This window comes from Parashewanella curva (assembly GCF_003675895.1).
Classification (GTDB): domain Bacteria; phylum Pseudomonadota; class Gammaproteobacteria; order Enterobacterales; family Shewanellaceae; genus Parashewanella; species Parashewanella curva.
Genome location: NZ_ML014760.1, coordinates 1 through 57,671 on the forward strand (window position 1 = coordinate 1; position 57,671 = coordinate 57,671).

General features: G+C 42.8%; 50 protein-coding genes and 1 pseudogene (1 of these 51 running past the window's edge). 19 read left to right on the forward strand and 32 right to left on the reverse strand.

Features of this window, described 5'->3' with window-relative positions; translation table 11 throughout:
* Nucleotides 1-242: 242 nt before the first annotated feature.
* From D5018_RS04725 to gspC, 12 genes and pseudogenes are all read right to left on the reverse strand, one after another.
* The gene (locus tag D5018_RS04725) at nucleotides 243-1,004 is read right to left on the reverse strand and encodes a type II secretion system protein N (protein ID WP_133309236.1); all 762 of its coding nucleotides are present in this window, start codon (nucleotides 1,002-1,004) and stop codon (nucleotides 243-245) included.
* 14 nt (nucleotides 1,005-1,018) lie between these two features.
* Nucleotides 1,019-1,498 (reverse strand): type II secretion system protein M, encoded by a 480-nt coding sequence (locus tag D5018_RS04730; protein WP_121837859.1) that lies wholly within the window; start codon nucleotides 1,496-1,498, stop codon nucleotides 1,019-1,021.
* A gap of 1 nt (nucleotide 1,499) precedes the next feature.
* A complete protein-coding gene (gene gspL / locus D5018_RS04735; RefSeq protein ID WP_121837860.1) occupies nucleotides 1,500-2,705 on the reverse strand; it encodes a type II secretion system protein GspL in 1,206 nt (401 codons plus the stop codon).
* A gap of 24 nt (nucleotides 2,706-2,729) precedes the next feature.
* The gene (gspK, locus tag D5018_RS04740; RefSeq protein ID WP_416351530.1) at nucleotides 2,730-3,734 is read right to left on the reverse strand and encodes a type II secretion system minor pseudopilin GspK; all 1,005 of its coding nucleotides are present in this window, start codon (nucleotides 3,732-3,734) and stop codon (nucleotides 2,730-2,732) included.
* Between the two features lie 17 nt (nucleotides 3,735-3,751).
* Nucleotides 3,752-4,363, reverse strand: a pseudogene (gene gspJ / locus D5018_RS04745) (type II secretion system minor pseudopilin GspJ); the annotation flags it as partial.
* Entirely contained in the window at nucleotides 4,344-4,718 is a 375-nt protein-coding gene (gene gspI, locus D5018_RS04750) for a type II secretion system minor pseudopilin GspI (RefSeq protein ID WP_121837863.1), read from the reverse strand. The pseudogene gspJ and the gene gspI, both read right to left, overlap by 20 nt.
* Nucleotides 4,705-5,295 (reverse strand): type II secretion system minor pseudopilin GspH, encoded by a 591-nt coding sequence (gspH, locus tag D5018_RS04755; RefSeq protein WP_121837864.1) that lies wholly within the window; start codon nucleotides 5,293-5,295, stop codon nucleotides 4,705-4,707. Before gspH ends, gspI begins: the two co-directional genes overlap by 14 nt.
* Before the next feature lies 1 nt (nucleotide 5,296).
* Nucleotides 5,297-5,731 (reverse strand): type II secretion system major pseudopilin GspG, encoded by a 435-nt coding sequence (gene gspG, locus D5018_RS04760; protein WP_121837865.1) that lies wholly within the window; start codon nucleotides 5,729-5,731, stop codon nucleotides 5,297-5,299.
* A 53-nt stretch (nucleotides 5,732-5,784) separates the two neighbouring features.
* Nucleotides 5,785-7,002 carry a type II secretion system inner membrane protein GspF gene (gene gspF / locus D5018_RS04765; RefSeq protein WP_121837866.1) on the reverse strand — a complete coding sequence of 406 codons (1,218 nt, stop codon included), beginning with the start codon at nucleotides 7,000-7,002 and terminating at the stop codon, nucleotides 5,785-5,787.
* A 3-nt stretch (nucleotides 7,003-7,005) separates the two neighbouring features.
* Nucleotides 7,006-8,577 (reverse strand): type II secretion system ATPase GspE, encoded by a 1,572-nt coding sequence (gene gspE, locus D5018_RS04770; RefSeq protein WP_121837867.1) that lies wholly within the window; start codon nucleotides 8,575-8,577, stop codon nucleotides 7,006-7,008.
* Between the two features lie 3 nt (nucleotides 8,578-8,580).
* Nucleotides 8,581-10,719: a type II secretion system secretin GspD gene (gene gspD / locus D5018_RS04775; protein ID WP_121837868.1), complete on the reverse strand. Its 2,139-nt coding sequence runs from the start codon at nucleotides 10,717-10,719 to the stop codon at nucleotides 8,581-8,583.
* Nucleotides 10,720-10,752: 33 nt separating this feature from the next.
* Nucleotides 10,753-11,676: a type II secretion system protein GspC gene (gene gspC / locus D5018_RS04780; RefSeq protein WP_121837869.1), complete on the reverse strand. Its 924-nt coding sequence runs from the start codon at nucleotides 11,674-11,676 to the stop codon at nucleotides 10,753-10,755.
* A gap of 233 nt (nucleotides 11,677-11,909) precedes the next feature.
* Here gspC and hslR point away from each other — a divergent pair, with 233 nt between their 5' ends.
* From hslR to D5018_RS04795, 3 genes are all read left to right on the forward strand, one after another.
* Nucleotides 11,910-12,323 carry a ribosome-associated heat shock protein Hsp15 gene (gene hslR / locus D5018_RS04785; protein ID WP_121837870.1) on the forward strand — a complete coding sequence of 138 codons (414 nt, stop codon included), beginning with the start codon at nucleotides 11,910-11,912 and terminating at the stop codon, nucleotides 12,321-12,323.
* An 8-nt stretch (nucleotides 12,324-12,331) separates the two neighbouring features.
* On the forward strand, nucleotides 12,332-13,201 hold the full coding sequence (gene hslO / locus D5018_RS04790) for an Hsp33 family molecular chaperone HslO (RefSeq protein WP_121837945.1): 870 nt from the start codon (nucleotides 12,332-12,334) through the stop codon (nucleotides 13,199-13,201).
* A 222-nt stretch (nucleotides 13,202-13,423) separates the two neighbouring features.
* The gene (locus D5018_RS04795; protein ID WP_121837871.1) at nucleotides 13,424-14,968 is read left to right on the forward strand and encodes a phosphoenolpyruvate carboxykinase; all 1,545 of its coding nucleotides are present in this window, start codon (nucleotides 13,424-13,426) and stop codon (nucleotides 14,966-14,968) included.
* 53 nt (nucleotides 14,969-15,021) lie between these two features.
* On the opposite strand, the gene D5018_RS04800 is transcribed toward D5018_RS04795, so the two are convergent.
* The gene (locus tag D5018_RS04800) at nucleotides 15,022-15,393 is read right to left on the reverse strand and encodes a flagellar basal body-associated protein FliL (protein WP_243637386.1); all 372 of its coding nucleotides are present in this window, start codon (nucleotides 15,391-15,393) and stop codon (nucleotides 15,022-15,024) included.
* 175 nt (nucleotides 15,394-15,568) lie between these two features.
* On the opposite strand from D5018_RS04800, the gene D5018_RS04805 reads away from it, so the two are divergent.
* Nucleotides 15,569-16,138 (forward strand): chorismate--pyruvate lyase family protein, encoded by a 570-nt coding sequence (locus tag D5018_RS04805; RefSeq protein ID WP_121837872.1) that lies wholly within the window; start codon nucleotides 15,569-15,571, stop codon nucleotides 16,136-16,138.
* A 209-nt stretch (nucleotides 16,139-16,347) separates the two neighbouring features.
* Here the strand turns inward: D5018_RS04805 and D5018_RS04810 are convergent, their stop codons facing one another.
* Together D5018_RS04810 and D5018_RS04815 are read right to left on the reverse strand one after the other, a co-directional pair.
* On the reverse strand, nucleotides 16,348-18,513 hold the full coding sequence (locus D5018_RS04810; protein WP_121837873.1) for an MGH1-like glycoside hydrolase domain-containing protein: 2,166 nt from the start codon (nucleotides 18,511-18,513) through the stop codon (nucleotides 16,348-16,350).
* Between the two features lie 67 nt (nucleotides 18,514-18,580).
* Complete coding sequence (locus D5018_RS04815) at nucleotides 18,581-19,174, reverse strand: YhgN family NAAT transporter (protein WP_121837874.1); 594 nt, start codon at nucleotides 19,172-19,174, stop codon at nucleotides 18,581-18,583.
* 319 nt (nucleotides 19,175-19,493) lie between these two features.
* Here D5018_RS04815 and D5018_RS04820 point away from each other — a divergent pair, with 319 nt between their 5' ends.
* Genes D5018_RS04820 through D5018_RS04830 form a run of 3 tightly spaced genes read left to right on the forward strand, consistent with a single transcriptional unit; the run spans nucleotide 19,494 to nucleotide 22,392 of the window.
* On the forward strand, nucleotides 19,494-20,972 hold the full coding sequence (locus D5018_RS04820) for a ZIP family metal transporter (RefSeq protein ID WP_121837875.1): 1,479 nt from the start codon (nucleotides 19,494-19,496) through the stop codon (nucleotides 20,970-20,972).
* Between the two features lie 60 nt (nucleotides 20,973-21,032).
* Nucleotides 21,033-21,587: a lysophospholipid acyltransferase family protein gene (locus D5018_RS04825; RefSeq protein WP_121837876.1), complete on the forward strand. Its 555-nt coding sequence runs from the start codon at nucleotides 21,033-21,035 to the stop codon at nucleotides 21,585-21,587.
* A 46-nt stretch (nucleotides 21,588-21,633) separates the two neighbouring features.
* Nucleotides 21,634-22,392, forward strand: a complete 759-nt coding sequence (locus D5018_RS04830) for a glycosyltransferase family 25 protein (RefSeq protein ID WP_165904998.1) — start codon at nucleotides 21,634-21,636, stop codon at nucleotides 22,390-22,392.
* A gap of 31 nt (nucleotides 22,393-22,423) precedes the next feature.
* Here D5018_RS04830 and D5018_RS04835 read toward each other — a convergent pair whose 3' ends face one another.
* The 3 genes from D5018_RS04835 to D5018_RS04845 form a co-directional block, all read right to left on the reverse strand.
* Entirely contained in the window at nucleotides 22,424-23,518 is a 1,095-nt protein-coding gene (locus D5018_RS04835) for a glycosyltransferase (protein ID WP_121837878.1), read from the reverse strand.
* Between the two features lie 7 nt (nucleotides 23,519-23,525).
* Nucleotides 23,526-24,515: a hypothetical protein gene (locus tag D5018_RS04840; RefSeq protein ID WP_121837879.1), complete on the reverse strand. Its 990-nt coding sequence runs from the start codon at nucleotides 24,513-24,515 to the stop codon at nucleotides 23,526-23,528.
* Nucleotides 24,516-24,713: 198 nt separating this feature from the next.
* Nucleotides 24,714-25,733 carry a glycosyltransferase family 9 protein gene (locus tag D5018_RS04845; protein ID WP_121837880.1) on the reverse strand — a complete coding sequence of 340 codons (1,020 nt, stop codon included), beginning with the start codon at nucleotides 25,731-25,733 and terminating at the stop codon, nucleotides 24,714-24,716.
* Here D5018_RS04845 and D5018_RS04850 point away from each other — a divergent pair.
* Nucleotides 25,715-26,548 carry a 3-deoxy-D-manno-octulosonic acid kinase gene (locus D5018_RS04850; RefSeq protein WP_243637385.1) on the forward strand — a complete coding sequence of 278 codons (834 nt, stop codon included), beginning with the start codon at nucleotides 25,715-25,717 and terminating at the stop codon, nucleotides 26,546-26,548. The genes D5018_RS04845 and D5018_RS04850 overlap by 19 nt on opposite strands.
* Here D5018_RS04850 and waaA read toward each other — a convergent pair.
* Nucleotides 26,543-27,802 carry a lipid IV(A) 3-deoxy-D-manno-octulosonic acid transferase gene (gene waaA / locus D5018_RS04855; protein WP_121837881.1) on the reverse strand — a complete coding sequence of 420 codons (1,260 nt, stop codon included), beginning with the start codon at nucleotides 27,800-27,802 and terminating at the stop codon, nucleotides 26,543-26,545. The two genes, D5018_RS04850 and waaA, sit on opposite strands and share 6 nt — an antisense overlap.
* A 100-nt stretch (nucleotides 27,803-27,902) precedes the next feature.
* Between waaA and D5018_RS04860 the strand changes: the two genes are divergently transcribed.
* From D5018_RS04860 to glpE, 4 genes are all read left to right on the forward strand, one after another.
* Nucleotides 27,903-28,547, forward strand: coding sequence for a TetR/AcrR family transcriptional regulator (locus tag D5018_RS04860; protein ID WP_121837882.1), 645 nt, complete (start codon nucleotides 27,903-27,905; stop codon nucleotides 28,545-28,547).
* A gap of 205 nt (nucleotides 28,548-28,752) precedes the next feature.
* Nucleotides 28,753-29,949, forward strand: a complete 1,197-nt coding sequence (locus tag D5018_RS04865; RefSeq protein ID WP_121837883.1) for a glycine C-acetyltransferase — start codon at nucleotides 28,753-28,755, stop codon at nucleotides 29,947-29,949.
* Entirely contained in the window at nucleotides 29,949-30,974 is a 1,026-nt protein-coding gene (tdh, locus tag D5018_RS04870; RefSeq protein WP_121837884.1) for an L-threonine 3-dehydrogenase, read from the forward strand. Before D5018_RS04865 ends, tdh begins: the two co-directional genes overlap by 1 nt.
* Before the next feature lie 9 nt (nucleotides 30,975-30,983).
* Nucleotides 30,984-31,289: a thiosulfate sulfurtransferase GlpE gene (gene glpE, locus D5018_RS04875; protein WP_121837885.1), complete on the forward strand. Its 306-nt coding sequence runs from the start codon at nucleotides 30,984-30,986 to the stop codon at nucleotides 31,287-31,289.
* Here glpE and D5018_RS04880 read toward each other — a convergent pair.
* From D5018_RS04880 to D5018_RS04925, 10 genes are all read right to left on the reverse strand, one after another.
* Nucleotides 31,286-32,470 (reverse strand): EscU/YscU/HrcU family type III secretion system export apparatus switch protein, encoded by a 1,185-nt coding sequence (locus tag D5018_RS04880; RefSeq protein ID WP_121837886.1) that lies wholly within the window; start codon nucleotides 32,468-32,470, stop codon nucleotides 31,286-31,288. The two genes, glpE and D5018_RS04880, sit on opposite strands and share 4 nt — an antisense overlap.
* 9 nt (nucleotides 32,471-32,479) lie before the next feature.
* Nucleotides 32,480-33,289, reverse strand: a complete 810-nt coding sequence (gene sctT / locus D5018_RS04885) for a type III secretion system export apparatus subunit SctT (protein WP_279386878.1) — start codon at nucleotides 33,287-33,289, stop codon at nucleotides 32,480-32,482.
* Between the two features lie 2 nt (nucleotides 33,290-33,291).
* A complete protein-coding gene (sctS, locus tag D5018_RS04890) occupies nucleotides 33,292-33,558 on the reverse strand; it encodes a type III secretion system export apparatus subunit SctS (protein ID WP_121837888.1) in 267 nt (88 codons plus the stop codon).
* Complete coding sequence (sctR, locus tag D5018_RS04895) at nucleotides 33,555-34,205, reverse strand: type III secretion system export apparatus subunit SctR (RefSeq protein ID WP_121837889.1); 651 nt, start codon at nucleotides 34,203-34,205, stop codon at nucleotides 33,555-33,557. The genes sctS and sctR overlap by 4 nt, the downstream gene beginning before the upstream one ends.
* 258 nt (nucleotides 34,206-34,463) lie before the next feature.
* A complete protein-coding gene (locus tag D5018_RS04900; RefSeq protein WP_121837890.1) occupies nucleotides 34,464-35,957 on the reverse strand; it encodes a capsule assembly Wzi family protein in 1,494 nt (497 codons plus the stop codon).
* A gap of 218 nt (nucleotides 35,958-36,175) precedes the next feature.
* Nucleotides 36,176-36,697: a menaquinone-dependent protoporphyrinogen IX dehydrogenase gene (gene hemG, locus D5018_RS04905; RefSeq protein ID WP_121837891.1), complete on the reverse strand. Its 522-nt coding sequence runs from the start codon at nucleotides 36,695-36,697 to the stop codon at nucleotides 36,176-36,178.
* A complete protein-coding gene (locus D5018_RS04910) occupies nucleotides 36,697-38,154 on the reverse strand; it encodes a TrkH family potassium uptake protein (RefSeq protein ID WP_121837892.1) in 1,458 nt (485 codons plus the stop codon). Before D5018_RS04910 ends, hemG begins: the two co-directional genes overlap by 1 nt.
* Nucleotides 38,155-38,193: 39 nt before the next feature.
* The gene (locus D5018_RS04915; protein ID WP_121837893.1) at nucleotides 38,194-38,811 is read right to left on the reverse strand and encodes a YigZ family protein; all 618 of its coding nucleotides are present in this window, start codon (nucleotides 38,809-38,811) and stop codon (nucleotides 38,194-38,196) included.
* A 3-nt stretch (nucleotides 38,812-38,814) separates the two neighbouring features.
* Nucleotides 38,815-40,128, reverse strand: a complete 1,314-nt coding sequence (pepQ, locus tag D5018_RS04920) for a Xaa-Pro dipeptidase (RefSeq protein ID WP_121837894.1) — start codon at nucleotides 40,126-40,128, stop codon at nucleotides 38,815-38,817.
* Between the two features lie 79 nt (nucleotides 40,129-40,207).
* The gene (locus tag D5018_RS04925) at nucleotides 40,208-41,122 is read right to left on the reverse strand and encodes a hypothetical protein (protein ID WP_121837895.1); all 915 of its coding nucleotides are present in this window, start codon (nucleotides 41,120-41,122) and stop codon (nucleotides 40,208-40,210) included.
* Between the two features lie 274 nt (nucleotides 41,123-41,396).
* Between D5018_RS04925 and fadB the strand changes: the two genes are divergently transcribed.
* From fadB to D5018_RS04945, 4 genes are all read left to right on the forward strand, one after another.
* The gene (gene fadB / locus D5018_RS04930; RefSeq protein WP_121837896.1) at nucleotides 41,397-43,553 is read left to right on the forward strand and encodes a fatty acid oxidation complex subunit alpha FadB; all 2,157 of its coding nucleotides are present in this window, start codon (nucleotides 41,397-41,399) and stop codon (nucleotides 43,551-43,553) included.
* Between the two features lie 10 nt (nucleotides 43,554-43,563).
* Nucleotides 43,564-44,727, forward strand: coding sequence for an acetyl-CoA C-acyltransferase FadA (gene fadA / locus D5018_RS04935; RefSeq protein WP_121837897.1), 1,164 nt, complete (start codon nucleotides 43,564-43,566; stop codon nucleotides 44,725-44,727).
* 140 nt (nucleotides 44,728-44,867) lie between these two features.
* Complete coding sequence (gene tusA, locus D5018_RS04940; protein WP_121837898.1) at nucleotides 44,868-45,113, forward strand: sulfurtransferase TusA; 246 nt, start codon at nucleotides 44,868-44,870, stop codon at nucleotides 45,111-45,113.
* Between the two features lie 130 nt (nucleotides 45,114-45,243).
* A complete protein-coding gene (locus D5018_RS04945; RefSeq protein ID WP_121837899.1) occupies nucleotides 45,244-48,426 on the forward strand; it encodes an amidohydrolase family protein in 3,183 nt (1,060 codons plus the stop codon).
* Nucleotides 48,427-48,476: 50 nt separating this feature from the next.
* Here D5018_RS04945 and D5018_RS04950 read toward each other — a convergent pair whose 3' ends face one another.
* On the reverse strand, nucleotides 48,477-49,037 hold the full coding sequence (locus D5018_RS04950; RefSeq protein ID WP_121837900.1) for a DNA-3-methyladenine glycosylase I: 561 nt from the start codon (nucleotides 49,035-49,037) through the stop codon (nucleotides 48,477-48,479).
* A 395-nt stretch (nucleotides 49,038-49,432) separates the two neighbouring features.
* On the opposite strand from D5018_RS04950, the gene glyQ reads away from it, so the two are divergent.
* Together glyQ and glyS are read left to right on the forward strand one after the other, a co-directional pair.
* Nucleotides 49,433-50,338, forward strand: a complete 906-nt coding sequence (gene glyQ / locus D5018_RS04955; RefSeq protein WP_121837901.1) for a glycine--tRNA ligase subunit alpha — start codon at nucleotides 49,433-49,435, stop codon at nucleotides 50,336-50,338.
* A gap of 14 nt (nucleotides 50,339-50,352) precedes the next feature.
* The gene (gene glyS, locus D5018_RS04960) at nucleotides 50,353-52,425 is read left to right on the forward strand and encodes a glycine--tRNA ligase subunit beta (protein WP_121837902.1); all 2,073 of its coding nucleotides are present in this window, start codon (nucleotides 50,353-50,355) and stop codon (nucleotides 52,423-52,425) included.
* Nucleotides 52,426-52,457: 32 nt separating this feature from the next.
* Here the strand turns inward: glyS and D5018_RS04965 are convergent, their stop codons facing one another.
* A complete protein-coding gene (locus tag D5018_RS04965) occupies nucleotides 52,458-53,903 on the reverse strand; it encodes a hypothetical protein (protein WP_121837903.1) in 1,446 nt (481 codons plus the stop codon).
* A gap of 479 nt (nucleotides 53,904-54,382) precedes the next feature.
* Here D5018_RS04965 and D5018_RS04970 point away from each other — a divergent pair, with 479 nt between their 5' ends.
* Nucleotides 54,383-56,788 carry an ankyrin repeat domain-containing protein gene (locus D5018_RS04970; protein WP_121837904.1) on the forward strand — a complete coding sequence of 802 codons (2,406 nt, stop codon included), beginning with the start codon at nucleotides 54,383-54,385 and terminating at the stop codon, nucleotides 56,786-56,788.
* A gap of 7 nt (nucleotides 56,789-56,795) precedes the next feature.
* Here D5018_RS04970 and gyrB read toward each other — a convergent pair whose 3' ends face one another.
* Nucleotides 56,796-57,671, reverse strand: the end of a protein-coding gene (gene gyrB / locus D5018_RS04975) for a DNA topoisomerase (ATP-hydrolyzing) subunit B (protein ID WP_121837905.1). 1,539 nt of this gene lie beyond the right edge of the window; only the last 876 of its 2,415 coding nucleotides appear in the window; the start codon falls outside the window, past its right edge; its stop codon occupies nucleotides 56,796-56,798.

The window sequence follows — 57,671 nt, forward strand, 5'->3', positions numbered from 1 at the left end:
AAGTTTGTCTGTGATCTTTTAGCTATGGCTCAGTGATCTATTTGCCATAATTGTTGTGATCTTTGTGTCTTGATTAGCCGTGAGTGATTATTGTTAAGTGTTAGGAAATATCAGTGCGAAATGACGGATTTAAGTTAAAAATCTCAGATTAAAACGAGGTTCTCAAGGTATTCTTTTAATAAAAAAGTCATATAAAAAAGCCGAAACAAATCCTGTTTCGGCTTTAATACCATTCACATTATTTATAACCCAGGTATCCGCCCACTGTATGTTAGCGGATATGCTCCCTGAGGGTCTGCTTGTCCAAGATAATTTAAGTTATCTCGCACAGAAGCAGGCATTGACGCTGTAGGCTTAATTTTGGCTTGCAACTGCACTTGGTTGTTGGCTTTAAGCCACAAACGCCCACTGACACCAATTTGATTGTCTTTCTCTGATGTCGTCACAATTACCTCACCTTGGTCACAATCCAACCCTAGGCGAAAACTACCAAAGGGAAAATCACCGAACTGGTTATTTACTTCTAGGCCATGCAGCTGCAGGTTACCTGACAACGCCTCACACCATGGTTGGCCGTAGGTAAACTCTGAAATACCAAGCGTGATGTCCCCTGCGACTTTCGAACGCAGCGGTAATCGAGTATCACCAACCAAGGTTTTGCTGTCGGTTTGCAGCATTAAGTCTGTAAGGTTCATCGTCGAGCGCGTTAATTGCAGCTTAGTTTTAGCGTAGATAGCTGAATTACGCGTACCGATTTTAACATCCACATTTAGGGTACCCGTTAATAACGAATAAGGATGTATGGTCCACTCCACTTGTTCTACTTGTCGCCCGTACGCTTGCACTGTGTCGATACTGCCTTGCCAAATCGAGCCACCAACACCAGTTACCTGCACTTGAGGTGGAAGCGTAACAAAACGCATTACCACACTAACAGGCATTAATACCACCAAGAAGATAAGGTAAACCATCACGCCTAAAATCAGGTATTTGATCCGTTTCACTATTGTCCTGCCTCTTAACGTGAAAGTTGAATTCGGCGTATACGCACCACGCCAATGGTATCGGTACTGGCCACATCAAAGCTATCAACGGTTAGCCCTTGGCTTACCACTAGAGTATCTAAATAACGCAATACATCGTTAAATGGCGCGTCGTCTAACCACACCTGAATTTTATCACCTTGTGGTTGCATGCGGGAAATAGTCAAGCCAAAACGATCCGCTTGCTGATTGACAATATTACTCAAGCTGCCACGACGACTTTGACCACGATTAGCCTGCTTATAACCAATCAGACGGTTAGCGTCTTGCTTTACTTTTATTAGTGTTTGTTTGGCACTCTTTAGATCTGCCTGTGCATCTTGCTGTGCTGAAGATATAGGATTCCACACGCCAAAATAAAATACACTAATCGCAACCACCACGGCCGCCACAGAAAGCAATTGCTGCTCTCGAAACGCTAAACTGTTCCACCAATTGAGGAATTGCTGTTTCATATTATCGACTCCTCAAGGTTAAAATCGTACTGACTTTGTCATCTTCTTTATTTTGCGCGCCACTATCCACTTTAAAACCTTTGCCAATCGCTTGCTTGAACGCTTCAACTTGATCATAGCTATCGGCACTGATTTGCAGTCTCAGTTCACTACGATTACCGTCATATCGAAGTGAATTAGGCTGAACACTGGGCACCTTTTTAAAGGCTTGAGTCACCCCCTCTAACATGGCAAACATATCACTGCTGGAGGATTTGCCTTTGTACTGCTTGAGCAAGTTACGCAAATGAAATTCAACATTAGAAGTGTTGCTTCGGCCAGTTGCCCGTTTAAACACAGCGGCGGTGTCAGCTTTAATGGCCTCTATCTGCTTATGAGTTTGATAAATATCTACCCCTTTATGAATGAAGCTCAGCAAAATACATACCGCAGCGATAAAGGCTGCATTGCGCCATAACAATAGTGTCTTGTTGCCTTCTCGTTTAGGTCGATACTGCTCGGTCATCAAATTCATTGGTGCATGCAATGCACCTTTTGCCAGTACTAGCATGGGTAACTCAAGTGGCTGAGATAACAGCTCTGCCCCCTCAAGCTCCATAGGACTATAGTTAGCAATGGTGACCGTATCCATTTCATCTTCTGCGTCTTGTAGTGGCAGTAGCTTAGGTAAAACAGAATCTTGCCATTCACTTGGAATACTATGCCCTTGGCCTTCGCCAGTTCTCACCAGCAATTCATTACCGATATCCATGGCCGCCCACTGACAACCATCGGCTAACGGTAACGCTAAGCTATCAGGGATCATGCGTTTAACATTAAGCCCTGCCGCCTTCACCCAATCGACCCATGATTGCATCTGCTCATGAGCCACGACGGCTACGGATAATGAACTGCCATTACGGGAACCTGGGACAAAATGTAGTTGTTCGATATCCTGCGCAAGCACATCTTCCAACATGAAAGGTAAAGCTTTTAATGCTTGTCGCTGCCCTTTTTCAGGCAAGTTAACCTGAGTTAAAGTGATGGCTGACGTTGGCACCAAGGCATCAACAGGGCGAGCGCCAGCTCGCTCACTTAACGTGTGCAATTGAGTAGCATCGGCTAGCTCACCTGATGCAATAATTTCTTGTTCTTGTTCCGACCAAACCAACCACTGACAAGCGTCGTCAGCGTGGGTCCCTAGTCGTATAAAAAGGCGTTCACTCACCGTGTTTCTCCACCCTTGAGGAGTTTATTTTTGACCACCATATTGCCGACTTAACACGTCAACATAATGATCTTTGTTTACCTGCAAAATGCTTTGTAATTGGAAGATGGCATCTCCAACTTTGGCTTTGCCATCTAACTCAAAATAGGTACTTTTATTGGTAAAAGTCGATTTAACTTTATCCACATTACCACCAATGCTACCTAACTCAGGCGATGACCAAAACTCTTGTAAATCATCATACCCTTTAGCCCCTCGACTTTCGATGATGCCTTTGGCTTCATCTGCTGATATTTGGTTCAGTAACATTCCAGCCAACAATGGTGCTTGCTCCGGCTGGATGGTATTAATATTAATAAGCTGCTTGTCATCGCCGGGGATCGCACACACATAAGGCGCTAACTTATCGTATACCTTTTGGGTAAATCCAAGTACCGCTCGTAACTCACTACGATGACTCATCATGGTTTTGGCCGCTCGATAAGGTACATCTCGTGCTTCATATTCAGCATCAGGGCCATAATAGCCACCCACCGCAGGAGAGGTGTCGATATAGTTTCTTAACGACTTGGCTAACTGCTCTGCTGTAAATGGCTCAACACTGAGTGCTTCCAATAAAGATGCAAACTGTTGAACGGCTAACGGCTCTTGATTAGGTGAGCCATTGTTATTCTGTGGCTGAGTCGCTTTAACACTAAGCGCATTAAGGTTAAAACACGCCCGCATATCTTTGATTTCTCCAGCTAGAGCACCATTTTCAACCGGAAAAACCACCCCCGTTTGCGCCCAAACTTGACTCAGATTCACTTCACCTTTTGAGTCGTCTAAGTCCTTTTTAAGCACCTTGTTCGCCAGCTGCTCCAAGGATAAGGCGTACCAATAAGCTTGATCGTATTCCGTCAAATTAATGGTGCGGCGCACTGAAATCTGATTTCGCGACGTTATATCCGTCGCGATTACAGCGATAAGAGCCACAATCAAAAGCACCACTAATAAGGCGACACCTTGTTGGCGTTTTCGCGTAACCATCATGTCGCTGGCCCCACACCTTTAGGCAATAAGAATTTACGCTCCACTGTACCAATGCCTTCCACCTCAAGCTTAATAGCAATGGCTTGGGGTAAGGCACTTCCCATGATCGCTTGCTGCCAACTTTTACCATCAAAAAATCGTACATCCATATTCTGAACATGATCTATGATGGTTGTTTTCGTGGGCTTAGCGCCAATCACAGGATCGGGATAAGGAAAATACCATCGCTCTAACTTATCTTCGGTAAACACATACGCCACTGATTGAATACTGCCTCTTGGCAACATTCCGTCCGGGTTTAACCAGCCCAAACGATAAAAAATCAATGCCTGCCCATCAATATTAGGGATCACTTCTCCGTATTGGATCACAGTACTTCCATGGCCGCCTGATAGCAGCCTTGGGGGTCTTGCGACGATTTGACCAATATCGCGATCCATCATGCCAAAGCCTTGTTGCAAGCCTTTTAACCGAGCAGAAAAATCTTCGGTGACTTCTTTGTTTTTTAACACCGCATGCAAGGTCGAGTTTGCCGCTAATCCAATAATTGCAAAAATGGCGATAGCCACCAGCATTTCCAGTAATGTGAACCCTCGGCTATGGCGCTTATTTAACTTTAAATACATAGGTATTTACCTGAGTTAAAATGCGATCATAACGTGAGTCATCACTGACGCTGACCTTGACCATACGAAAATCATCACTTTGGGTTTTAATGATTTCACGACGCCAATACCAGCGCTCGCCAGCCATTTCAGTGTCACCTTCTTTTTTACCTATGGCTAAAAACTGCTGTTTATTTTCAAGTACCGCATCTACCAATACATTATCCGCCACCCACTGTGCATAGGTGCGTTCTTGTAATATCGGCATATTGGACATCAACTGCCCTAAGCTATTGGTAATGGACAGTGCGGCAACAGCAAAAATCGCTAATGCCACCATAACTTCAATGAGGGTCATTCCTTTATGGTTGGTCATCAGGTCTCCCTAATGTCAGGCGTCCTAAAGCATCTCCGGCCACCAATTGATCATGCTCATTACCTTGCTGATCTCTCATGGCAAATGTCAGTTCAAATGGGCTCAACTCACCGCTAGGAAACAACATGATCTGCGGTGTCGGCAACTTCTTTTTAGGCTGCACAGATTCATCTATGTTGAACTTGTCATCGTCATTTTCAAATATGTCGTCGCTGCGGTCTTCGTCACTTTGCTTTAGCGGTAATCCATCCACCACAACCGATAGGCTCATGCCATCATCTAATTTACGCTCAGTCAAAATACGATCATTGGTTAATGGCTGCCATTGGCTGTCATGGTACACCACGTAATGATAACCATCTGGCTCTATCACTATCCCCAAAAACTGGCCACTGAGTATGGTTTCATTGATGACTAATTCAGTGGTAGCCATAAACTGCTTGGCTTTTTTTTCCAGTTTCTGCTCTGGGGTTGAGGTATTAAAAGATAGGGTGACAGTCGCTGCCATCAACCCCATCAATAACACCACTACCATGATTTCCAGCAAGGTAAACCCTTGCTGTGAGCATCGAAGCATCTTATTGATAATCTTTTAAGTTCCAGTTACCAATGTCATCGTCGGTACCCGCTTGACCGTCTGGGCCCATGCTAAACACATCAATCTTTCCGTGCTCACCAGGGCTAACTAAAATGTAATCATGACGCCATGGATCTTGTGGCAGACGACGTAAATAGCCGCCATCACGATAATTGCGTGGTTCTGGATCAATGGTTGGCGCCTGAACTAAGGCTTCTAGACCTTGCTCTGTCGTTGGGTAAACACCATTATCCAATTTGTACATATCTAAGGCATTTTCCAGTGTAACGATGTCGGCTACCGCTTTTTGGGTATCCGCTTTTTCTTTGTTACCTAATACGTTTGGTAATACCAGACCGGCTAATAAACCAATGATCACAACTACGACCATAATTTCTAGCAAGGTAAAGCCCTGCTGACGACGTTTGTTTTGCATTTGAAACTCCTTAATAAAATTCTGTCTTGGCTAGAAAGTCACTGATCTTTGCTCTAGCCACTCACTAAGTTATTGAGTGCTAAAATCGGTTGTAAAATCGATAACACAATGAATAACACCACTACCGCCATAGAAATTACTAGGGCGGGTTCAAATATGCCCAAGGCAATAGTGACATTGGCTTCAAACTGGCTATCTTGACTATCGGCAGCGCGTTCCAACATTTGTTCTAACTCACCACTTTTCTCACCCGATGAAATCATATACAACATCATTGGCGGAAATAGCTTGGTGGCGGTTAACGCTGAGCCTAAGCTGGTACCTTCTCGTACTCGTGAAGTAGCTTCGCTCACAGCTTCTTTCACCCTGACGTTTTGCAGCACGTCACTGGCGATACGCATACCATCAAGTAGAGGCACTGAACTGGCGGATAAAATACTTAAAGTACGAGCAAAACGTGCGGTGTTAAGGCTACGGCTGACTTTACCGACCACTGGCAGTGATAAGATAAATTTATGGTAGCGCATTCTGGCTTTGGGCTGTTTAACCACACGCTGAAACACCACTAACAACAACATGATCGCTACCACAATACCAATGCCGTAGTCCCGCACAAAATCCGACATGGAAATCATAAGCTGAGTGCTCCACGGTAGCGATTGCCCCATGTGGATAAACTGTTCAGCGACTTTGGGTACGACTGACGCTAACAGAATCGAAACCACCAATATCGCCACTACAGTTAAGGCTGTAGGATAAACCATGGCTTGGGTCAGTTTGGATTTTAGCTGCTGACGGCGTTCGGTGTAATCCGCAAGACGGTTGAGCACCACATCTAAATGACCGGACTTTTCACCAGATGCCACCATAGCACGGTATAAGTCATCAAAAATATGTGGAAATTCTGCCATAGAGTCGGCCAAGGTATAGCCTTCTACTACTCTTGAACGCACCGCCATTATCATGCTGGCAAGGCGTTCTTTTTCACATTGCTGACCGACAGCTTTGAGCGCTTCTTCAATGGGCAGACCTGCTGCGACCAGCGTGGCAATTTGACGAGTCAGCAACGCAAGCTCTGCCACCGAAATCCGCTTTTTAAACAGAGTAAACTGTTCTCGTTTGGCTTCTTTTTCAGTAACAGCATCAACACTTAATGGGGTTAAGCGCATTTCTCGCAATTGGTTTCGCGCATGACGAGCGGTATCGGCTTCCAATACCCCTTTGGTTTGCTTTCCTGTTGCATCCAGTGCTTTGTATTCAAAAGCCGCCATCCATTACTCCTCTCGAGTCACACGCAACACTTCTTCTAAGGTGGTGATACCGGCCAATACTTTACTCATACCATCGTGACGAATACTCGGGGTATCTTTACGCACGTGTTTTTCAATAGCGAGTTCACCGTGGCCGTTGTGAATGAGTTCTCTGACCGTATCATCTACAACCAATAGCTCATGAATACCGGTACGGCCACGATAGCCATTGTAACCACACTTTTTACAACCACTCGCTCGATAAATCGTGGCGCTATCGTGAGCTTGTAGTCCAAGTAATTCTAGTTCAGATGGGCTTGGCTGGTGTGGCTGGCGACAATCTTTACACAAGGTACGTACTAGACGCTGCGCCAACACCCCTAGTAAACTGGATGACACCAAAAACGGCTCAACCCCCATGTCTTGCAGTCGAGTAATGGCACCCGAAGCGGTATTGGTATGCAAGGTGGAAATAACTAAGTGACCCGTCAAAGACGCTTGCACCGCAATTTGTGCGGTTTCCAAATCACGGATCTCACCAATCATCACCACATCAGGATCTTGACGTAGAATGGCACGAAGCCCTCGAGCAAAAGTCATATCCACTTTGGTATTTACTTGCGTTTGACCTATGCCTTCAAGCTCATACTCAATCGGATCTTCAACAGTAAGAATGTTGGTATCTCTTGAGTTAATTTCAGTTAAGCCTGCATACAAGGTGGTACTTTTACCTGAACCCGTTGGACCGGTCACCAAAATAATACCGTGGGGTTTACGAATTAAGGCATCAAATTGCTGACGAATGCTATCTGTCATTCCTAATTGCTGAAGATCTAAATTACCGGCATTTTTATCGAGAAGACGCAATACCACACGCTCGCCATGACTCGATGGCATGGTCGATACACGTACATCCACCGCGCGACCCGCAATTCTTAAGCTAATACGCCCATCTTGTGGAACACGTTTTTCAGCGATATCCAAACGTGCCATAACCTTGATACGTGACACCAACAGCGATGAAAGTTTACGGTTCGGCTTTAAGACTTCTTTGAGCACCCCATCAACACGGAAACGCACCACCAGTTGTTTTTCATACGTTTCGATATGAATATCAGACGCTTCTTCTTTGATGGCTTCTGATAGCAAGGCATTGATCAGTTTAATAATAGGCGCATCATCATCACCTTCAAGCAAATCTTCGGTTTGTGGCAACTCTTCAGCAAGGGTGAACAAATCCATCTCATTGCCAATGTCTTCCATCAATTGCTGTGCTTCTGACGAGTTACTCTGATAGGCTTGAGTCAACTTCATTTCAAATGCTTGATTATCTAGCTCTATCAATGGTAAATCAGCGCCACTATAACGACGCACTTCCAGTAGCACTTGTGCTTGTGTCGTTGGTGTGTGATACAAACTAAGCTGTTTGTCCTCATTAGTGGCCAGCACCACCGCATGGCGGTGAGCGTAGGCAAACGGCAATCGGTCTTTAGTTTCAGAGTGAAACTCGCTGCCGTCTTGTTCTATATCGGCATTCACCTCAGAGGTTACCTGAGATAATGCATCTGGCTCGATGGGCTGCTGCACGTCACTCATGGGCTACTTCTTTTCCGTGGTTTTGTCTTTATCTTTGCTTTCGGTGACGACCTTAAGGGCGTCATCACTGCGGCGCATTTTGGTATCTAGACCTTTGCCTTGTTTATAACGCTCAAGGATGTCATTGACCTCTTTAGGAACCACTTTTGATTGATCCCACTCTTCCAACACTGGCACCTTAGTGTTCGGCATTAAGTTCACGCCTTTTTCTTGCTGCTCAAGTTGCAGCGCACGGAAGTAGTTGTATTTACGACCCGCAATGCCTTCCATGGTCAATCCATCTTTGATGATGGTTGGCTTAATAAACACCATTAGATTACGTTTCGTCTTTTTGCTTGATGATGACTTGAACAAATGACCTAGAATTGGGATGTCACCTAATAATGGGACTTTTTGTACGCTTTCTTGTACTTCTTCGTTGATCAAACCACCGAGTACCACAATTTGTCCTGAATCCGCCATCACAGTGGTGGTTAAACGACGAGTTGAAAAAGAAATATCAACGCCCGTGTTACCATTAACGCCTGAGACTTCTTGTTCGATAGTCAACTTCACTGAACTGCCTTCATTGATTTGCGGCACAACCTTCAGCTTAACACCGACTTCTTTACGCTCTACCGTTTGGAAAGGGTTACTGGTCGTTGATCCTGTGCTGGTTGAAGAGCCAGTAATGACAGGAACTTCGTCACCCACAATAAAGTTAGCTTCTTGGTTATCCAAAGTCGTAATCGAAGGCGTGGCCAGTACGTTTGAGTTGGTATCGCCGGCAATCGCTTGCACTAAGGCACCAAAATCACCTGAGGCAATACCCCAAGCCATACCGTTAATTTTACCTAAGGCTTGCGCCAGTAGGGTCACATCACCATCTTGCTCAGGGTTATCTGTACAAGTGCCATTTTCGGAACAGACTCTTGTGCCTTTTTTAGGTCGAGCCGCCCATACGCCAGCACCAATTTCACCAATCCCAGCACCGAGATTATTAAATTGTGATATACCGCCTGAAGCACTACCCCACTGCACACCGAAACCGACATTATCACCTTCAGAGACTTCTACAATAATGGCTTCTACTAATACTTGTGCAGGGCGAACATCCAGTTGATTGATGACGTTATCTAAGGTGCGCATTTCCGCAGGTTCTGCGGTGATCACCAATGAATTGGTTTCTTCATGAGCGACAACCGAGACATCTCCTTTACTTTGTGTTGAGGCAGAGGAGCTGCTGCTTGAACCTTTACGACCTTTTTTATCTTTGGTGAGCTTTTGCGCTACGCCCGTTAACACGTTGACCAAATCATCAGCTTTGGCATAACGTAAGTAACGTACCTTAGTATTACCTGTACTGGCTTGTTCTTCGTCCAAGCGCTTGATCAAGTCCATCGCACGCTCACGACTTTGTTCATCACCACTGATCACTACTGAGTTTGTGCGTTCATCGGCCACGACTTTGGGTGCGCTGCCATTCAGTTGCGAGCTACTGCTATTTTTACGATACAGAGTATCCATGATCCGCACAACTTCACTGGCAGAAGCATATTTTAGCGGTAGTACTTTAACTGCAGTGTCGCCTTGTTTGTCTACGCGGCGTACAATTTCCACCAGCTTATCAACCACAGCGGCACGACCTGTGATCATCAACACATTGGATGGATCGTAGTTCACCACATTACCACCACCAGCATTGTCATTCAGCTGACGTAATAGTGGCGCGAGCAACTTGGCCTGAGTGTTATAAAGAGCCACAATGCGAGTGACCATTTCATCACCTTGTCCCGGCTTTTTATCATCCGCGACTCTAATCGATGAAGTTTTAGCATCTTTGTCTTTTATGACCTTGATGACATTATGATCCATCGCCACAACGGCATAACCATAGACCTGCAATACATTCAAAAAGAATTGATAATATTGCTCGTCATTCAATAAATCATAACTACGAACATTGATTTTGCCACGAACGGTGGGGTCGACAATGATGGTTTTATTGAGGTTTTTACCCACAATATTAATGAATTCTTGAATGTCAGTGCCTTTAAAATTGGCCGCATATTGTTGCTCTGCCCATGAGGCACTTGGTGACAGAAGAATGAGGCTAGTCATTAACCCTATCAGCCACTTTCGTCCTATCTTGCTATTCTTCATTCTAAAACTTCCCCTAAGCCTTTCGCTCATTCGTTAATTAGGTAGCCCGAAATCAATTTCGATGAGTTGTCCTTGGCGTTCAACCGTGATGGATATGTCCTTCATATCTTGTAGACCCGCCATAGCCTGGAATGCTTGCGACACATCGGTTAAATCATAGCCATTTAAACTTTTTGCAATATCTCCCGCTTTAAAACCCGCCGCTTTAAATAGGCTTGGCTTCATACCGGGAGATAAACGATAACCCAACACTTGGCCATTACGACGTAAAGGCGATATCTGCAGGTAATCATTAATCTTTTGTGGATCCGCCAAGATTTCTTGGCGTGTTTGGGCAATTTGTGCAGTAATTCTAGGGTCGGAGATCTTATTCACCTTTTTTTGCGCTTTTTTTCGAGCGGCTTGTTGCAGCGCACGATTGGCCTCAACAGCTGTAGTAAATTGCAATCCATCAAGCATCACGGTTTCAAACCGCCCAGCATTAGTGATGATGATTCTGTCGGCATACACTTCTTTTAACGATGCAGAAGTGCCTTTAATTTTATCGCCGATGCTATAAGTAGATTGATCACCACTAGACGCGATAATGGCTAAGCCTTTTTTCTTGGCTGTAGACGCCACTACTCCAGTAAGCTGGATAGACAAAGATGATTTGGGTGCATCAGTGATCAACGCTGGCTCAGGTTCTGGCGTTTTTGTCGCTTGAGTCGCGTCATGTTTGCCAAATAAGGATAAGTCGAGAATGGGCTCGATATTAACAGCTGTTCGACTTGCAGCAGTGTTGGTTGCAGAAGGTGTCCAAGGCACCTTTGGGGTATCAGGCTCAGGAACAAATTGCCAAGTAATTTGTGCTAATAAATACAGGCACACCACTAAGCCTAAACCGAAAACCAATCGGCTAAGTGACTTGTGAGGTAAGCCAACTACTTTTGTTATAACTTTATCTAATGCATCCATTTTTTGGTATTTTGAAACCTATCGTTTTTGGCGCAATCTATTAATGCTACCTTAGCCGTTAATCTGCAACAAGCTTTTAACAGATTCGTCATTGGCGAAAACTGTCTATTTATGCTAATTTGCGTCACAATTTCGTAAAGTTACCCTTTATTCTTTATAAGACTATTACAAACTTCAACTGAACCTTGGCTGAGCCATCTTTATCTTCCACTAGCACTCACTTAGGAGACTCAATGCGATCCGAACTTAAAACCGTCACCGCCGTTCGTCTCGATAAGTGGTTGTGGGCAGCGCGTTTTTACAAAACTCGTGCTATTGCCAAGCAGATGATCGATGGTGGCAAAGTACACTACAACGGCCAGCGTACGAAATCCAGTAAGAATGCTGAAATTGGGGCTCTTATCCGTTTACGCCAAGGCTTTGATGAAAAAGAAGTCATCATAATGGCTTTAAGTGACCAACGTGGTCAGGCCATTGTCGCGCAAACCCTATATCAAGAGACCGAACAAAGCATTCAAAAGCGTGCCACCAATGCCGAAACACGTCGGCTACAACGCTTAAATAATCCAATTCCAGACACTAAACCTGATAAAAAACAACGTCGCCAGATTGTGCGTTTTAAGCAAATTCAAGGCGATATTGAGTGAGTTCAACAATGAGTATAGACAAGTTACATCGCTATTTGTTCGATAACGCCGACGTGCGTGGTGAAATGGTTCAATTACAGGACAGTTATCAGCAGATCATTCATGCCCATAGCTACCCAAAAGCACTGCAATTATTGCTTGGAGAATTAATGGCTGCGACATCACTGCTAACTGCAACGTTAAAATTTAGTGGTGATATTGCGGTGCAAATTCAAGGTAATGGCCCAGTGTCATTAGCGGTGATTAACAGTAATGACAAACAGCAACATCGTGGTGTCGCTCGCTGGGAAGGTGATATTGCCGATGAGGCCAGCCTGAATGACATGTTTGGCAAAGGCTACCTGGTGATTACTCTAACGCCAACTGACGGTGAGCGTTATCAAGGCGTGGTGGAGTTAAACAAACCAACACTGGCCGAATGTATTGAAGCTTACTTTATGCAATCAGAGCAACTTCCTACCCATTTATGGCTATTTGCTGACGGCAAGCAAGCAGGTGGTATGTTCTTACAAGTGCTTCCAGCTAGCGGCAACAATGTGAAATCGGATGATGACTTTGATCACTTGACTCAGCTGACTCAAACCATCAAACCTGAAGAATTGTTTAGCTTACCAGCAACAGAAGTACTGCACCGTTTATACCATCAAGAGCAAGTTCGGTTGTTTGATCCTGTGGATGTCAGCTTTAAATGTTCATGCTCAAAAGAGCGCACAGGCCAAGCGTTATTGTCGTTGCCTCAAGCAGAGGTTGAAGATATGTTAGCCGATTTAGGGGAAATCAAGATGGGGTGCGAGTACTGTAATACTCACTATACCTTTGACAGCATTGATGTTGCGGCGCTGTTTTCTCATGCTCCCACCTCAAATACCGTACAATAATCTATGTAAACATTCATGGCCGGGATTATTCCCGGCTTTTTTATATTGAATGCAGTAAAATCCATCGCTTTTTATGGCATTTAAGTTACAATTCTCAGCATAAAAATTAGTGGCCTAAGTCACACTTTATAAGCCGAATTCAATCGGTAACTTCAGCTCTTATCTCACGTTTGAAATGGGTTTTGAGCTTTAACATCTTGCATTGTAACGGAGATCTCTCTCATGGCCGATGGAACACATCGTACGCACCATAACCTTACCCCTGCCGAACTCATTGAGCTATCGCTAAAACGTGGCGAGAGTGAATTAACCGCCGCTGGTGCATTAGTAGCACGCACAGGTGAACGTACAGGTCGCTCGCCGAACGACCGCTTTATTGTAAAAGAGCCAAGTAGCGAAGCCGATATCGATTGGGGCAATGTCAACAAGCCTTTCGAAGCTGAAGCATTTTCTGCACTTTGGAACCGAGTGGAAGCTTACTTATCTGAAAAAGAAGAGTTGTTTGTTTCTGATTTAGAAGTTGGCGCCGATGTAGAGCATTATTTACCAGTAAAAGTAACCACTGAGTATGCTTGGCATCATTTGTTTGCTCGCAATATGTTTATTGTGCCAAAAAACTTTAATGCCGCTGACAAGCCTGTTTGGCAGGTCATGAACGCACCAGGCTTTGAGTGTGATCCAGAACGTGATGGTACCAACTCTAATGCAACAGTTATCATTAATTTTGCCGAGCGAAAAGTATTACTTGCAGGCCTTAAATATGCTGGTGAAATGAAGAAGTCGATGTTCTCGGTACAAAACTTCTTGCTTCCAGCCAAAGGCGTACTGCCAATGCACTGTTCAGCAAACGTTGGTACTGAAGGCGATACCACTCTATTCTTCGGTTTATCGGGTACAGGAAAAACCACATTATCAGCCGATCCAAAACGCTTCTTAATCGGTGATGATGAGCACGGTTGGGCACCAGGTGGCGTGTTCAATATTGAGGGTGGCTGTTACGCTAAGTGCATCAACTTGAGTCAAAAAAATGAGCCAGTAATTTGGAATGCGATTCGTTTTGGTACTGTGCTTGAAAACGTCATGCTAGATGATAACCGTACACCTGATTTTGACGATACTTCGTTAACTGAAAATAGCCGTGCCGCTTATCCACTAGAGCATGTTGAGCTTCGTAAAGAAGATAACCGTGGTGGTGAGCCTCGTGCCGTTGTTTTCCTTACTTGCGATGTATCAGGCGTATTGCCTCCGGTATCTAAGCTCACTAAAGAGCAAGCCGCTTTCCACTTCCTTTCAGGTTATACCGCCAAAGTCGGTTCGACTGAGATGGGTTCAACGGCAGCCATTCAATCTACGTTCTCAACGTGTTTTGGTGCACCATTCTTCCCTCGCCCAGCCAGTGTTTATGCAGAACTATTGATGGAGCGCATAGAGTCTTTTGGTAGCCAAGTGTACTTAGTGAATACGGGTTGGACTGGCGGTGCATACGGTGTTGGTAAGCGTTTTGATATTCCAACTACTCGCGCCATCATTGATGCAATCGTGTCTGGTGAACTCGCCGATGTCGAAACGACTCACTTAGAGCAATTAAACCTTAACATTCCTGTTGCGGTTTCTGGTGTTGATAGTGAGCTATTAAATCCAATAAATACTTGGAGCGACAAAGCCGAGTATCAAAAATATGCTCAGCAATTAGCGAAAGAGTTTACCGACAATTTTGCTAAATACTCGGTATCTGATGTGATCAAGCAAGCTGGACCAAGAGGGTAATTATTCTTGCTAGCAAGCTAAAGCCAGTCTCATGACTGGCTTTTTTGTGTTTGTTAATTGTAAAGGTATTTGGTGATTAATAAATTAGTGACGATTGGTCGACCCGTTTCTTGCGTTAATAATTCATTTATCCGCTGTAAACAGGCGATTCTGATGTCTTCTCGTCCTGTAATTGATTTCACCTGACCTTCTGTCTGCTGCCCTAGAGTTTCAAGGATCACAGCTCTCAATAAAGGTTCATGGTGCTCAACCAATTCAAGATCTGCCGTTCCTTTAACCATAAGCTCTATACCCACGCGTACAAAACCCAGTTTTGCTCGGCTAGAAGAGATATAGTTGGTCACAAATTCAGGCTCAAATCCAAAATAGAGATATTCATCCATTTTGGCTTCTGCTTTATTGGTTAAGCCTGAAACAATTAGCATGATCCCAGCGATAATGCTTGGCCAGAAACGCATTTTCATTAATTTTGCCCTAAAACGATTTGCTTACTGTTAGTTCGTACTACTAAACCAACCAGATATTTGTTATCTATTGTTTGTGCTTTATTGGTCTATGGTACACTGAGAGTTCTGTTATCAACAAAATAAAAAGCTATTAATGTCACCAACACACAGCTTTCCTTTCGGTGAACCTATTTCTTGGTCGGAGCAACCAAGGTTACCTAAATGTACGACCAATTTAACATCTTGGTTACTTGCTAACGGCAGTTTAACCGAAAAACTGAAGGCCTGCTGCCAAAATTTTGAAGTAAAAGTACTAGGTGAAGCGCTTCTGCTGCCTTTTGCAGAAGAAATGCCTCAGCAATCAAAAGTATGGGTTCGTGAAGTATTGCTGTGCTTAGATGAGATCCCATGGGTGTTTGCCCGCACTTTAATTCCTGCTCCGCTGCTTGAGCAGACTCAAGTAGATTTTAAAGGTCTGGGGACACAACCTTTAGGGCAGTTGCTATACAGCCATCACCAATTTATTCCCGGTGATATCCAAGTAGCTGAATCATTGCCAAACGGAGCAATCAGCCAATTGGCTCAGTCGCTAGGTCAACCTTGCCAGCATGTTTGGGGGCGGCGTCGATTTTTTACTTATAAAAATCATCAAATGACGGTTAGTGAGTTTTTTCTCCCACACGCAGTGGCTCAGATTGAGATACTAGAGGCCGTTCCTAATTAGAGATTTTTTGATTTGTTACATCCTAAAATTTGAAAAATCAAGGCACGAAGAATGAACTTTAGTGAACTAAAGGAAAGATAAGTAACGCAGAGTTTGCAAATTTTAGGCGTAACCCAAAGGGCTGCGTTTCTTTTTTGTTTAAACTGCGTTGTCTAATGTTTGTGTAGAAACGAAGTAACGACAGCTTTTTATGTCGGTCAATCAAAAATCTAATTGGGAACGGCCTCTAACCACTGATGATACATCAACAGAATCACTGAGGCTGACCAACTAAAGTTATTGGCATGCAAACCTCCCCCTGTCAGCGGGTGGTAATTTTCTCGAATCACTCCGTGACCAACAATGCCTTGTCCATGGGTAACCAATTGCTTTGCCAATCGCTGTGCTTGTTTATGATGGCCATAGTTGTTTAAACCCACTAATGCAAAATAACTTTGATCAAGCCAAACAGGGCCTCGCCAGTATCGACTTGGAGCAAAATGAGGGCTATCGGCACTGACTGTTGGAAATGGGATCTTAGTGCCAAATCGTGTCGGTGTCAGATTCACCTTGATCAATTGCTTGGCCTGCTCAGTACTGGCTACCTTTGCCCACAACGGCAACCAACCCTCAACCCCTTTGCCTTGCTTAATCAGTAAATATGATGTGTTGTTATGATATCGACGATCATAGAAAAATTGAGTGTCAGCATCCCAAAACTGAGTTCGAATTTTCTGGCCAAGCTTGCTCGCTTGTTTCTGCCACTGTTTACTGGTATTGCCTAAGCCCAATTTTTGACTTATCTCAGCCAGTAAACGTTTTTCAGCGTATAAGTAAGCATTCAAGTCTACTGATTCTTGTGATAAAGAATAGCCAATTGGGCTCCCGTTTTTGTCTTTATTGACCCAAATATTCAAATCTTCGCTGTCGTCAAAGCGAGGGGCATTATCCATGCCCGATTCCCATGCTGAAGCCTGAATGATGGCTTTACGCTTAGGTTTTTGGTGTTCTTGATGCAATGGGTGCAAGTTGGCACCATATTCCACTAACCCATTGCGATTATGATCTCGGTTGCGATACCACCACTGATGATAAGCTACAAGCTTGGGGTACATCTCTTTAAGAAATGCTTTATCACCATCTTGTAAATACACTTGCCATACCGCCCAAGTGGCGAGTGGCGGTTTACCATTACGTTCATTCCAATTACCACCATGACCACCTCTTTCAGGGCTCTTATTATAAAAAATCGCATCAGGTAAATTACCATGATCTTGAGGTCTAACTGCATCGTCTTTTTGAAATTGATATGCAAACATGGCACGAATATTTGATTTAGCTAAAACGGGATCAAATCGAGCCAAGGCCACGGCTTGCTTCCAGCTGTCCCATGCCCATACCCCATTAAACCAAGTAAAACTCACCGATGGCGTAACACTATCGTGGGTAATCGCTCCCGCTTTACTGCGCCAGTTATGGGTAAGTGTCAGCATCGCCTTTGCGGCCATTTTTCCCATCGATGTACTGGGAATGTCCTTGAGTTTGTTTTGCCAATTCAAGCGATGCGCCTCTAACCTATCGCTTAGCTTTGACCATTCAATCACAGGGAAACGCTCAGTTTCATCATTATGATGAAAGTATTGCTGAACATTCATTAACGTTTGCTGTGCTTTAGGGGCAAGAGTTATGGTGGTAACTGCTTGATAACCTAATTCATCAACGGCGTCTAGGTTGACATGAGGCGGAAAAACCACCCGATAACGGGCATCATCGAGTAATAATTGCCACCTTCGATTACTGTCGTTCAGTTGCCATACCACTTGTTGGTTATTGACCGTTCTATCCTTAATGAGCTGATGGTCATTAATTTTAGAATGACGCGAGAATGGCTTTCCTTGCCAACGTAAACGCCAAGACTGAGATGTATCGGTCACATTATGAAGTTGAGTGCGAATACCAGCTGTGCGTGAGTCAATAAAATGCAGGCTTAACGTTAGGTGTAAATCGTCCCACTGAAAGCGTTGGTATAAACCATCCGGTTGACTATAAACCTCAATTTCTTTTGCCGTTTGAAAGTCTAATTTTTTACCTGATTGAGCATCTTCAATAACAAACTTTTGCAAGTTATTACTCAGATAAACACTGTATTCCTGAGCAATGACCATCGGCCCAGGAAAGCTACCATAATCTTGAGGTTCAGGTAGATGAAAACCATGCCAAGCACCTTGATCAATATATACAGCAGGAATAGAAAGGTTGCGGTTACTATCGCGAGTTTCCATCGTGGTGATACCACCTCGATAAGGCAGTATGTCTCGAAACTCAGACAAATGTGCAGCATGTGCTAAATTACTTGCTGCACTGATGATAAGCAGCATCCTTGCAATAAAAGTCATTTCTCCACCATAAATTGCATACAATATTCATCATTGTATTCATGGTGGAGATTAAAAATCAATCAGCTTAAGCTGTAGTCCCTAAATATTTTGCGATACCATCAAGGAACATTTGTACCGAAATCATCACCAGCACCATTCCCATTAGTCGCTCAACAGCAGATAGGCCTTTTTCACCCAAAACTTTTGTAAACAGGCCATTGAACAGTAAAATTATCGCACTTAACCCCCAAGAGATAATTAAGGCAATCGTCCAATCCGTCATTCGGCTGCTATCAGTGTGCGCCAGTAAAATTAAAGTCGCCAAAATTGAAGGTCCCGCCATTAACGGAATGGCTAAGGGGACGATAAAAGGCTCTTCACCTGCGGCTAAACCCACGACTCCACCGGGTTGAGGAAAAATCATTCTAATGGCAATTAAGAATAAGATTATACCGCCGGCGATACTTACCGACTCGGTTCGCAAGCCTAAGAAGCCCAGCATGGCTTCACCTGCATATAAAAATATCAACATGATCCCAAGTGAAATGAGCAATTCACGGATCAATACTCGACGGCGTTTTTTAGGATCGATATGACGCAATATCGAAGCAAAAATTGGCAAGTTCCCTAGGGGATCCATGATTAAAAATAGCATTACAGTTGCAGAAAGAATATCCATGAAAACGTCTTATTTACTTGGGGTTAATAGGAATGATAGTAATTCTATCTGCTTTTTTAGAAATAGTGAGTAGAAAGCCGTAAACTTTACCTTATGAATACATTAATTCGCCTTTAACTTAACATTCAGATAAAAGTCGCAAAATCATAAATGGGAATAGTAAGCATTTGAGATTATGATTATAATTGCTTTGGTATAACTGTTTAATGCCAGATACAATTATACAGCTGGGCTGCCATTTATATTTAGGGATACAGCAAAAGTTTCAACACATTATCATCATAGAGTCCAAAGACTCTATATTTAACTAGGTTTTTTCATGCTCTATCTCGTTGCCAGTCTTATTGCTTTACTTGCCGGCCCAGTTTGCTATCGAGTGCTATCATCTGGCTCTGCATTACAAAAAGGTCTTGATGGCTTTATTTTTGTCTCTCTTGGTGGCTTGGTACTGATCCACATTTTGCCTCAATTACTTGAACACGGCAGCTGGCTAGCGCTCCTGTTTGTCGCCATTGGCATGTGGGGCCCAACCATGAGTGAGCGGATTTTTCACCGCCATTCGGAATTGACCCATAACCTAACATTAACACTTGGAGTTGGCGGCTTATTATTGCACACCCTCACCGATGGTGGCGCTTTGGTGTTGGCTCAGCAGCCTGAAAACTCTACGTTACTGGCGTTAGGGATCATCTTACACCGCTTGCCTGTTGGAATTGCCATGTGGTGGCTATTAAAGCCACAAGTCGGTAGCCGTTGGGCCGCTCTGGTATTGGGTTTGATGATGCTACTAACCACAGTAGGTTACCTTTTAGGAGAACAGTTCCTTACTCATATTTCTCTTGATAACACCGTCTACCTACAAGCCTTTGTGACAGGATCTATCTTACATGTTGTATTGCATCAACCTCATGTTGAAAAAACGGAAGATCCACAAGGCCAATTTGAATATCACGCAGGAGTTGGAAGCATACTCGGTATTGGATTGCTGCTGATATTAATGCTCACTGAAATGGGTGAGCTTCATCAACACGATGTTGAACACGAACTCACAATTTTTTGGCATTGGGTTATCGAAATCCTACCCCTTATATTGCTGACGTTAGCCTTAGGTATATTACGACAAAACTTAGAGCACCGATTGCCTGTGAAGTTACGCAACTCGCAACTCCAAGGCTTTACTCCTGAGGCGGTGTTTTTTACTCTAGTAATTCTTGGTTGGGCTTACGCATTATTCCAGTTGTTGCTTAGCCTTGCCATGTCTATGCTTTCAGTTAATCGTTCCACTGAGTTTTCTGAAAAGAATGGCCTTTCTTTAACCATCATTGACAGTAATGCTGCTGTAGTGATTTTCAGTTTGCTGCTGGTAAACATTCTTGGACAACCAACGGGGCTTTTATCAATTGCCGCTATTCAAGTACTGTTACTGCTACCTTTATTTGTTGTATGTCGATTCACATTACTCGGCTCTTCTATACTGGCTGCAAGCTTAGCATTTCAACAATGGCATATCTTAGCTGTTATGGGCACTTTAATTCTGCCTCCTTTGTTGACGGCAACACACTTAAAGTATCATTTAAAACCATTAATGCTTGGAGCTATCGCTATCACCATTGGGTATTGGCTATTACCTAACGCCATGATTTTGCCTACAACAGAGCATCACGACTCTAGACTGTTAATCGTCATTTCAGCAGCCTTGATTGCAGTGTTATGTTCAATCAGTTTATTTCGTTTAGGTCCAAGGGAGTTTTTAAAACGTATGTGGGGATTGCCAGAAAGGCACCATCACCACCATTAATCTCGACAGTGTGATGAAAATAAGCTAAAACTGCCTATAAGACCTCTTCGAGATTGGATCATGATGGCAAGTTTTTCAATGTGGTTACTGAAGCTGTTTGGATGGAACATTAGCGGACAACTACCGAGTGATCGCCAATTTATTTTGATTGGCGCCCCTCACACCAGCAACTGGGATTTTATTATTGGCATACTCGCCCGCTCAGCCGTTAAACGTCGTATCCACTTTTTGGGTAAACACCAATTATTTATTCCACCATGGGGATGGTTATTTAGGGCTTTAGGCGGCAGTCCCGTCAATCGCACTAAAAATAATAACTTAGTGCAATCCGCCTGCGAACAGTTTGCCACACGTGAAGACTATGCCCTAGCCTTAGCGCCTGAAGGTACACGCGGAAAAGTCAATCGCTGGAAAACAGGCTTTTACCATATCGCAGTTCAAGCCAAGGTGCCCATTGTGTGTGTAGGATTTGATTACCAGCACAAAACATTGCGTATCGAACCCCCAATTTACCCTACTGGCGATATGAATCTGGACATGAATCACATTTTGGCCTTTTATCGCACCATAAAAGGCCGTTATCCAAAGGAGATACCTATTTACACCGAAAATTAACTTTTATTATACTTTGCCTCCTAATCTCAACAATTGGATGGAGGAAATGTTGCAACCTGTTATTTTGGCCATCAACATGCCGCAGAATGAATCCCGTTGGCAGCATCTGCAGCAACAATTATCTCAGTTATCTTTAAAGGGAACTCACTTCAGTGCCGTCGTTGGCTCAGCACTATTTCAAGATGAGATAGAAACGATTTACGATGAGAAGCTAAACAAACGCTATTATCATCGAGATCTCACAGTCGGAGAAATTGGCTGTTACGCCAGCCACAGTCAAGCATGGCAAAAGCTTCTAGACTCTGACCAACCTCATGCAGTAGTTTTGGAAGATGATATTAATTTATCTGACGATTTTACCACTATTCTGGCCACGATTGACCGATTGCAAGGGTGGGACATCATCAAACTATCAGACAATCGTAATAATCCTGCAGCAGAAACTATTGCTTTGTCTGACACAGTGAATTGTATTAGCTATAAAAGAGTGCCCAACTGTATGACGGGCTATGTGATCAGTCGACAAGGTGCAGAGAAACTCCTTGCTCGAAAACGCTTTTTTAGACCTGTTGATGTCGATATACAGTTTCACAGTGAACTTAATTTACAAGTCATCGGCTTACAGCCTTACTGTGTGTTTGAAGCCAATTTTGACAGTGAAATTGCGGCCATGAACCCAAACAAACGTCATAGTAATAAAAGTACATTTTGGCGAAATACTAAGTATCGTTTATCAATGATGCAGCAACGTACACTACAATCGGCCAATATTAATAAAATTGTTAAGCCATCAAATAAGAAATGAAATGACTAAATTTCATACTGACATTATCAATTTATTTTAAGCTTAAATATTGTTTGGCTATTTCTTCAGCTTCGATACGCTTACATAACTCAGCATCAATAGTCACTTTTGGCTTCTTTAGTAAATTATCAATTTTTGTTGCCAGTGACTTTGGATCCTGCACAGGAGCTAGGTTTTCAGCCAGATCACCCGTTAAGATCTCTGAAGGACCATGTGGGCAGTTTGTGCTAATTACAGGCGTACCACATATTAATGCCTCAATGATAACGGTCGGTAAACCTTCATAGTCAGAGCTTAATACAAGTGCTCTTGCTCTCTTAATCCATTGATACGGGTTTGCTTGAAAGCCTGGCAAAATTATTCGATCACTTACTCCATGTTTTTTTGCCAGTTTTAACGCTTTTTTAGGGTTGTTACATAACAGTACCAATTTGATGTTGCTTTCCATTTCTTTAAGAGCTTGAAATAAAATGTCATGTCTTTTTTGTTTTGCAACTCTACCAACATGGATCAAATATTCTTCACTTGGAATTGATGTATTAACCTTTTCGGATTGGGATTTTATGTCATTAACATCAAAAGGGTTATAAATCGTCTGCACTGATTTAGGTTGTATGCGCCCCACTTGTTCAATTTCTTTCTTGATCCCTTTTGAGACAGTAATCAATCGTTGTCCACTTAAGCAATGTTTTGCGCGCCACATTTTGAAATATGCGATGGGACCAAGTTTTTTTTGACGAATTAATTCTTGCTCCACAGAGTTATGGACGACACAGTATAGTGGTGATAAACCCGTTCTGGTCATCAGTTGATTACTTGTATCTAGGTTAGATAGAAATAAATCAAATTTTCCAATCTCATGTTGCACAGCATCAATTGTATTTTTCAAGCTTCTTGCATTAAGTTTCACCTTAAAAACACTATCTAGCCCTTTGGCTCCTTTTTCAAAACAAACATGTAATGGAATATGTGTTGGAACTTGATACTCGCCATTATTTTGTAGAACAAAGAAGTGCGCTTCATGCCCCAGCTTAATAAATTCTTGTGCAAGCGTAAGCATTACTTTTTCGGCGCCACCGCCTGCTAAGCTATTTATGACAATAGCAATTCGCCTATGATCAAACATTTAATCTTTACCTAAATACCGCTTTCAAACTTTCAAGTACATGAGGCAGACCATTACTATCGTCTGCGATTCGTAATAACTCATGTTTTAACTCTGCATCAGCATACAGCTTTTCAATTTTTTTCACCGATAATTTACTCTCAACTTTCATCACAAAGCCATGCTGGTAGCAAATATCTATTCGAGCTGGCTGGTCTTTCGATACAGGTACCGATAATGATGGCACTTTCAAAGCGATGGCTTGTAATAAAGCATCACCACCACTGATCACAGTAGCTTTAGCCATAGCCAATAAATTGATAAAAGTTGGATTATCTACTGATGGCAACACTGTTAATCTTTCAGTAGATACTGGGACTTTTTTAGGATAATTCGAACCCATAATCACTACACAATCGACATCATATTTTTCTGAAAATGTTTTGGCTTGTTGATAAAACAGCTCAGCGGCTAACTCACCATTTACCTTATGTCCACCGGATCCAGCACTAAAAATAAGGTACTGCTTCTCACTTAATCCGTATTCACTTAATAATCGTTGACCTTGCTCTTTACTTGGCTGAGAAAATACAGGTCCAATGCATAGAGGCGCTTCTTTATTGAGCCAATTTAGCTTCATTTTCTGCAACCAGCTTAAATCAGGCATGATAAATTTGGGTTGAACAACAAAATGATGATCAATTAACTTCAATCGATTTAGCTTAAGCCCTTTGCTTCTTTTTTTAGTATGTTGGCTAAAAAAGACCGTCTTCGCACCGATGTTTTTAGCATGCTGAAAATGTGCTTTTCGACCAGATGCATCAAATATCACCACATCTGGCATCAATTCCGACATAATACTGTTAACACCTCTAATGTCCTTAGTTGGAGTGGTATCAATGAGTTGTTTAGGAAATGGACAATCTTTTGCATAAGGAGCATTGCGATTCAAAATAAAATGAATTTGACTTTCGGGCCATTTTTTTTGAACTTCAGTGGCAATGATCAATGAACGCATATACTCCCCTATACCACTGGCAGAGGAGACGGGAATGAATAAAAACGATTTGTTACTGTTCATATTGATATGGGTGATTCACAATTAAAAAATGCCGAAAAGTACTTTTATCCCTGAAACAACCATAGCAATCAATTGCAATACTTTGTATTTTTGTATAAAACTAAGATGATCTCTTTTTTACTACCAAATAATGGTCTAAAAATTGGTTAACTTTCGCAACACAGGATCAACTCCAATCCGCTCCATCAAGGCTTCACCTTTCGCACGCTTGCCCCATTTTACCTCACCTTGCTGCTGTTCTGCGATAACGTCTTGATAGACACTGACAACTTTATCTCTATCATTGTATGGCCCAGTACGCTCAGGGTTTGAGTGTGCATATAATCCTATCACTGGCGTACCTTGCGTGGTCGCCATATGTGCTGGCCCAGTATCAGGTGCCAGCACTACTGTTGCCTGTTTAAGCAAGGCTAATAACTGCAACAAACTGGTTTTGCCTACATGATTAATGAGCTGAGCTTGACTATGGTCACTGATCTGCTGAGCCAAATCTAACTCTAATTGAGCTGGTCCACCACAGAGCATCACTTGGTAACCTCTGTTTGCCATGTGGTCCGCCACTTGTGCATAACGCTCTGGCAACCAATTACGCTCTGCTTTGCTGGCCGCCGCACAAATGATAAATGTCGGTTGCTGACATTGTTGTTGCGCCCAAAGCTCGTCAGCTTCAGGGATAGGTATATTCCACTTAGGGGTAATATCTACAACACCAATAGCCTTTGCAAAGCCCATGAATCCGTCGAGAACATGAGGTTCATGCTGCGGCTCAATGTGATGATTAATAAATAACCACTGCCCTTCTTTTGCTCGGACTTTATCAAACCCAACTTTGACGTTTGCTTTGATCATCTGCGATGCCACACTGGCTCTTAAAGCCACCTGCATGTGCAGCAATACATCGAAACACTGTCCTTTTAAGGCTCTTTTTAAATTGGTATAGCTACGCCAACCTTGGGACTTATCAAAAATGACAAATTCTACATTAGGCAAATGTTTCACCAACTGATATTCAACCTTACCTATCACCCAAGTGATAGTAAGATGAGGATATTGACGCTGGATAGCTTGTACCATTGCTACAGCATGGCATACATCTCCAATTGCAGAGAGCCGCAATACACACAAAGATTGTTTTGTTGAAAGATCCAGCTTCATTAAGAACACCAAGTTTGTTATTAGGGCACGCCCTAGTGATATTTACGCAAGCGATTAATATTAATGTAGAATGGCGTTACAAGCCATGGTTCAACTTGAAAATGCAGATAAAAACCCATAAAAGCGTCACTCTTGCTGTAGCAAACCCTCAATGCCAATCATTAAAGTCAGAGCACTTTGAATCCAATTTCTGGCAGAAGAATGGCGCGATAACGGGAACCTCAACAGGCCGTCATACCACTTGGTTTATTCAAAGCGATGCCGACCAACAATGGGTGCTTCGTCATTATTGGCGTGGTGGATTGATGGCAAAGTTTAGCCGAGATTTATATCTGTTCATGGGTAGGGAATATACTCGCCCTATGGCTGAACTAAGGCTACTTGAGCATATGATCCAGCTCAACCTACCTGTCCCACGCCCTGTAGCGGCTAAAATAGAGCGAACAGGTTTATGGTATCGTGGCGACATTCTGATAGAGCGGATTGAAAATGCCATTGATTTACACGGACTGCTTTCAAAAAGTGCTATGGATGATGACCGTTGGCAACTATTGGGTCACACAATCGCGCGCTTTCATCGACTTGGGGTTTATCATGCAGATCTCAACATTAAGAATATCTTGTGGGACCAACAGCAATTTTATTTGATTGACTTTGATCGTGGTGAAATGCGTAAACCCGTTTCTTCTTGGCAACAAAGCAATATTGCGCGGCTTCGTCGTTCTTTTGATAAAGAAAAGGCCAAACTTCCGGAGCTGGCCTTTAATGAGCATAATTGGCAACAATTATTAGCGGGTTATCAAACCTGTTTATAATCGCGCTTGAATGATGGCTTGATGTTTTAAAACGGCACCACGGTTGGCTGCAACACATTGTTTTGCCGCTTGTTGTCGTTTTTTCAACTCTTCTTCGTCATTGATATTTTCTAATAAGGATTCAGCTAAAGTGCGACTTGAATTAACGGTTGTTAGGCCATTAACCTGTACTAGCATCTGGCAAATATCGGTAAAATTATAACGCGACTCACCCATGAGTACTGCAAGCCCCATTGCGGCGGCTTCCAAAGGGTTTTGTCCGCCATGTTCAATAAAAGAGCCGCCAATGAACGCTTGATCACCACAAGCAAGAAACTTCAACATTTCTCCCATGGTGTCTCCTAACAATACTTGCGTGTCACTGTTGACTTGCTGCTGTTGACTGCGTCTTGCTAATGTCATCTTAAATGTGGCAATAGATTTAGCCGCAACATCAAACTGCTCAGGGTGGCGAGGTACCATAATTAATACAGCATTGGGGTGTTGTTTCAATACTTGTTGATGGGCTTCAAGCACTGCATCAAACTCTCCAGGATGAATACTGGCAGCCACCCAAATAGGAGCTGGATCTCGTTGCCATTGAGATCTTAATCGATGACCTTCTTCGATTATTGCATCGCTGATCTGTAAATCGAACTTTAGGCTACCTGTTACTTCTGTTTTTGAAGCGTCTATACCGAGTTGAATAAAGCGTTGCTGCTCGTCTGCAGTTTGTACCCCTATATAATCCAATGCCTTAAGCATTGGGCCTGTTAAAGAGGGGTATTTTTGATATTTAGAAAAAGAAGAAGCTGATAATCGCGCATTCGCAAGCAGCACTTTTGCCCCTTGCTTTTGTGTATAATGAACCAAGTTTGGCCATAATTCAGTTTCCAAAATCACCACCAATTTAGGCGCCAACTGTTTAACAAAACGTTTGGTAGCACAAGCAAAATCCATCGGAAGATAACAATGCTGAACCTTATCTCCAAAGGCTTTTTTTACTAATGCTGATCCTGTTGGGCTAGTTGTCGTAACAGTTACCCTATGTTCAGGGTAGCTATCTATAATGCTTTGAATAAGCGGGATTGCGGCTTGGGTTTCCCCCATTGATGCGGTATGAAATAAGACGTCAGATGGTTGAACTTTGTACCATCCAAACCGCTCCGACCAGCGGCTTCGGTAGTCTCGACTCTTTATCGCCCTCACGGCTAAATAGCTGATTAATAAAGGGGACGATAAATACAAAAGAACGGAATACCAAAAACGATTCATGTAACGTTCCAATTACAAGTTTTGCTTGAAGATTAACGCTAATGCTAACATAACTGCAGAAATGACGTTAATATTCTAAGCCACAACCCTAGGAAGCCTAATGAAAACTCGTGACAAAATTATCCACGCCAGCCTTGAGCTGTTTAATGAGCACGGAGAACGAGCAATCACTACCAACCACATCGCGGCTCATTTAGGGATAAGCCCAGGTAATCTGTATTACCATTTTCGAAACAAACAAGACATAATTCAAAGTATTTTCAGTTTATATGAAGGCCATTTACACGAACACTTTCAACCACCACAAGAAGGTAATATCAGCCCAGAACGTCTAGTTAATTACTTTGATGCGATGTTTTATGGCTTATGGCAATTTCGTTTCTTCTATGCCAATCTCAGTGACATTCTGCAAAAAGATGATTCGCTAAAGCAGCGTTACCATGCAATACAAGTTAAAGTCATGCAAGCCAGCCAAGGAATCATTCGTCAGCTAGTTAACAGTGGTATTCTTGAAATCCCTGATAGTGATCTTGACCGATTTGCCGATACCTTAAAGATGATCGCCGCTTCTTGGATCAGTTATCGATTAGCACAATCATCCAATTCTAATATTCAAAAATTCGAACTCTATGACGGTATTTCAAGAGTGATTATGCTGACCAAAAACTACGCTAGTGCCAGTGCAAAACCGGCTTTTGAGCAGCTTGAGCAGCGTTATATAGAGTTAAGCCAAAGCCACAAATAGCGTCCTTATTAGGGCCTTTCCTAGGATAATCAAGCGCACGACTGTTGGGCGTGCGTTAAGATTTACACCTATTCTTATATCCCAACTCCATGATCCTTTTGAACAATACACGGCATAGGGGTAAACTTAGCCCCATTCGTGTATCATCGGTTAATGCAACCCGCAAAACCCCGATAATTTAACCTCTGATTTAAAGGAGCGTCCTTTGGCTTCATCATCCTTTTACCAACAAATTAACCAGCAGCTGGCTGACGTTAAAGCTGAAGGGCTTTATAAAAGTGAGCGCATCATTGTCTCACCACAACAGACCGCCATTAATGTTAACAGTGAAAAAGTCATTAACTTCTGCGCCAACAACTACCTAGGATTAGCCAATCACCCTGAATTAATCAAAGCGGCTCAAAAAGGGCTGGATGACCACGGGTTTGGCATGGCATCAGTACGCTTCATTTGTGGTACTCAAGGCATTCATAAGCAGCTCGAATCATCGTTAAGTGAGTTTTTGGGTATGGAAGATACCATTCTTTACTCTTCATGCTTTGACGCCAATGCAGGCTTATTTGAAACCTTACTGGATGCCAATGACGCTATTGTGTCTGACGCATTAAACCACGCTTCCATCATCGACGGTGTGCGTCTATGTAAAGCCAAACGTTACCGTTATGCCAACAACGACATGGCGGATTTAGAAGAGCAACTCAAAGCAGCGAAAGAATCTGGCGCGCGTAACATCCTGATTGCGACTGACGGCGTATTCTCTATGGACGGAGTGATTGCTAACTTACAAGGTGTATGTGATTTAGCCGACAAGTATGGTGCTCTTGTTATGGTTGATGACTCTCATGCAGTCGGTTTTGTCGGTAAAGAAGGTCGCGGTACTCACGAATACTGTGAAGTGATGGATCGTGTCGATATTATTACTGGCACTCTAGGTAAAGCCTTAGGCGGAGCCTCAGGGGGCTTTACCTCTGGTAAAAAAGAGGTCATCGATTGGTTGCGTCAGCGCTCTAGACCTTACCTGTTTTCAAATTCATTAGCCCCTGCAATTGTCAGTGCTTCTATTCGCGTTTTAGAAATGCTTAAAGATGGCGGTGACATTCGCAAGCAAGTGAAAGACAATGCTCAATATTTCCGTGAGCAGATGTCTGCCGCTGGATTTACCTTGGCAGGTGCTGATCATGCCATTATTCCAGTAATGATTGGTGACGCTAAACTGGCCGGTGATTTTGCTAACCGTCTTTTAGAAGAACATATCTATGTCATTGGTTTCTCTTTCCCAGTAGTGCCCAAAGGTCAAGCGCGCATTCGCACGCAAATGTCGGCGGCCCACACTCGCGAGCAACTAGATAAAGCCATAGAAGCCTTCATTCGCATTGGCAAAGAAATGGGTATTATCCAATAATGAAAGCGTTAAGTAAATTAAAGCCTGAAGAAGGCATTTGGATGGTAGAGGTTGATAAACCAGAAATGGGTTACAACGATTTACTGATCAAAATTCGCAAAACGGCAATTTGTGGCACTGATATTCATATTTATAATTGGGATGAATGGTCACAAGCCACCATTCCTACACCTATGGTTGTAGGCCATGAATACGTGGGTGAAGTCGTTGCCGTCGGTGAAGGTGTTCGTGGCTTCGATGTTGGTGATAGGGTGTCTGGTGAAGGCCATATTACTTGTGGTCACTGTCGCAACTGCCGTGCTGGTCGTACTCATTTGTGCCGTAATACCACTGGCGTAGGCGTGAACCGTGAAGGTGCCTTTGCTGAGTATTTAGTAATCCCTGCATTCAATGCGTTTAAACTTCCCGATGATGTTAGTGACGACTTAGCGTCAATCTTTGATCCATTTGGTAATGCAGTTCATACCGCACTGTCATTTGATTTAGTGGGTGAAGATGTATTGGTCACTGGTGCGGGCCCAATTGGAATTATGGCCGCAGCGGTATGTAAACACGTAGGTGCACGTCATGTGGTGATCACCGATGTTAACGAATACCGATTAGATCTTGCTCGTAAGATGGGAGCGACTCGTGCAGTAAATGTTGCAAGCGAAGATCTAAAAGCTGTGATGACAGAGCTAGGCATGAGCGAAGGTTTTGATGTTGGTTTAGAAATGTCAGGCGTGCCTTCGGCATTCCAAGGCATGCTCGATACTATGAATCACGGCGGAAAAATTGCCATGCTCGGTATTCCACCTGAAAATATGGGCATCGATTGGAGTAAAGTCATATTTAAAGGGCTAGAAATCAAAGGGATCTATGGCCGTGAGATGTTTGAAACTTGGTACAAGATGGCAAGTTTGATCCAATCTGGCTTAGATATCAGCCCAATCATCACTCATCATTACCATATTGATGACTTCCAACAAGGTTTTGATGCAATGCGTTCGGGTCAATCTGGGAAAGTGATTTTAAATTGGGAATAGGATCTGAACATGTCAGAAGTTAAACACATTAATGTCGCCAACTTAATTGCAATGGCAGATATACCAAACATACAGTTGGTGGATATTCGTGATCCTGACAGTTTCGGTCAAGGCCATATTGCTAATGCCACTCATTTGACTAATGATAACTTAACCGACTTCATCAAAAACGCTGATTTGGATGCGCCTACGGTAGTCATTTGTTACCATGGGATCAGTAGTATACAAGCGGCTCAGTTCTTGATTGGTCAAGGGTTTGAAGACGTCTACAGTCTTGATGGTGGTTATGAAGCTTGGGCGAAGAACCACAGCTAATCATCGCTAGATTTCTCAATCGAAGCTGGATCGTCTTCAGCTTCATCATCATTCCCTAAAATTTCACCTTCTTCTTTTTCACCTTCTGCAGTTTCTTCTTCGTCGTCTTCATCATCAAAATCGTCATCTTCATCATCATAATCCAATGACATAACGATCCGCATTAGCTCAGCAACGGGTTCAAATAAGCTTTCTGGGATAAAGTCTCCAGCTTCTACTTCTGAATACAAGGCTCTTGCTAGAGGAATATTTTCCACGACAGGTACTTGCGCCTTTTCGGCTATATCAACAATATGTAATGCTAAGTGCTCTTGTGCTTTTTCCAGTACTTTCGGAATGGGTGATTCCTCGGCATCATAATATAAGCACACCGCAAGATGGGTTGGATTTCGCACTACTGCTGAAGATTTTTTCACATTCGAGGCTAAACTTCCGGAAGCAATTTCCCGCTGGGTTTCACGGCGTTTTTGCTTGATTTCAGGGTTACCTTCGGTATCTTTACGCTCTTGCTTAGTTTCCTCTTTGGACATCTTGAGCTCTTCCATTGTGGAGTGACGTTGGAATGCATAGTCCGCCGCCCCAAACAATAAATAACACCCCACAAAACAGCCCCACAGCCATAAAATTAAGGTCATCATTACCTTAAGGCCACATTGCTCATCACAAATCGGCAGATACTGAAACGAGTTCGAATACTTGTGCAAAATGTAATAAAACACTGCACTAAGGACTAACACTTTAATAATATTTTTGGCTAATTCGAATAAGCTTTTCATTGAGAAAAGTTGTTTAGCGTTGTTTACCACATTGAGCTTATCAAACTTCGGCTCTAAAGCTTCTGATGCCCACAACGGTCCTGTTTGGACGACGTGACCCAAAATAATGGTGGCCGATAATACTAAGCCCAATCCTCCAAAATATTTAAGTAATAAATCCACGAAGCCCAAAAACAATTGCTCTGACGCTGTTTTCCAATCCAAATTCATGTAGTGAATGGCTTGTTCGATAAGCTTGATATTGGCATTAAGAAAGTCATGCCCCATAAACAGAAAATAAGCTAGGATCACCGCCATTTCTAAACCAGTAACAATCTCATTACTTTGGATCACTTGCCCTTTTTTACGGGCATCGCGTATTCGCTTCTCGGTTGGTTTTTCGGTCTTTTGTCCACCTTCAGCCATACATACCTCCTACGGCTTAGGTTCCATTAGACGATACAAAACCTGAAAATGAGATTCGGCATTATCCGTGCGTTGCAGATAATTATGGAACGCAAAGTTGATGCAGTAGATCATCACCAGTAAGACCATCACAGATTTTACAGGCATTGAAAGGAAGAATACGTTTAGCTGCTGCGCTGACCGATTTACCAAACCAAAAGCGGTATCGGTAAGCATCATGATCACCATGCCGGGCATTGCAAACCCCATAAACAAGGCATTCATCAATCGCCACTCCTTTAAAAAGAAGTCAAACAGTGGAATATTGCCATTTAAAAACAAAGGTGAGCCAGGGGGTAATACAAGATAAGATTCATACATGGCGCTGAGTAAGAAATTGAGGCCTCCCGAAGCCAAAAACAATACACTCAGCACTTGTGCGAAAATAACACCATACACAGAGGACTCAACGCCCAGTAATGGGTTTAACACAGTTGAAAGAGACGAACCACGCATGGTATCGATTAAAAAACCTGCCATATCAATGGCCCAAAACGGCACTGCGGCACAAAAACCAATAACCAGTCCAATGGCAAACTCTTCGATATATAATCCTATTAACTCAAGGTAAGTGGTTTGCAGTAAATACTCATGCATGCCCATTAAGGTTGGCATGACTGGGAATGCAAAAATCATCACCAGTCCATTTCGCATTAAGCCACTGCTTAAACTTCCGCTTTTGAAGAGTGGCAATAGCAGCATCATTCCCAAGGGCCGCATCATGCACAGGGAAAAGACTGGAAGATGTTCCGTAAGCGCTTTATAGAACTCCGTCTCCAAACCTACCCCACTTTATCAATCAGATTGAACATTTCATTGGCGAAATTGAGCATGGCAACAGCCATCCAATCATAGGTCATGGCCATCACGATACTGACCCCAACCAGTTTAATAAGAAACTGTAAGGTCTGATCTTGAATTTGGGTCAATGCTTGCACCAATGACACTAGGACCCCCAGTATCGACGCCACTAATACCGTCGGCATTGAGAGCAGCAAGGTGATCCAAAGTAGTTCTGAGGTGAGGTGTATAAAGTCTGATACATTCATGAGTATGACAACATCAATTGGCTAATGAGTTTTTCCCATCCCCCCATCATAATGAAGATCAGGATCTTAAACGGCAGTGCAATGGTCATGGGCGAGACCATCATCATCCCCATCGCAAGCAAGATATTCGATACAATGATGTCGATGGCGACAAACGGTAAATACAACAACAGTCCTATCTTAAATGCCTCGATTAACTGACTTAAGGTAAAGGCTGGGATCAGTACCATTAATGAGTTTTTATCAATGTTGTCATGGTAGGCTTTAGGCCAAATCTTATGTCCTACCTTAGAAAAATAAGTGATTTGCTTGGCGTGGCTGTGTTTTTTTAAAAATTCTCTGTAAGGTTCTGCCGCTTGCTTATTTAAACGCTCTAGAATATCGGGAGCACTAAGCTTAATCGGATCTTTTTGTAAATTAGCATAAATCTCACTCCCCACTGGCGCCATAATAAACAGGGTTAGCACCATAGATAACCCATATATCGCCATATTGGGCGGAATTTGCTGGACACCTAATGCTGTTCGCAACATAGAGAGCACAATGGAGATTTTGAGGAACGAGGTTCCCATGACTGCAAATAAGGGCAGCAGCGATAACGCAAATAATACAATGATCAAATGAACGGGATGTTCAAGTAAGCTCATGCCGACGTCCTGTAAGTTTTGTAATACATTAACGTTTGTCGGGATGTTGCAACCATCAGGTCAACACCTGAACTTCTTGGAGAGTATGCTTAAAGCTAAGCAGCGCAACTTTGCCAACGACTCATTCAAGAATAGACCTGATTTATGAGTTCAGCCATCAAACAAAGAAAGGAAATATGACAGAAATAAAAGAGCAGTATGACTTTTCATACTGCTCTTGAATGTTAAATGTGTATAGGATGAAATAAAGTGGCTTAATCAGAAGCTATATTCATAGTTAGCAAAAAACCTTAACTTTGAATCGGAGTCGGCATCTGGTTTCTTGATGTGTGAAAATGTCCCACCAAAGTTCATCAAGCCTTCAAACATGGGCATTTCATAATTGGTTTCAAACTGCCATACATCTTGCTTAGGAATGTTTGGAGTCCACTTAATGCCAGGACTCTTGCCATCATCATTAAGCTTTACATATCGAACTCGAGTCGTCATGCGCTTGTCACCAAATTGCGCCATTCCTCCTAGGCTGAACGCTCTTGCATCACTGTCATAGGTGCTGCCTAAACTGCGCTTGTAATAACGCGAGCCATTAAGATAGGTTGAGTGTTCGTAAAAGCAATTAAATACATGAGGGTCACTGCCACAAGCGACTTTGGTGGTGGTGTATTCAGTAAAGAGTTTTACAGGAATGTCTTGAACATGTACACGCGTATCGAAGCCATATATATAACCACAGTCTGCAATTTGCCACGGCAGATTACCACTGGAATCTTCACAACCTTTTTCACCATAAATACCTATTGGTTGTCCGAACCATACATCATTGTATCGAATATCAAACCCTGCCATCTGATTGCCTTCTTTACTACAACCACTGCCATCGCCAGCCGTATCATTACTGCAATCATCTTGACCTGTTATGGATTTTAACCAAATTTTGGCGCTACAATTCTGGCCTTTACCGCAAAATTGTGTAGTCCAAGAAAAGCCGATTTCTAATTTATCAAACGGACGAATGCTGCCTCTAAGATTCCACAATAACGCATCAGGCGCGAAACGCTCACTTTCATACTTACTGAACCCTGCAGTAAGATTCCAAGGACCTAGCCAATTTAGAACCGGTAAATCAAAAGCTTGAGGGTTATTTCGTGTCAATAGTAGAGATGGCATAGGACGCGCATTATTAGACTTAATCAATGCCGTATCAAAGCTTGGCCCCCACCACTGACTGATAGTGCCTGCACTCAATACCCAGTTCCCTAGAGTCGTTGCAACATAAGAGTCGTCAAACCGAATGTTTTTGTCGTCATTTGGGCTATCTGCAATTGTCGCTGACAACTGATAATAAAAGCTTCCTGCTGAGTCAGAATATGATCCGCCAAGCTCATTTTTAGCTCTTAACGCATGACCAAAATTTCGGAACATGGGTTTATCACTGCTGACACCCGCTCGAAGCTTAGCATTGCGCTGTTGGCTGGATTTATACTTAGCTTGCACACGTAAAAATGCTGGCATTAAGTTTTCTGGAACTTGGTCAGTGGCTACTTTCGCCAGATCTTGAGCGACTCCAGACCACATTAAAGGGTAGGTATTAACAGGAACTTTGATAAAACCAGCATCGGCTAGTTGTTGGATATCAGCACGCAAATAAGCATCTGAAGTATCAATCCATAATGCTGCTTTCGCTGATAAGGAAAAGAGTTGTGCACTTAAAATACAAACAAGAGTGAAGACAAGCTTGAATCGACTACGCATGGTTAGACTCAACTGATTGATTGATGGCTAATGATACGCTCCAGCTCTCCATGTTTTCAATGATCAGAAAATTCTTTCCAATAACTATCCATAGCGAACGAAAGCCCAACCTTACTGTTAACAATATCGACCATGCAACAGCAAGAAAGCTTGTAATTCTATCAAAAAGAATCACACAACCCAACTAAGTTATTATAATGCTGAGTAAATTTACCTTGTTATGAGATGAATTTCTTAGCAAAGTGCTCAACTTGATCCCAATCGGTAAATTCATAGGTACCGCTCGTATCTGTTGGCCCTTTAGTGATCCACATAATAAAACGGATCATAGTGCGGTCAAACATGCCATATTTAGGGTATTCAATCTTACCCGCAAATACCCCTTGAACAGCAGGAACCCAAGTCGACAGTTTAAGGAAATTACGCATATAAGGGTTGGTTTCTGGCGTATTCTTTTCTGGTTTTCTTGCCACCACATTCACCGAAAAGAATCCACTTTGGGTTTCTGTTAACCACTTTTGATGTTGCTTAATAAACTCAAATAACGCTGGACGGTATTTACCATAACGAATGCTGGCGCCAATCATAGCCTTATCGTACTGAGTTAACTCGGCCGTTGTTGCTTGCTCCAGAGAAAATACTGTCACCTTAGCATGAGCAGACATATGTCCGACCATGGCGTCACAAATACGTTTGGTTTGACCATCTACGGTTGAATATATTAGAGCGATATTTTGCATTAGTTCTTCCAGAAAGTTGGCGTCAGCAGGACTAACAAGGTGAATACTTCTAAGCGTCCAAACAGCATGGTGATAAGCAGTACCCATTTCGAACCATCACCGAGAGTAGCATAATTACTGGCCGCTTCACCGAGAGCTGGACCTAAGTTATTCAAACAAGCCGCGACCGTACTAAATGCCGTTAGTTCATCCACACCAAACGCCATTAACGCCAGCATACTCACAATAAAGACCAAAGCATAAGCCGAAAAAAAGCCCCACACAGCATCAATAACTCTATCCGGTAGAACTGAATTACCTATTTTAATCGTAAAAACGGCTCGAGGGTGAACTAAACGTTTCATTTCTCTAGAGCCTTGCAAGACCAATAAGATGATACGAATAACCTTCATTCCTCCGGCCGTTGAACCACCACAGCCACCGATAAAGCTAGAGAAAATAAGCAGCATAGGTAAAAACAATGGCCAGCTATGAAAACTTTCGGTGCCAAAGCCTGCGGTTGTGGAAACCGATACCGCTTGGAACAAAGCATGATCTAAGGTTTCCTCAGCAGAATCATAAATATTGGTTTGAAACAGGACAAAAAAGCAAATGGCAGTAAGTATTAACTGCACCGCTATCAACACCTTGAATTCGGCATCTTTAAGGTAAACTTTTAAATTGAAACCTTTATTGGTCACCGCCGCAAAGTGCAAACTAAAATTGATGGCAGAAATAAGCAAAAATACGACACAAATTAAGTTGATCACAGGACTATTAAAGTAACCCATGCTGGCATCATGAGTGGAAAAGCCGCCAATCGCGATGGTAGAAAATGAATGGCAAATGGCATCAAAAGCGCTCATGCCTGCAAACCAAAAGGCCGCCGCACAAGCTAAGGTCAAAAACAAGTAGATATACCATAACGCCTTAGCGGTTTCGGCAATTCTAGGCGTCATTTTACTGTCTTTAACTGGCCCAGGGATTTCAGCACGATAAAGCTGCATTCCCCCAATCCCCAAAACAGGTAATATGGCTACCGCCAGAACAATAATCCCCATACCACCAAGCCACTGCAGTAAATGGCGATAAAACAGAATCGCTTTGGGAAGATCATCAAGACCAACGATCACCGTTGCCCCAGTGGTGGTTAAGGCAGAAAAGGATTCAAAAAAGCTATCTGTCCAGCTCATGTCTGGGTTGTTGGCAAAAATAAAAGGCAAAGAACCGATTGAACCCAATACTGTCCAAAACAACACCACAATCAAAAAGCCTTCTCGGGTTCGAAGATCAGCTTTATGATAACGATTGGGATACCACAAACAGAATCCCAACAACAAACTCACCACAAAGGCTTTAATAAATGCCATCCCCTCACCATCATTATAAAAAATGGCGACCAGTGCTGGCGGCAGCATAGTGATGGAAAACAGCCCCATTAACAGGCCAGTTATTCTTATGATGGTGCGATATTGCATGGAGAAATACGCTTCATTCCTTTGCTGTAAGAGCCACTATTATTCCACAAATTTAAGACTAAGTTGACCCTGAGATAACGTCGCCAACTCCTGCTGAATAATTTGGCGATTGGATTTGGGTATTGCCAAGGGTAACAACACTTGCTCAGTAAATTGTTGGTCTTGGATCAATACTTGGTGTTTTTTACATAGATATTCGACATCACTCAGTTGAGCATAATCACAACTGAGTCGTGCCTCATCTCGTAGTTGCTGAACATCGGTTTGCAGTTGTGGCAACCCTCGTTTTATTCCCGCACTATATGCACGAACCAGCCCACCCACACCAAGTTTTGTACCACCAAAATAACGAACCACAATGGCGCCTATTTCACCAATATCAGCGCCTTGTAATACCGATAACATTGGCCGCCCTGCACTTCCTGATGGCTCGCCATCATCACTAGACCCACAGTTCACCATCTCTTTGGGCGCACCTCCCACAAACGCCCAACAATAATGTCGAGCATCCGGATAATCACGCCTAAAATTAGTAAGCGCCAACTTCAATTCTGATTCTGACTGACAGCGAAATAAGATAGTGATAAAACGGCTTTTTTTAATTTCCTCTTCCAGCACCAAGGGTTGTGCTGGAACCAAATACCGATCACTCGCCACAACTTAGGCGAGTCCAAAATCACGTGTCATATTTTCAATACGATCAGCATGAACAATGACATTATCTTCAATACGAATACCACCAAATGGGCGCAATTCATCCACCACTTTCCAGTTAACTTGTTGGCGACTCTTTACATCCAACTCACTCAGTAGGGTATCGATAATGTATAGACCCGGCTCTATGGTAAGGACTTGCCCAACATCCAAAGTACGAGTGCAGCGTAAAAATGGATGTTCGGCTGGCGATGCTACATGCGTACCTTGCTCATCTGAACTGAAACCTGCCACATCGTGAACTTGCAGACCTAACATATGCCCTAACCCGTGTGGGAAAAAGGCGCGAGTGATACCAGAATCAATTAACAATTCAGGGTTACCTGTAGCCAACTCAGAGTCCAACAAAACTTGAGCGACTTTTTGATGAGTTAATAAATGCAGATCGACATAGCTCTTGCCAACCTTCATTTCAGCAATGATTTCATGTTGTAGCTTATCCATGGCAGCAATAAGACTTGCAAAGCGGTTTTGTTCAGCCGAATAGGTACGGGTAATATCCGATGCATAACCCCCGCACGTTGCCCCTGCATCAATCAAAAATGAGCGATGCTCAGCAGGCTTTTGATGTTCAAGGATCATGTAATGAAGAATGGCCGCGTTTTCATTCAAGGCAATGATGTTGTTGTAAGGCACATCATTTTCACCTTGGCCGACCGCTTTTAAATACTCAAGCTGAATATCAAATTCACTGCCGCCACTGAGAAAGGCTTGTTTCGCAGCAAGATGACCATTCACCGCTAAACGATTCGCTTCACGAAGACAATCTAATTCATACTCTGTTTTAAATGAACGTTGAAAGTGCAGGTAGTTTTCAACACGACTTGGATTGATATGACTAAAGCCCAGTTGCTCAGCGAATGACACTTCATCACCTAGATAGGCCCAGTGAGCAATATTCGACGGCAATAATGTGTCAACTTGATCTGCTTTGGTTAATAGCTTGATATCAAATTCATTGGTCCAATACGTTTCTGGCACATCAGAGACTTTATGCCAAAAATCGACTGGACGATAATAGATAAGAGTAGGCTTAGTGCATCCGTCTGTGACTACCCAGCAGTTAGGGTTATCAATCAATGGAAGCCACCCTTTAAAGTTGGGATTCACCTTAAAGGGATAAGCCATATCATCAAGAAATTGGTATTTGAGTTGACCAGAATGGATCACCAGCCCCGATAAATTTTCTCGTTGACAGATTTCTCTAGTGCGTTGATTTAACTCAGCAATATGCTGAGAAAAATGCTGTCCAATTGTCATGCTCAGTTTCCCAATGAAAAGATTTAGGACGCCGAGTGTACCATAAACGGTCGATAGGATGGATACTAGTCTTTATTCGCTAAGCTCTTAATCGTGAGGTAGCAACAGCACCGCTATCAAAGGGCACTGTGTCTTTGAAAATATTAAGGCAATAAATTCCATCGCTTGTTATCAAACAAGTCACTTCATAATGGCTATCCTTTGAAAATTGAAGTCCAGACATGCCTCCCCCTAGCTCAGCCGGATTGGCAGTGGACTGCTTTACATACTTAGCACGAACCAATAATTCACCAGTAGGCAACTGAAGAACTTGATATGACTGTGTATCCAATGGCGCTGTTTCAGATTTGCCAGTACTCAAATTAAAGACTCGCAATTCTGGAAAATTTTCACAACAACGCAATCCTATTGTTTGAGTTGCCATTAACGCAAGTTGTTGCTGCTGGTATTCATTTCTGCACAACGATTTCATGGTATTCACTTTATCGTCAGCAGATTTCTTATCTGTTGGCTTAAAATGTTTAACTTTTGGCTCTGCGGTAGCAACCAATTTATACTCATCTCTTTTGAGATCAAAGGTCAATTGCTCTTCAAAGCTTTGTCCTGTCGGCTCGATACCCTCGATAAACCGTTGGTCATTGGGGTTGATGCTTACATCAACAGAAACATTAAGTGCATCTTCAATTGAAAGTTTTAATCTAACCTTGTTATCGTTAACCACTTCTGTGGTAAACAGATGCCGAAAATTGGGTTTTATTTGAGTATAGAGTTGTGTATAAGCATCAAGCTTCTGCTGTGGACTGCTGTGTTGGTGTAACAAATGATATAAGGCTGTTTTCGTTTCCACCCTATTTGAACCAAAAAAACGATCTAAGAGCTTATCGAACCAATTCGTTGCTTTATTGAGATCTTCCACCGTTTGTATTTTTACAATTTGCTTCGTTGATAAGCGATCCAAGTATCCGCTAACAGGTAAAGTAGTAACTCCGGGCATAATCGTCACCTTTTTGTCTAGCTAGGTGGGTTTGAATTAAGAATGGCACTAATTCTATTGAAATACCCGTTAATCTTGTTTCATGAAGCAAGGTTCACCCAAAGTTAATTTGCTTTATTTACCATCAAAATAAATCAAACAAGCGTTTAAATTATCATTGTAATTCTTGTCAAATAGTCGCAAACTGAATACTAAACAAACAATTCTGTTCTCGTTAGCTGAGTCTCTGTTTGTACCTGATCATGACTTTGAAACAATAATAAGGAAGCAAGCAATGATTTACCAAAGCCCTACCATTCAGGTAGATATGCTTAATAACAAGTTCGCCCACTTATGTTTTAACTCTGAACACTCCGTAAATAAATTAGATAGCATTACCTTAGAGTCGCTTAATCAAGCGCTCGATGCCGTCATCAATAGTAAACCCAAAGCCCTATTACTTACCTCAGCAAAGTCGGCTTTTATTGTTGGCGCTGACATTACAGAGTTTTTAGGGTTATTTCAGCAAAGTGATGAAAGCCTGTTTAACTGGCTGGTCAAAGCCAATAAAGTGTTTAACAAGCTTGAGGATCTTCCTTTTCCTACCTTATCAGCCATCAATGGGTTTGTATTAGGGGGCGGATTTGAAACCGTATTGGCCACTGACTTTAGAATTGCCGAACCGAGCGCTCGACTTGGGCTCCCTGAAACCAAATTAGGTTTGATCCCTGGATTTGGTGGTACTGTCCGCTTACCAAGATTAATCGGCGTTGATAATGCACTTGAGTGGATCACTACAGGAAAGCCACATAAACCTGACGCAGCAATGCAAGTGGGTGCTATTGATGCCATTATTGAACCAGAACAATTACAACAAGCAGGCATCAAAATGCTTAACGATGCCATTGACGGCAAACTCGATTGGCAATCTCGTAGACAACAAAAACAAACACAGATGCCGTTGCCAGCCATGGAATCACTAATGGCATTTTCCACCGCCAAAGCCATGGTATTTCAAATAGCAGGTAAACATTACCCTGCCCCAAATACTGCCGTAAGCGTAATTGAGCAATCCCATACTCAAAATAGACAAGAGGCACTTATCGCTGAGCATCATGCCTTTGTTCAAATGGCACGAACCGAAGCCGCAACGGCATTGATTGGTATTTTTCTCAATGAGCAAGTGGTCAAACATAAAAGTAAACAAGCAGCTAAATCTATAGGATCACCCGTGCAGCAAGCCGCGGTGTTAGGCGCCGGAATTATGGGGGGCGGGATAAGCTACCAAAGTGCCTCTAAAGGTATTCCTGTCACCATGAAGGACATTAATCAAGCGGCATTAGATTTAGGCTTATCAGAAGCCGCTAAGTTACTGAACAATCAAGTGTCTCGCGGTAGGCTAACAACAGAAAAGATGGCGAAAGTGCTCAATCAAATATCTGCCACTTTGGATTATGCTTCGATATCACACGCTGACATTGTGGTTGAAGCCGTGGTTGAAAATCCCAAGGTTAAAGCGCAAGTGTTGGCAGAGGTTGAGTCTAATGTGAATATTGAAACCATCATTGCCTCAAACACTTCGACCATATCGATTGATTCATTGGCTGCAAATCTGAAACACCCTGAGCGCTTTTGTGGCATGCACTTTTTTAACCCCGTACATAAAATGCCTCTGGTTGAAGTGATCCGTGGAAAAGCAACTTCCGATGCCACCATTGCCAAAGTCGTTGCCTATGCAAACGCAATGGGAAAAACCGCAATCGTGGTTAATGATTGCCCCGGATTCTTTGTCAATCGTGTCCTCTTCCCTTACTTTGCAGGTTTTAACCAACTACTCATAGATGGTGCTGACTTTATCGAAATCGATAAAGTCATGGAAAAAGTGTTCGGTTGGCCTATGGGACCCGCATATCTTTTAGATGTCGTCGGCATTGACACGGCTCATCATGCTCAAACGGTCATGGCACAAGGGTTTCCTGAGCGTATGCCATCACCACCAAAAGACGTCATCAAGCAGTTACTTGATGCCAAACGCTTAGGGCAAAAGAATGGTCTCGGGTTTTATCAATATCAGCCAGACAAAAAAGGCAAACCCAAAAAGTCGATTGATGAGACGATTGTCTCTTTGCTGGCTTCAGTTTGCCAATCTCAAAACAGCTTTGATAAGGACACCATTATTGCAAGGCTTATGATTCCAATGATCATCGAAACGGTTCGCTGTTTAGATGAAGGCATCATTGCCTCACCGGCAGAAGCAGATATGGCCTTGTTATACGGTTTAGGCTTCCCACCATTTAGAGGAGGCGTATTCCGTTATCTAGATACTGTAGGCTTAAATGCATTTATTGAACAAGCTGACAAATTGGCTCACCTAGGCCCCTTGTATCAAGTGACCGACTCGTTGCGAACATTGGCTGCCAATAATGGCCGTTACTTCCCGATCTCAGAATAAGGAACTGACCATGAAAAACGCTGTAATTGTTGATTGTATACGCACGCCAATGGGACGTTCTAAAGGCGGTGTCTTTCGCCACCTTCGTGCTGAAACCCTGTCAGCAGAATTGATGAAAGGGTTACTGGCTCGAAATCCTCAAGTTGATCCTGAGCAAATCGAGGATGTCATTTGGGGTTGTGTGATGCAAACGCTAGAACAAGGTTTTAACATTGCTCGTAATGCTTCACTATTAGCTGGTTTACCAAAAACCGTTGCAGGCGTCACCATCAACCGATTATGTGGTTCTTCCATGGAAGCGCTACATCAGGCTACACGTGCCATTATGACAGGTATGGGTGATACCTTTATTGTTGGTGGTGTCGAACATATGGGGCATGTTCCCATGAATCACGGTGTCGACTTTCATCCACAACTCGGTCATCAAGTAGCAAAAGCGTCTGGCATGATGGGCCTAACTGCGGAGTTGTTAGCACGCCAACATGATATCAATCGTCAGCAACAAGATGAGTTCGCTCTTCGCTCTCATCAACGAGCGCATGCTGCAACAGTTGAGGGACGTTTTAATTCAGAAATATTTCCCCTCAATGGTCATGATGCAAGTGGCACTTTAACTCAAATAACCACTGATGAAGTCATTCGCGCTGACGCTTCTTTGGAAGCCCTTGCAACATTGCGCCCTGTATTTGATCCAGTCAATGGTACTGTCACCGCAGGTACCTCTTCTGCCATTTCTGATGGCGCATCAGCCATGCTAGTCATGGAAGAAGAAAAAGCTAAGCAGTTGGGTTTACCTATTCGCGCTCGAGTTCGCTCAATGGGAGTCGCGGGTTGTGATCCGGCCATTATGGGGTTCGGTCCTGTTCCTGCTACTCAAAAAGCGCTTGAGCGTGCAGGACTATCTATTGACGATATTGATGTTATCGAGCTAAATGAAGCCTTCGCCGCACAATCGCTACCATGTGTAAAAGCGTTAGGTTTGATGGATATGGTTGATGAAAAAATTAACCTCAATGGCGGTGCCATTGCTCTTGGTCACCCATTAGGTTGCTCTGGTACTCGTATCTCAACTACTCTACTCAATATTATGGAAGACAAAGACGCAAATCTTGGATTAGCCACTATGTGTATTGGTTTAGGACAAGGCATAGCTACTGTCTTTGAACGAGTATAGACCCTTATTTGGTGCCAATTTTATTTAAGGTTGGCACCATGTTTCACGTGAAACAATATTCACATTTCTTCCTCATAAACTTGGCAATTTAAAACTCAATGGTAAAATAGCCGCCACTTTTGCAGTAAATAAGACAAGCTATGACCACACCATTTGAAAATGCCAATCACCAACTTGATGCCCTAGGTTTACGTTGCCCTGAGCCTGTAATGATGGTTAGAAAAAAAGTGCGTCATATGCAAGATGGGGAAACCCTATTGATCATCGCCGATGATCCAGCAACAACTCGTGATATTCCTAGCTTCTGCCAATTTATGGATCATCAACTTGTTGCCTCTGATACCAGTAGTACGCCATATCAATATCTGATCCAAAAAGGTTTGTAAGTCTCCGCTTACGCCCTATCTCATTTCCACACAGTTTGTAACGCGAATTCCCTTTTAAGTTTTGGTTAAATGTGCGATAAACACATTGCATAAAATAATTGAAATAACTAAAACGAGAATGGGAATCCAAATGTTCACTTCCAAGTTAAACCCACTTTATGCGGCAATGGCATTAAGCCTTTCCATCACAACCGCGCAAGCAAAAGAAGAAACCAAATGGTCGGTTAATGAGCCTGCCAACCAACCATTACAAAGTGTAGATATTAATGTTAATGAAGGCACTTGGATGAACGTTTCTGTGAGTCCAGATGGCAACAATATCGTTTTCGATCTGCTTGGTGATATCTACCAAATGCCGATTAATGGCGGCAAAGCAAAACGTTTAGTAAAAGGCATCGCATGGCAGATGCAGCCAGTTTATAGCCCTGATGGTAAATCTATTGCCTACACCTCTGATGAAAATGGTGGCGACAATATTTGGGTTATGGATGCTGACGGTAGCAATCATCGCAAAGTCACCGATGAAACGTTTCGTTTATTGAATAGTCCTGCGTGGAGTCCTGACTCACAATATCTTGTCGCACGTAAGCATTTTACGGCTAGCCGCAGTTTAGGCGCAGGGGAAGTTTGGCTTTATCATGTAACAGGCGGAAAAGGTGTGCGTTTAACTGAACGCCCGAACGATCAAAAAGACTTAGGCGAACCAGCCTACTCACCAGATGGTCGTTATATTTATTTCAGTCAAGATGCTACACCAGGCAAGACCTTCCACTATTCAAAAGATTCAGTGAAAGGCATCTACAAAATCAAACGTTATGACACCCAAACGGGTGACATCAAAGTGTTAGTTTCAGGTACGGGTGGGGCAATTCGTCCGACTCCAAGCCCAGACGGAACCAAGCTCGCTTACATCAAGCGTGATGGATTCCAATCAACACTGTATGTCTTAGATTTAAAGTCTGGTCGTAAAACTAAGCTTTATGACAAACTTGATCGTGATATGCAAGAAACATGGGCGATCCATGGCGTTTACCCGACCATGGCATGGACACCAGACAATCGTGATATCGTATTTTGGGCTGGCGGTAAGATTAACCGCTTAAATACCAAAACACACACAGCAAAAGTTATTCCTTTTGAAGTTAATGATACTCGTGATATTCAACCCGCCGTTGTTGTAAAGCAAGACATTGATAAAGACCAATTCGATGTAAAAATGCTGCGCATGGCACAAGTCTCACCGAATGGTAAAAAAGTCGTTTATGAGGCATTAGGTAAGCTGTGGGTTCGTAACATCAAAGATGGCAAAGCCAAACGCCTTACTCGCTTAAATGACAACATTGCTGAGTTATTCCCACAATGGTCACGTGACGGTAAAAAAATCGTCTTCACTACTTGGAACGATCAAAAGCAAGGCAGTGTTCGTGTTGTCAGCGCCAGAGGCGGTAAGCCAAAAGTATTAACCGATGAGCCAGGAAAATTTGTTGAACCAACGTTCTCCCCTGACGGCAAAACAATTGTCTATCGTAAAGCCAGTGGCGGACGTTTGCTTTCTAAAACTTGGTCACAAGAGCCAGGTTTATATCAAGTCGATATTAAAGGTAAGAAAAACACCTTTATTACCAGCAGTGGTTATCAGCCACAATTCGGAAGTAGCAATGAGCGTGTCTACTTTATGGATTATGGTAAAACACCAGAGTTTGCATCGATTAACTTAAACGGTCATGAAAAGCGCACGCACTATACCAGCAAGTTAGCCACAGAATTCCGCATTTCACCTGATGGAAAAAACCTAGCCTTTGCAGAGCGCTTTAAGGTGTTTGTCACTCCATTTGCTAAGCACGGTGAAACCATCAATATTGGCCCTAGTGCCACTAATTTACCTGTTACTCAATTGAGTACCCGTGCTGGTGAAAGCATTAGTTGGGGTGGAGACAACAACCAACTGTATTGGACATTAGGCCCAGAGCTTTATCAAGCGAAGGTAAATACCGATTACACCAAAGCCAAAGATGATGAAAAAGTTGAAGCCACTATTACTGACCTTGGTTTCAAAAAGGACGCTTATGTTCCACGTGGAACCGTCGCGTTTGTGGGCGGTCAAGTCATCACTATGGAAAGTGACAAGGTCATTAACAACGGTATTGTGATTGTAAAAGACAATCATATTGAAGCAGTTGGTGATAACTCATTAAGTATCCCTAAAGGCGCTAAAGTTATCGACATCAGCGGTAAGACTATCATGCCGGGTCTGTTCGATGCTCACGCTCATGGCTCTCAAGGCAGTAATGAAATCATTCCTCAGCAAAACTGGATGATGTACGCCAACCTAGCATTAGGTGTTACTACTATTCACGATCCATCCAATGATACGACGGAAGTATTTGCCGCATCCGAGCAACAAAAAGCCGGTAATATTGCTGCGCCACGTATCTTCTCAACTGGTACCATTTTGTATGGTGCAAATGGCCCAGGTTATACCTCACACGTTGACTCATTAGATGATGCTAAGTTCCACTTAGAGCGTCTTAAGAAAGTTGGTGCCTTTACAGTGAAAAGTTATAACCAACCACGACGTAATCAACGTCAGCAAGTGATCGCTGCAGCTCGAGAATTGGATATGATGGTAGTTCCTGAAGGTGGTTCGCTACTTCAACACAACCTATCAATGATTGTGGATGGACATACAACCTTAGAGCACTCACTGCCTGTTGCTTCAATCTATAACGATATTAAGCAAGTGTGGAAGGCATCGAATACCTCTTACACCCCAACATTGGTTGTCGCTTACGGTGGTATTTCAGGAGAGCATTATTGGTACGACAAAACCAATGTGTGGGAGCACCCTCGCCTATCTAAGTATGTGCCATCTGAATTATTGAACTCTCGTTCTATGCGTCGTACCAAAGCGCCTGATGGACACTACAATCACTTTAATGTCGTTAAGGTCGCCAAAGAGTTGAATGATATTGGTGTCGTTGCCAACATCGGTGCGCACGGTCAACGCGAAGGTCTAGCGGCACACTGGGAAATGTGGATGTTCGCCCAAGGCGGCATGACCAATATGGAAGTTCTGAAAACCGCGACTATTAACCCAGCCAAAACCTTTGCTCTTGATCATCAACTTGGAAGCATTAAAAAAGGCAAACTGGCTGACTTGATGGTGATTGATGGAAATCCATTAGAGAACATTCGTGACACCGACAAAGTGGTTTACACCATGGTCAACGGTAAGCTCTATGATGCCGAAACCATGAATGAACTTAATGGTGATATGAAAAAACGCAAGCCGTTTTTCTTTGAAAGTAAGTAATCTCTTACTGTAGTTAGATCTTAAGGGTGTTTCACGTGAAACACCCTTTTTTATGAGTTTCGACAAAAACAATCCAACGTATGATCATCCACCATTCCCACTGCCTGCATAAAAGCATAACAAATCGTAGGGCCAACAAAGTTAAACCCAAGTTTTTTTAACGCCTTTGACATCGCTTGAGACTCAGGCGTTTCAACAGGTACTTCCATTAATGATAAAAATTCATTGATGATTGGCTTCCCCCCCACAAACTCCCAAAGAAATAGCGAGAAGTCATTGCCCTGCTCGACGAAGGCGATATAGGCTTTGGCGTTGCGAATGATGGATTGGATCTTTAACCGATTGCGGACAATGCTTTTATCTTGCATCAAGCGTTCAACATCAGCTTCACTAAACTCAGCAATTTTATACGGGTCGAAGTTGGCAAAGGCTTTTTGGTAATTTTGCTGCTTTTTTAAAATGGTGATCCAAGACAAACCAGCTTGTTGTCCATCAAGACACAGCTTTTCAAACAGTTCTAATGAGTCATAAACCGGACATCCCCAAACCTTATCGTGATATTCCTGATAGATAGGATCGTCACTCACCCAAGCGCAGCGTATCTTTGTCATTCCATTTTCCCTTAAATACTCAAGTTCAGACCAGCTAGCTTAATAAAGCACCCAGTACAATCATTAGTAGTTTAACTAGTGAAACATAGGCAACCTATAATGAGAAGCCTTATTTAATAAGCCAACCGTTCGTAACAGGATGTTACGGTCGTCAGCACATGGCTGTTCTCGCACATCCATGTGCTCCACAGCATTCAGGCATCCTGCCTATCAGACGTGCGCTTATGTTGGCGTTTAAATAAGGCTTCGGCAACAATAACTCTACCTTATGACTCGAATTGAAGATTTAAATAAATTTTCCCTTGAGGATCATAAAGCTAGAAAATAACCTACTCAGAACGATACCATGAAGGTATAATCGAAACCATTTTCTACCACTTTATATAGCGACAGTAATGAGCAGCAATCACGATATAAAAACGTTTCAAGGGTTTATTCTCACCCTGCAAGAATACTGGGCGCAGCAAGGTTGCGCTATCATTCAACCACTAGACATGGAAGTAGGGGCTGGTACCTTCCACCCACAAACTTTCTTGCGTTCAATCGGCCCTGAGCCAATGAGCAGTGCTTATGTGCAGCCATCACGCCGCCCAACTGATGGTCGTTACGGTGAAAACCCAAACCGTCTGCAACATTACTATCAATTCCAAGTGGTACTAAAGCCGTCACCTGACAATATTCAAGAGCTGTACTTAGGCTCACTTAAAGCATTAGGTGTAGATCCTGAAGTTCACGACATTCGTTTTGTTGAAGACAACTGGGAATCACCAACCTTAGGGGCTTGGGGGCTTGGCTGGGAAGTCTGGCTAAACGGCATGGAAGTGAGTCAGTTCACCTATTTCCAACAAGTGGGCGGTCTTGAATGTAGCCCTGTTACTGGTGAAATTACTTATGGTCTTGAGCGTCTTGCTATGTATATTCAAGGCGTAGACAGTGTATATGACTTAGTGTGGACAGACGGTCCAATGGGTCGTATTACTTATGGTGATGTATTCCACCAAAACGAAGTCGAACAATCTGAGTTTAACTTCGACCACGCTGATGTTGATTTCCTATTTGCGACGTTCGATAAGTGCGAAGAAATGTGCAACAAGCTGCTTGAGCTTGAAAAGCCACTTCCGCTTCCAGCTTATGAGCAAGTAATGAAAGCGTCACACGCATTCAACCTGCTTGATGCTCGTCATGCAATTTCGGTCACCGAACGTCAACGCTACATACTACGTGTTCGCACCATGGCGAAAGGCGTAGCAGAAGCTTACTATGCCGCACGTGAAGCGCTTGGCTTCCCAATGTGTAAGTAATGAGGTAATAAAATATGAATAAAGAAAACTTACTCATTGAGATTGGTACCGAAGAGTTACCACCAAAAGCCCTGAAAACACTGGCTGAGGCGTTTTTAGCAAACTTTACTGCAGAGCTAGACAAAGCCGAATTAAGCTTTGATAACGGCAACTGGTTTGCTGCACCTCGCCGTTTAGCCTTGCGTATCGAAAACTTAGATGTAGCGCAAGCCGATAAAATCGTTGAAAAACGCGGTCCAGCGGTAAGCAGTGCGTTCGATGCTGATGGTAACCCAACCAAAGCCGCGATGGGCTGGGCTCGTGGTAATGGCATTAGTGTTGAAGACGCTGAGCGCCTAGTAACGGACAAAGGCGAATGGCTACTACACAAAGCACAAGTGACGGGTAAAGCCACCAGCGAATTAGTGGCCGATATGACCCAGCGTGCTTTGGATAAATTACCGATTCCAAAACCTATGCGTTGGGGCAGCAATACCACACAGTTTATTCGTCCTGTGCATACCGTAACTATGCTTTTAGGCTCTGAATCTATTGATGGCACGGTATTAGGCATCAAGACAGCACGTACCATTCGCGGTCATCGCTTTATGGGTCAAAGTGAATTCGAACTAAATCATGCTGATGATTACCTACCAACCCTAAAAGAAACCGGTAAGGTAATGGCGGATTACACTGAGCGTAAAGCCATTATTAAAGCAGGGGCTGAACAAGCGGCTAAAGAGTTAGGTGGTGTTGCTGAGCTGACTGATGAGCTACTAGATGAAGTGGCATCATTGGTTGAGTGGCCTATCGTGCTTAAAGCCAACTTTGAAAATGACTTTTTAAACGTGCCACAAGAAGCCTTAGTGTACACCATGAAAGGCGATCAGAAATACTTCCCAGTATTTGATAACGACGGTAACTTGCTGCCGCACTTTATCTTTGTGACCAACATTGAGTCGAAAGACCCACAGCAAATCATCGACGGTAACGAGAAGGTGATCCGCCCTCGCCTAGCTGATGCGGAGTTCTTCTTTAACACTGATAAAAAACGCAGCTTAGAATCACGTTTGGAAAGCTTAGAAACCGTGGTATTCCAAAAGCAATTAGGCACGCTGAAAGACCGTGTTAATCGTATCAGTGCTCTATCTGGTTACATTGCCGGTTTATTAAATGCCAATCAAGACGATGCTGCTCGTGCGGGTCTACTCTCTAAAACTGATTTAATGACCGAAATGGTGATGGAGTTTACTGATACTCAAGGCACCATGGGCATGCACTACGCACGCCTTGACGGTGAAACCGAAGCGGTTGCTGTTGCTTTGCAAGAGCAATATCTGCCTAAGTTCTCTGGCGATCGCGTACCAACAGAGCTGGTTTCTTGCTCCGTCGCGTTAGCTGAGAAATTTGATACGCTTGTGGGTATTTTCTGTATTGGTCAAGCCCCGAAAGGCGCGGCCGATCCATTTGCCCTGCGTCGTGCTGCGATTGGTATTTTACGTATTATCGTTGAGAACAAGCTGCCATTAGATTTGGTGGACTTGATTGCCAAAGCCGCTGAGCTTCATTGTGAAAGCGTCAGCAATGACAATACTCACGATGACGTGCTGCAATTCCTAATGGGACGCTTCCGCTCTTGGTACCAAGACAAAGGCGTTGATGTCGATGTAATTTTAGCGGTTCTTGCTCGCACACCGACTCAGCCAGCAGACTTTGATAAGCGTATTGTTGCGGTATCTGAGTTCAGACAACGTGAAGAAGCAACGGCACTTGCTGCAGCCAACAAGCGTGTATCAAACATTCTGGCGAAAAATGCAGTAGATGGCTCAAGTGAAATCAATCAAGGTTTGCTAGCGGAAGATGCTGAAATCAAACTGGCGGCACAATTGGCTGAACTAGAGCCAGCATTAACGCCTCTGTTTGCTGACGGTAACTATGAAGCGGCGCTGAATCAATTGGCGGCACTGCGTACTAATGTTGATACCTTCTTTGAAGATGTAATGGTGATGGCAGATGATGAAGCGCTTAAGAATAACCGCTTAGCCCTTCTGAACCACTTACGTACTTTATTCTTGCAAGTGGCGGATATTTCACTGCTGCAATCTTAATTTTGTTACCAATGGGCATCCATCGATGCCCGTTATTTTCCTTTTTTTGTACGGCTAGTCAGTGGTACATCAATAATCTGGTACAACTCTTTTTGATACTCTGTTCGATTCGTTTCTGCTAATGGCTTTAACTCTTCAGTGAAGAGGTAATCTTCAAAGTAGAGCTGACCAATCTCATCAGGCTCTCGATACTTTATTGATTTCATATTATTGAGTGGATCAAAAGCACCTTCTCGATATACTTCCCCGAAACAAGTGATCTCATTCAGTCCGACGAATATTTTTACGTCTGCCGTCATAACCTCAAATAAGTTATTATCTTCTAGCAGCTCTGCAGGGGTTTTGGACTCGATATGAAACTCAAATAGATGGCATTGCTCAGAAACAATGGAAAACACTTTAGTTCTTACAGTATGCTTTTGTGCAAAGCCATTGCTAAAATGTCTAAAAACATCGCCTTCAAAAGACTGACAAGCCAACATTTTTTTAAAACCAGCTTGAAATGGGTTACTTACTTCAGCAGCCACTACCCGTTCATATTTACTCTGGGCATTTTCATCACCTCGCTCCATCACAGTTACACCACCATCTGGAGAAATAAAGGTATATTCACATCGAGGTAAATCTATTTTGAACTGTTTATCAAAGAATGCTGAACCTCTAGTCTGATAATACTTAAGTAATTCTTGCTGTAATGTCGCGGCACCTCGATCTTCAACAACACGAACAAGCTGACCTATTTGCATCCTCGCGCCATTGATTACAGGTTCACTTTTATTTATTGATGGCTTTAACGGTTGTAAAGAAAACAGAGCTACGTATCTGGGATCAGCCAAATGAGTTTTGAGTTCTTCGTAGGCGTTATACCTCTGATAAGCAGGTGTATCATCACTGGCAAATTGAACAAAAAGCCATTTAACCCTCTTCAATTGGGTGCTTTTGAAATATTTATTCAGAGGAAGACAGTCAGCTTTAAGCTTCGCAAATTCAATATCCACTGTCATGACACTATCGACGTACTCCCAATCTGGTAGCTCTAGAGATTCAGTGGTGCTTGATGAGAGAGTTTGTTCAACAAGATCACAATCCACTAGAGTTTGCTCGATATGGAACACCTGAAGCAATATTGAACCGTTCTCAAATGGTTGTAAGCTGAAATGATCACAAAATGCAGGTTTAACTAGTTCTAGTAACTGCCCATAAGCTTGAAGTTTACTTTTTGATGAACACGTATCGTGACCAATAATAAGTAACAGTTCTAGTGCGACTGCTTGAGCTTTATCCTCAAAGGCTACTAGAGCACGATAAACATCATTACGCATAGCATTTTTATAGCTTTCAGTTAACCCTTGTGGCTGAGAAATACCTGCAAAACTCAGTGCTAACTCTTCTTTCTTATCTTGTGCCGATGTCAATTCATCATCAGTTTTATCAAACCTGGTGCTAACAGATTGACCACCTACAGCTCCTGTGGACATAATTATCTTTAACTCCTCATTTTGAATATATACTCGTGATACCTGAAGATGCAGGATTTCAGCGAGAATTAATTGACATTTAGGCAAGGCACTTACCTGTAGTAATAGTTATTCTATTACAAAGGAAATTAACGCAGTATAAATGGCAATTAAACTCGCACTACGTGGGCTTTTCAGCATTGATTCTTCTTTGTTGTGAAAGCTTGAATTAGCCCGCTAGTTCTGCACTTTCACGCCTCGAATAATACAACGCTGAATAAGCCCTGAAAGTTGCATTTTCAAGTATCACGAGTATAGATAGTATTCAAACTCATAAGGTGAATGTTTTTTGAGCATGGCTACTCTTAAAAGATAAGCTTGATCAGCAAATTACATCAACTTATTTCCATTAAACTTACTTCACAAAAGGTTCAGTTAAATTACCTAAGTCTGTTTAATACAAAATACTCTATGTGAGCGAACACAGCACAAATGACAACATGGCAACAGTAAGCAGTGATACCACTTCGGTTCGGATTTCTCCTGTAGAATTGGGGAACATGGCTGAGAAATATGACGAATCACAATTTGATAGGATCCCTCAAGCAATAACAAACCAACTGATAGTACTTAACTCATTGATTTCTATTCAGCCACTACTGAATGATATCAATCAATTAGACGGCTCTATTGTACAAAATTATGACTGGCAATGCGCCATGTTGATAATGTTGAAAGAACTTAAGGATTGCTTGTTTACCCATAAGAACACCCCAAACTCTTGGCAGCTTACAAATAGCCAGATTAACTTCCTCTTTTGTTTTGTCTACCAACCTCAATGTGCAGTAATGTTGCTACTCGGAGTAAAAAAAGGGCTTGATCTTAATAGCGTAATATCCTCAATCACTGGTTTAGGAACACCGATACATTCACTAGCAGAAATAGAGCTAATTTTACACATAACCTCTACAGCACCCATTGCTTCTTCTGAAATCCCATACACCATCCAAATGGGACTATCAATACCTCAAAAAACTAAAAATGGAATTGATAGGATGATTACGATACATGAAGAATTACAATCTTATATTGCACGCAATAGCTTAAATGATGTGGTATACGAACAAGAACAAAGCCGCCTTCAATTAGAATCATTATGGAAATGTAATCAACAACTTTGGCAGTTATTATCAGAAACAACAGTGGCGGCAATAATGGATAGCTTTACCACCATGTTAAGCCAGTATCAAGCATTCCCTTTTTGCCTCACAACCATTAAACAAGTAGTAAAAACATTCTTATCCGAGAAAGGCAATGAAAATGAGATGGAAATGGCTCAATGGCTTAACAGTAAAGAGTGCTCTTCATTGACAAATGACGAAAGAGAAGTCATTTCTCCCTTAGCACTTTCCAAAGACACCGTTTTATCTTGGATACGTTTATCTCTAAAATGGAAACAGTTAATTAATATAACTCTATTCCTACGCCAACATCCTGAAGCTATTCATCTTTCTACTTGCGAGGACATCACCGCTTGGCTTGATAAAGAACCCAATAACCCAGAACTTCAATGCACATTGCTTTTTGCCTGTTGCCAATGTGGGGATAAAGAACATCTGTCGTACCTTATAAACGAACTTCCAAACTGGCAGTCATTTAAAGGTCTTGGTGATCAAAGTCTATTGCACCACGCGTGCTATCATGATCAACAAGCCATCATTTCTGATCTTCTTCAAGCGGAGCACTATATAGATGTGGTGGATGCTAAAGGCTACACACCACTACATTATGCGGTAAAACAAGGGAATCTGGATTGCGTAAAACGTCTGATGGCTCACGGAGCCTGTTGCGAGCAATACGTTGAAAATACAAAGCAGACTATTTTTCATATTGCGGTAGAGACTGGGCAAGATCATGTATTGGCATGGTTATTAACGCAAAAAAATCTTGAATCAACAATCATATCATTTGATGCAAAAGGCTTTTCCCCTGCACATTTAGCAGCAAAATTAGGCAATAAAAAAGCACTTATTTTATTGTGCTTTAAACCTCTTACTCCTTTACAACTCAATGTGCAGACCTTATCTCAAAGTGGGCATAACTTAATGCACATTGCCATTTATTTTGAGCACCAAGAGATTATCGATCTGTTGTGGGACAAAGGCCTTAGAACAATCGAAACAGGTAAGAAAAACTTATTAATGTTGGCAACACAAGCTAAACTGCCGAGTCTCATTCATCGTTTAATGAATCATAATCCTGGCTTTATGCAAGCCGCATTACTAACAAACGGAGTGACACCATTACATATTGCGGCACAAAACAATGATTACGAATCGTTAGCCGCATTACTCAGTTATGACATTGCCATAGCGAAAATAAATCAAGCGGCTTCTATGACCTTGTTACTTAATGTCAATCAACACACCATTTCAATAAGTGGACAGGTAACTCCACTCCACTTAGCCATTGCCAATCACAGCAATAGTGCATTGCAGCTGCTGTTGTCTATTCGAATGTCGGGTAGCACACGACGCGCACTCAATTGTAATTTATCGTTAAAAGACGAACACAATTGCTACCCGATTCATATTGCAGCATTAACTGCTAACCAAGTAGCCATTAAAAAATTGCTTGATAATGATGTCTATATAATGGCTAGGCTTGAGCTTCGTGTTGATGAAACGACTGTAGAACTGTATACCCCATGGGGAATAGCAGAAAAATATTGGCCCACCAGTAAAAGTAGAATGCTCAAAAAGCTCTTTAAAGAGTATTTACAGACAAAAGAAGGCCACCAAGACTTACCGAACAGTAAAATATCCATGTTATGTCCAGATACAAAAAAGGGATCTGAACAGATCCCTTTTGTTGGTCGTCGACGCATACCTCGTCGACTAACTTGAAACGGGTTTACACGTCCAAGTTCGCTACATTAAGCGCGTTAGACTCAATAAAGTCACGACGTGGCTCTACTTGGTCGCCCATCAAGGTCGTAAACAGTTGATCTGCGCCAACAGCATCTTCAATGGTCACTTGCAGCATGCGGCGAGTCTCTGGATCCATGGTGGTTTCCCAAAGCTGCTCAGGGTTCATCTCACCCAGACCTTTGTATCGCTGAATGTATAAACCACGTTTAGCTTCATTCACTAACCAATCAAGCGCTTCAATAAAATTAGCCACGTCTTTGCGTTTTTCACCACGCTGAACAAAGCCGCCTTCTTCAATTAAGCCTTCCATATCCGCCGCTAAGCTGGCCATAATTTGATAATCATTGGATTGGAAGAACTCAAAGCTAAACAGATAGCTAGTGTCAATACCGTGTTTACGAATAGTGAGGTTGGGTAAATACGCCTGACGCTCAGAATCAAAGATCACATTGCCTGAGAATAATACGCCACCTGACTCATTGTTGGTAAGATCTTCAACTAAGCGATTCACCCACTCAGTCATTTTATCTTCATCGCTGAGAAGTGGTTGAACGTTGGTTTGATACAACAAACGCTCAGTAATAAAGCTTGGGAAACGCTGATCTAAACGCTCAATGATCTTCTCTACTTGGCGGTATTGATTCACCATGTTCTCTAATGGCTGACCCGAAATCCCCGGAGCGCCTTGAGTTGGGTGAATACTGGTGCCATCTAATGCCAACGTGGTTAAGTACTGAGTCAACGCCGCTTCATCTTTAATGTATTGCTCTTGCTTACCTTTTTTCACCTTATACAAAGGTGGCTGAGCGATATATACATAGCCACGCTCAATGAGCTCTGGCATTTGACGGAAGAAGAA

Coding starts and splice junctions, on each gene's coding strand:
- D5018_RS04730 (WP_121837859.1), bottom strand. CDS start 1,498: ATGAAACAGCAATTCCTCAATTGGTGGAACAGTTTAGCGTTTCGAGAG.
- gspK (WP_416351530.1), bottom strand. CDS start 3,734: ATGGTTACGCGAAAACGCCAACAAGGTGTCGCCTTATTAGTGGTGCTT.
- gspI (WP_121837863.1), bottom strand. CDS start 4,718: ATGACCAACCATAAAGGAATGACCCTCATTGAAGTTATGGTGGCATTA.
- gspH (WP_121837864.1), bottom strand. CDS start 5,295: ATGCTTCGATGCTCACAGCAAGGGTTTACCTTGCTGGAAATCATGGTA.
- gspG (WP_121837865.1), bottom strand. CDS start 5,731: ATGCAAAACAAACGTCGTCAGCAGGGCTTTACCTTGCTAGAAATTATG.
- gspF (WP_121837866.1), bottom strand. CDS start 7,002: ATGGCGGCTTTTGAATACAAAGCACTGGATGCAACAGGAAAGCAAACC.
- gspE (WP_121837867.1), bottom strand. CDS start 8,577: ATGAGTGACGTGCAGCAGCCCATCGAGCCAGATGCATTATCTCAGGTA.
- gspD (WP_121837868.1), bottom strand. CDS start 10,719: ATGAAGAATAGCAAGATAGGACGAAAGTGGCTGATAGGGTTAATGACT.
- gspC (WP_121837869.1), bottom strand. CDS start 11,676: ATGGATGCATTAGATAAAGTTATAACAAAAGTAGTTGGCTTACCTCAC.
- hslR (WP_121837870.1), top strand. CDS start 11,910: ATGCGATCCGAACTTAAAACCGTCACCGCCGTTCGTCTCGATAAGTGG.
- hslO (WP_121837945.1), top strand. CDS start 12,332: ATGAGTATAGACAAGTTACATCGCTATTTGTTCGATAACGCCGACGTG.
- D5018_RS04795 (WP_121837871.1), top strand. CDS start 13,424: ATGGCCGATGGAACACATCGTACGCACCATAACCTTACCCCTGCCGAA.
- D5018_RS04800 (WP_243637386.1), bottom strand. CDS start 15,393: ATGCTAATTGTTTCAGGCTTAACCAATAAAGCAGAAGCCAAAATGGAT.
- D5018_RS04805 (WP_121837872.1), top strand. CDS start 15,569: ATGTCACCAACACACAGCTTTCCTTTCGGTGAACCTATTTCTTGGTCG.
- D5018_RS04810 (WP_121837873.1), bottom strand. CDS start 18,513: ATGACTTTTATTGCAAGGATGCTGCTTATCATCAGTGCAGCAAGTAAT.
- D5018_RS04815 (WP_121837874.1), bottom strand. CDS start 19,174: ATGGATATTCTTTCTGCAACTGTAATGCTATTTTTAATCATGGATCCC.
- D5018_RS04820 (WP_121837875.1), top strand. CDS start 19,494: ATGCTCTATCTCGTTGCCAGTCTTATTGCTTTACTTGCCGGCCCAGTT.
- D5018_RS04825 (WP_121837876.1), top strand. CDS start 21,033: ATGATGGCAAGTTTTTCAATGTGGTTACTGAAGCTGTTTGGATGGAAC.
- D5018_RS04830 (WP_165904998.1), top strand. CDS start 21,634: ATGTTGCAACCTGTTATTTTGGCCATCAACATGCCGCAGAATGAATCC.
- D5018_RS04835 (WP_121837878.1), bottom strand. CDS start 23,518: ATGTTTGATCATAGGCGAATTGCTATTGTCATAAATAGCTTAGCAGGC.
- D5018_RS04840 (WP_121837879.1), bottom strand. CDS start 24,515: ATGCGTTCATTGATCATTGCCACTGAAGTTCAAAAAAAATGGCCCGAA.
- D5018_RS04845 (WP_121837880.1), bottom strand. CDS start 25,733: ATGAAGCTGGATCTTTCAACAAAACAATCTTTGTGTGTATTGCGGCTC.
- waaA (WP_121837881.1), bottom strand. CDS start 27,802: ATGAATCGTTTTTGGTATTCCGTTCTTTTGTATTTATCGTCCCCTTTA.
- D5018_RS04860 (WP_121837882.1), top strand. CDS start 27,903: ATGAAAACTCGTGACAAAATTATCCACGCCAGCCTTGAGCTGTTTAAT.
- tdh (WP_121837884.1), top strand. CDS start 29,949: ATGAAAGCGTTAAGTAAATTAAAGCCTGAAGAAGGCATTTGGATGGTA.
- glpE (WP_121837885.1), top strand. CDS start 30,984: ATGTCAGAAGTTAAACACATTAATGTCGCCAACTTAATTGCAATGGCA.
- D5018_RS04880 (WP_121837886.1), bottom strand. CDS start 32,470: ATGGCTGAAGGTGGACAAAAGACCGAAAAACCAACCGAGAAGCGAATA.
- sctS (WP_121837888.1), bottom strand. CDS start 33,558: ATGAATGTATCAGACTTTATACACCTCACCTCAGAACTACTTTGGATC.
- sctR (WP_121837889.1), bottom strand. CDS start 34,205: ATGAGCTTACTTGAACATCCCGTTCATTTGATCATTGTATTATTTGCG.
- D5018_RS04900 (WP_121837890.1), bottom strand. CDS start 35,957: ATGCGTAGTCGATTCAAGCTTGTCTTCACTCTTGTTTGTATTTTAAGT.
- hemG (WP_121837891.1), bottom strand. CDS start 36,697: ATGCAAAATATCGCTCTAATATATTCAACCGTAGATGGTCAAACCAAA.
- D5018_RS04910 (WP_121837892.1), bottom strand. CDS start 38,154: ATGCAATATCGCACCATCATAAGAATAACTGGCCTGTTAATGGGGCTG.
- pepQ (WP_121837894.1), bottom strand. CDS start 40,128: ATGACAATTGGACAGCATTTTTCTCAGCATATTGCTGAGTTAAATCAA.
- D5018_RS04925 (WP_121837895.1), bottom strand. CDS start 41,122: ATGCCCGGAGTTACTACTTTACCTGTTAGCGGATACTTGGATCGCTTA.
- fadB (WP_121837896.1), top strand. CDS start 41,397: ATGATTTACCAAAGCCCTACCATTCAGGTAGATATGCTTAATAACAAG.
- fadA (WP_121837897.1), top strand. CDS start 43,564: ATGAAAAACGCTGTAATTGTTGATTGTATACGCACGCCAATGGGACGT.
- tusA (WP_121837898.1), top strand. CDS start 44,868: ATGACCACACCATTTGAAAATGCCAATCACCAACTTGATGCCCTAGGT.
- D5018_RS04945 (WP_121837899.1), top strand. CDS start 45,244: ATGTTCACTTCCAAGTTAAACCCACTTTATGCGGCAATGGCATTAAGC.
- D5018_RS04950 (WP_121837900.1), bottom strand. CDS start 49,037: ATGACAAAGATACGCTGCGCTTGGGTGAGTGACGATCCTATCTATCAG.
- glyQ (WP_121837901.1), top strand. CDS start 49,433: ATGAGCAGCAATCACGATATAAAAACGTTTCAAGGGTTTATTCTCACC.
- glyS (WP_121837902.1), top strand. CDS start 50,353: ATGAATAAAGAAAACTTACTCATTGAGATTGGTACCGAAGAGTTACCA.
- D5018_RS04965 (WP_121837903.1), bottom strand. CDS start 53,903: ATGTCCACAGGAGCTGTAGGTGGTCAATCTGTTAGCACCAGGTTTGAT.
- D5018_RS04970 (WP_121837904.1), top strand. CDS start 54,383: ATGGCAACAGTAAGCAGTGATACCACTTCGGTTCGGATTTCTCCTGTA.